This is a genomic window from Rhizobium altiplani, assembly GCF_001542405.1.
In the GTDB taxonomy this organism is placed as follows: domain Bacteria; phylum Pseudomonadota; class Alphaproteobacteria; order Rhizobiales; family Rhizobiaceae; genus Rhizobium; species Rhizobium altiplani.
The window spans coordinates 1-44,480 of sequence record NZ_LNCD01000072.1 but is presented as its reverse complement, the minus strand read 5'-3'; the positions used below and the strand labels follow the sequence as shown (position 1 = coordinate 44,480).

General features: G+C 57.0%; 44 protein-coding genes and 8 pseudogenes. 33 read left to right on the top strand and 19 right to left on the bottom strand.

What is annotated here, in order from left to right; translation table 11 throughout:
- A partial coding sequence (locus AS026_RS16295; RefSeq protein WP_131815275.1) for an IS630 family transposase occupies positions 1-510 on the top strand: 510 nt, incomplete at its 5' end.
- A 184-nt stretch (positions 511-694) separates the two neighbouring features.
- Here the strand turns inward: AS026_RS16295 and AS026_RS16290 are convergent.
- The gene (locus AS026_RS16290) at positions 695-1,192 is read right to left on the bottom strand and encodes an RES family NAD+ phosphorylase (protein ID WP_342587566.1); all 498 of its coding nucleotides are present in this window, start codon (positions 1,190-1,192) and stop codon (positions 695-697) included.
- A gap of 87 nt (positions 1,193-1,279) precedes the next feature.
- Entirely contained in the window at positions 1,280-1,996 is a 717-nt protein-coding gene (locus tag AS026_RS16285) for an antitoxin Xre/MbcA/ParS-like domain-containing protein (RefSeq protein ID WP_007539099.1), read from the bottom strand.
- A gap of 126 nt (positions 1,997-2,122) precedes the next feature.
- On the opposite strand from AS026_RS16285, the pseudogene AS026_RS43420 reads away from it, so the two are divergent.
- The 5 genes and pseudogenes from AS026_RS43420 to AS026_RS40030 form a co-directional block, all read left to right on the top strand.
- Positions 2,123-2,457: pseudogene (locus tag AS026_RS43420) on the top strand (transposase); the annotation flags it as partial.
- Between the two features lie 110 nt (positions 2,458-2,567).
- Entirely contained in the window at positions 2,568-2,690 is a 123-nt protein-coding gene (locus AS026_RS44015) for a hypothetical protein (RefSeq protein ID WP_100248176.1), read from the top strand.
- The gene (gene tnpB / locus AS026_RS16275) at positions 2,687-2,827 is read left to right on the top strand and encodes an IS66 family insertion sequence element accessory protein TnpB (RefSeq protein ID WP_081593633.1); all 141 of its coding nucleotides are present in this window, start codon (positions 2,687-2,689) and stop codon (positions 2,825-2,827) included. Before AS026_RS44015 ends, tnpB begins: the two co-directional genes overlap by 4 nt.
- A gap of 117 nt (positions 2,828-2,944) precedes the next feature.
- Positions 2,945-3,256 carry a beta/alpha barrel domain-containing protein gene (locus AS026_RS16270; protein WP_007539103.1) on the top strand — a complete coding sequence of 104 codons (312 nt, stop codon included), beginning with the start codon at positions 2,945-2,947 and terminating at the stop codon, positions 3,254-3,256.
- Between the two features lie 37 nt (positions 3,257-3,293).
- Positions 3,294-3,419 (top strand): annotated as a pseudogene (locus AS026_RS40030) (helix-turn-helix domain-containing protein); the annotation flags it as partial.
- 91 nt (positions 3,420-3,510) lie between these two features.
- Here AS026_RS40030 and AS026_RS16265 read toward each other — a convergent pair.
- On the bottom strand, positions 3,511-3,894 hold the full coding sequence (locus AS026_RS16265; RefSeq protein ID WP_007539105.1) for a transposase: 384 nt from the start codon (positions 3,892-3,894) through the stop codon (positions 3,511-3,513).
- 508 nt (positions 3,895-4,402) lie between these two features.
- Here AS026_RS16265 and nifB point away from each other — a divergent pair.
- The 3 genes and pseudogenes from nifB to AS026_RS16250 all read left to right on the top strand — a co-directional run bounded on the left by nifB (position 4,403) and on the right by AS026_RS16250 (position 6,536).
- Entirely contained in the window at positions 4,403-5,881 is a 1,479-nt protein-coding gene (nifB, locus tag AS026_RS16260; protein WP_007539107.1) for a nitrogenase cofactor biosynthesis protein NifB, read from the top strand.
- Positions 5,882-5,908: 27 nt separating this feature from the next.
- Positions 5,909-6,123: pseudogene (locus AS026_RS16255) on the top strand (4Fe-4S binding protein).
- 83 nt (positions 6,124-6,206) lie between these two features.
- Complete coding sequence (locus tag AS026_RS16250; RefSeq protein ID WP_028748896.1) at positions 6,207-6,536, top strand: nitrogen fixation protein NifZ; 330 nt, start codon at positions 6,207-6,209, stop codon at positions 6,534-6,536.
- A gap of 291 nt (positions 6,537-6,827) precedes the next feature.
- Here AS026_RS16250 and AS026_RS16245 read toward each other — a convergent pair whose 3' ends face one another.
- The 8 genes from AS026_RS16245 to ccoN form a co-directional block, all read right to left on the bottom strand.
- Entirely contained in the window at positions 6,828-7,517 is a 690-nt protein-coding gene (locus AS026_RS16245) for a helix-turn-helix domain-containing protein (protein WP_062370592.1), read from the bottom strand.
- 163 nt (positions 7,518-7,680) lie between these two features.
- Positions 7,681-8,292, bottom strand: a complete 612-nt coding sequence (gene fixJ / locus AS026_RS16240) for a response regulator FixJ (RefSeq protein WP_028748897.1) — start codon at positions 8,290-8,292, stop codon at positions 7,681-7,683.
- Positions 8,285-9,802 (bottom strand): PAS domain-containing sensor histidine kinase, encoded by a 1,518-nt coding sequence (gene fixL, locus AS026_RS16235; RefSeq protein WP_007539115.1) that lies wholly within the window; start codon positions 9,800-9,802, stop codon positions 8,285-8,287. The genes fixJ and fixL overlap by 8 nt, the downstream gene beginning before the upstream one ends.
- A 335-nt stretch (positions 9,803-10,137) precedes the next feature.
- Entirely contained in the window at positions 10,138-10,821 is a 684-nt protein-coding gene (locus AS026_RS16230; protein WP_007539120.1) for an OmpW/AlkL family protein, read from the bottom strand.
- A gap of 944 nt (positions 10,822-11,765) precedes the next feature.
- Positions 11,766-12,629, bottom strand: a complete 864-nt coding sequence (gene ccoP / locus AS026_RS16225) for a cytochrome-c oxidase, cbb3-type subunit III (protein WP_007539122.1) — start codon at positions 12,627-12,629, stop codon at positions 11,766-11,768.
- 1 nt (position 12,630) lies between these two features.
- Complete coding sequence (locus AS026_RS16220; protein WP_028748898.1) at positions 12,631-12,783, bottom strand: CcoQ/FixQ family Cbb3-type cytochrome c oxidase assembly chaperone; 153 nt, start codon at positions 12,781-12,783, stop codon at positions 12,631-12,633.
- An 8-nt stretch (positions 12,784-12,791) separates the two neighbouring features.
- Positions 12,792-13,523 (bottom strand): cytochrome-c oxidase, cbb3-type subunit II, encoded by a 732-nt coding sequence (ccoO, locus tag AS026_RS16215; RefSeq protein WP_028748899.1) that lies wholly within the window; start codon positions 13,521-13,523, stop codon positions 12,792-12,794.
- A 10-nt stretch (positions 13,524-13,533) separates the two neighbouring features.
- Complete coding sequence (gene ccoN, locus AS026_RS16210) at positions 13,534-15,144, bottom strand: cytochrome-c oxidase, cbb3-type subunit I (protein ID WP_028748900.1); 1,611 nt, start codon at positions 15,142-15,144, stop codon at positions 13,534-13,536.
- A gap of 395 nt (positions 15,145-15,539) precedes the next feature.
- Between ccoN and AS026_RS16205 the strand changes: the two genes are divergently transcribed.
- The 3 genes and pseudogenes from AS026_RS16205 (at position 15,540) to AS026_RS44565 (ending at position 16,800) form a co-directional block, all read left to right on the top strand.
- Positions 15,540-15,998, top strand: coding sequence for a pseudoazurin (locus AS026_RS16205; RefSeq protein ID WP_007539130.1), 459 nt, complete (start codon positions 15,540-15,542; stop codon positions 15,996-15,998).
- Positions 15,999-16,300: 302 nt separating this feature from the next.
- Positions 16,301-16,512: pseudogene (locus AS026_RS40025) on the top strand (carbonic anhydrase family protein); the annotation flags it as partial.
- The gene (locus AS026_RS44565) at positions 16,510-16,800 is read left to right on the top strand and encodes a hypothetical protein (RefSeq protein ID WP_205634471.1); all 291 of its coding nucleotides are present in this window, start codon (positions 16,510-16,512) and stop codon (positions 16,798-16,800) included. The pseudogene AS026_RS40025 and the gene AS026_RS44565, both read left to right, overlap by 3 nt.
- Positions 16,801-16,842: 42 nt before the next feature.
- Here the strand turns inward: AS026_RS44565 and AS026_RS16200 are convergent, their stop codons facing one another.
- From AS026_RS16200 to AS026_RS16185, 5 genes and pseudogenes are all read right to left on the bottom strand, one after another.
- On the bottom strand, positions 16,843-17,856 hold the full coding sequence (locus AS026_RS16200; protein ID WP_007539135.1) for a 1-aminocyclopropane-1-carboxylate deaminase: 1,014 nt from the start codon (positions 17,854-17,856) through the stop codon (positions 16,843-16,845).
- Between the two features lie 844 nt (positions 17,857-18,700).
- On the bottom strand, positions 18,701-18,904 hold the full coding sequence (locus tag AS026_RS16190) for a CCE_0567 family metalloprotein (protein ID WP_007539142.1): 204 nt from the start codon (positions 18,902-18,904) through the stop codon (positions 18,701-18,703).
- Positions 18,905-18,988: 84 nt separating this feature from the next.
- Positions 18,989-19,227: pseudogene (locus AS026_RS44560) on the bottom strand (DUF269 domain-containing protein).
- Positions 19,228-19,291: 64 nt separating this feature from the next.
- Positions 19,292-19,465, bottom strand: a pseudogene (nifH, locus tag AS026_RS40005) (nitrogenase reductase); the annotation flags it as partial.
- 335 nt (positions 19,466-19,800) lie between these two features.
- A pseudogene (locus tag AS026_RS16185) lies at positions 19,801-20,827 on the bottom strand (LysR family transcriptional regulator).
- Positions 20,828-21,823: 996 nt separating this feature from the next.
- Between AS026_RS16185 and AS026_RS16180 the strand changes: the two are divergent.
- The 10 genes and pseudogenes from AS026_RS16180 to AS026_RS16135 all read left to right on the top strand — a co-directional run bounded on the left by AS026_RS16180 (position 21,824) and on the right by AS026_RS16135 (position 32,468).
- Positions 21,824-22,039 carry a hypothetical protein gene (locus AS026_RS16180; protein ID WP_028748901.1) on the top strand — a complete coding sequence of 72 codons (216 nt, stop codon included), beginning with the start codon at positions 21,824-21,826 and terminating at the stop codon, positions 22,037-22,039.
- 142 nt (positions 22,040-22,181) lie between these two features.
- Positions 22,182-23,381 (top strand): cytochrome P450, encoded by a 1,200-nt coding sequence (locus AS026_RS16175; protein ID WP_028748902.1) that lies wholly within the window; start codon positions 22,182-22,184, stop codon positions 23,379-23,381.
- Positions 23,382-23,470: 89 nt separating this feature from the next.
- Positions 23,471-24,763 (top strand): cytochrome P450, encoded by a 1,293-nt coding sequence (locus tag AS026_RS16170; RefSeq protein WP_028748903.1) that lies wholly within the window; start codon positions 23,471-23,473, stop codon positions 24,761-24,763.
- A gap of 1 nt (position 24,764) precedes the next feature.
- Positions 24,765-25,073, top strand: coding sequence for a ferredoxin (locus AS026_RS16165; protein ID WP_007539152.1), 309 nt, complete (start codon positions 24,765-24,767; stop codon positions 25,071-25,073).
- A complete protein-coding gene (locus tag AS026_RS16160) occupies positions 25,060-25,905 on the top strand; it encodes an SDR family oxidoreductase (RefSeq protein WP_037076022.1) in 846 nt (281 codons plus the stop codon). Before AS026_RS16165 ends, AS026_RS16160 begins: the two co-directional genes overlap by 14 nt.
- Positions 25,906-25,910: 5 nt before the next feature.
- Positions 25,911-27,249: pseudogene (locus AS026_RS16155) on the top strand (cytochrome P450).
- 89 nt (positions 27,250-27,338) lie between these two features.
- Positions 27,339-28,331 carry a polyprenyl synthetase family protein gene (locus tag AS026_RS16150; RefSeq protein ID WP_062370594.1) on the top strand — a complete coding sequence of 331 codons (993 nt, stop codon included), beginning with the start codon at positions 27,339-27,341 and terminating at the stop codon, positions 28,329-28,331.
- Between the two features lie 219 nt (positions 28,332-28,550).
- Positions 28,551-30,092: a prenyltransferase/squalene oxidase repeat-containing protein gene (locus AS026_RS16145; RefSeq protein WP_007539159.1), complete on the top strand. Its 1,542-nt coding sequence runs from the start codon at positions 28,551-28,553 to the stop codon at positions 30,090-30,092.
- Entirely contained in the window at positions 30,082-30,987 is a 906-nt protein-coding gene (locus AS026_RS16140) for a terpene synthase family protein (RefSeq protein ID WP_007539161.1), read from the top strand. Before AS026_RS16145 ends, AS026_RS16140 begins: the two co-directional genes overlap by 11 nt.
- 515 nt (positions 30,988-31,502) lie before the next feature.
- A complete protein-coding gene (locus AS026_RS16135) occupies positions 31,503-32,468 on the top strand; it encodes a phytanoyl-CoA dioxygenase family protein (protein ID WP_007539163.1) in 966 nt (321 codons plus the stop codon).
- Between the two features lie 333 nt (positions 32,469-32,801).
- Here AS026_RS16135 and AS026_RS42730 read toward each other — a convergent pair whose 3' ends face one another.
- The gene (locus tag AS026_RS42730; protein WP_081593635.1) at positions 32,802-33,029 is read right to left on the bottom strand and encodes a hypothetical protein; all 228 of its coding nucleotides are present in this window, start codon (positions 33,027-33,029) and stop codon (positions 32,802-32,804) included.
- Positions 33,030-33,203: 174 nt separating this feature from the next.
- Here AS026_RS42730 and tnpA point away from each other — a divergent pair, with 174 nt between their 5' ends.
- The 8 genes from tnpA (at position 33,204) to rpoN (ending at position 39,914) form a co-directional block, all read left to right on the top strand.
- A complete protein-coding gene (gene tnpA / locus AS026_RS16125) occupies positions 33,204-33,590 on the top strand; it encodes an IS66-like element accessory protein TnpA (RefSeq protein WP_007539166.1) in 387 nt (128 codons plus the stop codon).
- 461 nt (positions 33,591-34,051) lie between these two features.
- A complete protein-coding gene (locus AS026_RS16120) occupies positions 34,052-34,768 on the top strand; it encodes an amino acid kinase family protein (RefSeq protein ID WP_007539168.1) in 717 nt (238 codons plus the stop codon).
- Positions 34,769-34,775: 7 nt separating this feature from the next.
- A complete protein-coding gene (locus AS026_RS16115) occupies positions 34,776-35,594 on the top strand; it encodes a nucleoside-diphosphate kinase (RefSeq protein ID WP_007539170.1) in 819 nt (272 codons plus the stop codon).
- A gap of 24 nt (positions 35,595-35,618) precedes the next feature.
- Positions 35,619-36,299: a methyltransferase gene (locus AS026_RS16110; RefSeq protein WP_007539172.1), complete on the top strand. Its 681-nt coding sequence runs from the start codon at positions 35,619-35,621 to the stop codon at positions 36,297-36,299.
- Positions 36,300-36,322: 23 nt separating this feature from the next.
- Positions 36,323-36,883 carry a hypothetical protein gene (locus AS026_RS16105; RefSeq protein ID WP_007539174.1) on the top strand — a complete coding sequence of 187 codons (561 nt, stop codon included), beginning with the start codon at positions 36,323-36,325 and terminating at the stop codon, positions 36,881-36,883.
- A gap of 8 nt (positions 36,884-36,891) precedes the next feature.
- The gene (locus tag AS026_RS16100) at positions 36,892-37,674 is read left to right on the top strand and encodes a MurR/RpiR family transcriptional regulator (protein ID WP_100248177.1); all 783 of its coding nucleotides are present in this window, start codon (positions 36,892-36,894) and stop codon (positions 37,672-37,674) included.
- 232 nt (positions 37,675-37,906) lie between these two features.
- A complete protein-coding gene (locus tag AS026_RS16095; protein WP_037076030.1) occupies positions 37,907-38,434 on the top strand; it encodes a peroxiredoxin in 528 nt (175 codons plus the stop codon).
- Between the two features lie 49 nt (positions 38,435-38,483).
- Positions 38,484-39,914, top strand: coding sequence for an RNA polymerase factor sigma-54 (rpoN, locus tag AS026_RS16090; RefSeq protein ID WP_007539180.1), 1,431 nt, complete (start codon positions 38,484-38,486; stop codon positions 39,912-39,914).
- 19 nt (positions 39,915-39,933) lie between these two features.
- Here rpoN and AS026_RS16085 read toward each other — a convergent pair whose 3' ends face one another.
- Positions 39,934-40,590, bottom strand: coding sequence for a nitrogen fixation protein NifQ (locus tag AS026_RS16085; RefSeq protein ID WP_007539182.1), 657 nt, complete (start codon positions 40,588-40,590; stop codon positions 39,934-39,936).
- A gap of 263 nt (positions 40,591-40,853) precedes the next feature.
- Between AS026_RS16085 and AS026_RS16080 the strand changes: the two genes are divergently transcribed.
- The 3 genes from AS026_RS16080 (at position 40,854) to nifA (ending at position 43,974) form a co-directional block, all read left to right on the top strand.
- Positions 40,854-41,174: a HesB/IscA family protein gene (locus AS026_RS16080; protein WP_028748905.1), complete on the top strand. Its 321-nt coding sequence runs from the start codon at positions 40,854-40,856 to the stop codon at positions 41,172-41,174.
- A gap of 396 nt (positions 41,175-41,570) precedes the next feature.
- Entirely contained in the window at positions 41,571-41,975 is a 405-nt protein-coding gene (gene nifW / locus AS026_RS16075) for a nitrogenase stabilizing/protective protein NifW (RefSeq protein ID WP_007539184.1), read from the top strand.
- Positions 41,976-42,360: 385 nt separating this feature from the next.
- Positions 42,361-43,974 carry a nif-specific transcriptional activator NifA gene (gene nifA / locus AS026_RS16070; protein ID WP_245307527.1) on the top strand — a complete coding sequence of 538 codons (1,614 nt, stop codon included), beginning with the start codon at positions 42,361-42,363 and terminating at the stop codon, positions 43,972-43,974.
- On the opposite strand, the gene AS026_RS16065 is transcribed toward nifA, so the two are convergent.
- The coding region (locus AS026_RS16065) for an IS630 family transposase (RefSeq protein WP_131815275.1) at positions 43,971-44,480 on the bottom strand (510 nt) is incomplete at its 5' end. The two genes, nifA and AS026_RS16065, sit on opposite strands and share 4 nt — an antisense overlap.

The following is a 44,480-nucleotide window of genomic DNA, read 5'->3' as shown; positions in this document are numbered from 1 at the left end:
GGCGTCGCCGAACGGCGCACTCATACCTATGTCCGCAACGGCACGACCTCCCTGTTCGCCGCGCTCGACGTCGCGACTGGCGCCGTGATCGGTCATTGCTACAAGCGTCACCGAGCGACCGAATTCCTCGACTTTTTGAAGCGGATTGACGCCGAAATGCCCAATGGGCCGGACGTGCATCTGGTGATGGACAACTATGCCACCCACAAGACACCAAGGGTCAAGGCCTGGCTCGCGCGCCGCCCACACTGGCACGTTCACTTCACGCCAACGTCGGCATCCTGGATCAATCAGGTCGAGCGATGGTTCGCAGAGCTGACGCGAAAACAGTTGCAGCGCGGCGTACACCGTTCCACTGCAGAACTTGAAGCCGACATCGACGCTTTCATAGAAACCCACAACGACAATCCCACCCCATACAAGTGGGTCAAATCCGCCGACCAGATCCTCGCGTCGGTCAAACGCTTTTGCCAGAAGACAATGAACCGAACTTCAGATTCAGGTGACTAGCACATCATTGCAATGCCCAAATCTCTCCGCTTTTGTGACTCAGTAAGACTATTCGTGTGGCAGCTCAATTGGCTCCGCAGTCGAAGCTGATAAACTGTACTTTACTCAACACACCTTCGTTGCAGCACGCGCGGAATTGTGGGCAGCGTGGATGATTTTTGCCGACTGCAGATCACGTGCATCTCTACGCACTCCGGATAGTGACACCGATGGACTCCAGCGCCGGAATGAGGTCGGGATGCCGGATGAGGTTTACAGCAGGCGATGCTTGAAGCTTGGTGCCGACGGCGCGGTCATAAACCGCCAAACATTCAGCCGATGTTAGCCGGGACGAGTAAAGCAAACCATCGACGGCGAAAGAGCTGTAGAGAGTTTCGCTGAACTTCTGGCCTTCCCGATGTTCCTTGGCGCGCGCCGCATCTGTGCTAACGCCGAGCCTCAGCAACCCTGTGGAGCGCAAGTCGATCACCACCAGGGGCGTTGGAGCCGTCACCTCGGCAACCGCCCATTCCTCAATTTCCGTCTGGTCAAGAACCCGCTCGCTCGCGTCCTCAAAACGGTCCCTGACAATCGTTTCAGCGATGGCCGTCGCAACATCGTGTGCGATATAAACGAGTTGAAATGCCATGCTCGGGCTCGAAAATCGCGTCTGCCCAAAGCCCATACCGAGGGGAGTCGCCATGTGAGAAACGGCCATCACGCGGAGATAGGAGCGGGGCTGGAAATCAAGCGCGAGTTCCGAGAGTGTTTTTGAATCAAGCTTCACGATTCAGCCGAAGTCCCGGTAGGCTGCCGCGATAACCTCGTCAACGTTCCCGGCCTTGAGCTGATCAAGGGGAGCCCCGCCGATGCTCGACTTCGGCTGGATCAACCATTGCCATGCCGCACGCGGATTGCGTATGATCCGGGTCACATCCGACATGCCCTTGACGGGACGACCGTCCACGAACTGCGCCAACGGGAAGACATGCTTACGCTCCCCTTTCAACAGGCCGATAACCGCCCCGCGTGTCTGCCAGTCGTGCAGTGTCGATCTTTTCGTGCCGAACGTCTTCTCGATCTCGGCGGGACCAGCAACGGGACCCGCCCAATCCTCAATCCGCACCGGCGTCCCATAGGCCGTCAGTCGTCGTCGCCCTTCGTCCATGTCCAATAGGTTATTGAGTCCGGCTCCATTACTGACTTCGACCGGCTGCTCGACCTTTAGAAGGGTTAAGGGGCGCCCGTCTCTAGACGCGATGTCAGCGACCACGGCCCCCAGTGCTTCCGCTAGCTTGTCCTCATGGGATACGATCTTCCGTTGCTGCTCGGTCGTGAGCTGCGCCGTCGCCGCCGAAATGGCGGCCACAACCTTTCCCGTCGCCTTGAGCGCCGTCTTGGATAATCCAGGATTGTGGCGGGCGAGCACCTCTAGAATATCATGCATCGCAGCTGGCTTTAACGCAAACCCGCTGTCACTATCCGATTTTGGAGCAGTCAATGCCATAATCGCCTCCTTGTTCTTCGAAACAAAGATAGTGCGGATTGTCCGAGATGTCCAGATTGCTTGTCCGGATTCACAAATACAGTGCGCTCGCCCTCGGCATGGGGCCGAAAGCTATGGAATGCGAGCATGCCAAAACAAGACGTTTCCTCACGCCATTTTCAACCAAAAATCTCAGACTTCTGCGAACTGCGCATTGCGCCGATCGCATCGAAACGGGTTCTGGAGAACATCCGGCCTTACCTCATCAGCCTGATCATCTACCGCAAGTCACCACCGCGAACGGCCGCATCGACTGGACAACGATCGCCGAAGCCTGTGGGATCGCTGAGGACATGACTCCGGAGCTGAAAAACCACCTGCGCCCGGGTCTCGACGCCCCACGGCAGTTTTGGCGGCGTTGGTCTGATGAGTTCAAAGAGCGGGCAGTGGCTGAAGCGATGGAGCCCGGCGCAAGCGTGTCGGCGATTGCGCATCGCCTCGGGATACAACATCCGTCACAGCTATTTAGTTAGCGTCGTGATGCTCGGGACGGGCAACGCCGTTGGTCGCGAGATCCGGCTGGAACGCTGTAATGGTTGATAAGAGGTCGGTTGGCACAATTGAGGTGGTGGTTGGCGACGTTGTTATCCGTGCTGGTAGCGACTTCGATGCGGCCCATCTGCAGCGGGTGATCCGAGCGGTACGGTCGGCATGATCCCGTCGGGCGTGAAGGTCTTTCTCGCGAGCCATCCGATCGACTTCCGCAAGGGGCCAGACAGTTTGTTGTCGCTGGTGCGGGACGCCGGCAGTGACCCGTTCAACGGTGCGCTTTATGTCTTCCGAGCCAAGTGAGCTGACCGGATCAAGATTGTCTGGTGGGATGGCTCGGGAGTTTGCCTTTATGCCAACGATCGGCGTTCATACTACACCTCTTTCCTCGCCAGTTGATATTCTTGGCTCAGTTTGCGTTTGTCGGCGCGCAGCAGCGCGAGCACCCGCGGTCAGGGTCTCGGCAATGTCGTTGCGGCGCTCGACGTCGATGTGACCACCTTCGGTTCCTCCCGGGCCGGCCTCGGAGGATGTCCCTATGCACCGGGCGCCACCGGCAATATCGTGACGGAAGATCTCGTGATCATGCTCGAGGCCATGGGTCTCAAAACCGGCATCGACATCGACAAGCTAATTGCGGCGCGTCCGATCATCCTGTCCGGACTGCCGGGCGAGGCGCTGTATGGCCATGTCCAGGATGCGGGACTCCCAGAGGGCTTCCACCACGCCTGAGTGGTGCTTGCACTTTTGATCTGACAAAAAATCGATCCGACCGTTCGAGGCGATGGAGAAGGCTGGCTGGGTTCAGGCCAAGGCGGCTCATATCCTCGGCCTCACGGCGCGCCAGGTCGGCTATGCTCTGCGCCGGCATCGTATCGAGGTGAAGAAGCTGTAAGCGTGGTGGTGACATTTTGCCCTTCTGTAGGCGGCTCCTTTGCGGAAGTCGACCGGCTGGCATGACACATAGACCACCACACCCGAAGCGATCATGCCTTGCGAACCGCCCGCAGAACCTTCACCAGGTGATCAGGATCGAACGCGCCGCAGACGCGCACCACCATATCGGCAATGGCAATATCGACCGAGCCGCTGCTTACCGTTTCAACGCGCGCGAACTTCTGCGTTCCCGTTTCCTCCGTCAGGGGCGCAACAGCGCCCGATGCCAGTGCCGTGCGATGCCATCCATAAAGCTGTGACGGATCTAAGCCTTCAGACCGGGCAACCGCCGAGATGTTCGCCCCAGGCTGCAGCGCCATGGCCAGGATCCGCGCCTTTTCGTCGTCCGACCACTCACGCGACTTGCGTCTTCTTCGCACCGGCTCCGCGGTCAAAACCTCAAAGGTTCGAGGGTGATTCACACTGTCGCTCATAAGATTCTCCACATGACTCATGCAGAAAATCGCCATGGCCTACGCGCTTACGCCCTTCTTGCATTTTGTATGCTTGATGTCGCTGGCTTTCACGACCAATTCGCTTGTCCCTTGTCGAGAGCCTGACAAAGCTGTGTCCGAGCAAACGGACGGAATCGGACAAGAAAACCCAAAGATGTTGAAGTATACCGGCGGGCATTAACGCCGACTCGTTATGGTATTCGCAAATCAGCTGATTTCTGACTCATTGTGCCAAACGGTCGAGAACCTCTGGCAGTTCATGAGAGACAACTCGCTGTCGAACCGCGTCTTGACTAAGACGATATCGTCGATCACTGCTGCCGCGCTTGGAGCAGGCTCATTGATCAGCCGTTGAAGATCATGTCAATCGGAATGCGCGATTGGGGCGCATCGGTCATGATCAGCGCACGTTGGTAAAAAACCATTCTTTAAGTTGGCATCGCTTTTGCGATTTGAAATGCGACGTTACCTACCAACGGAGTCTTCAATGTCCACACCGATGATTTCGCTTGAGAGCCTGGCCAGCAGGACATCCTTGGATCAATTGCTGGCGACCTCGAAATCCGGTGGTTGCACATCCTCATCCTGCGGCGCCTCCACAAATCCGGACGACTTCGACCAGGCCATCTGGGCGAAGATCAAGAATCATCCCTGCTATTCGGAAGAAGCCCACCACTATTTCGCGCGCATGCACGTCGCGGTCGCACCAGCCTGCAATATTCAGTGCAACTACTGCAACCGTAAATATGATTGCGCCAACGAAAGCCGGCCTGGAGTGGTCTCGGAAAAGCTGACGCCAGACCAGGCGGTACGCAAAGTCATTGCCGTCGCCAACGAAGTGCCGCAGCTTTCCGTGCTCGGCATCGCCGGACCGGGCGATGCCTGTTACGACTGGACGAAGACAAAGGCAACGTTCGAACGAATTGCCATGGAGATCCACGACATCAAGCTGTGCATCTCCACCAACGGGCTTGCGCTGCCGGATCACGTCGCCGAGCTTGTCGAGATGAATATCGATCACGTGACAATCACTATCAACATGGTCGACCCGGAAATCGGCGCAAGGATCTATCCCTGGATCTATTACGACAACCGCCGCTACACCGGCATCGAAGCAGCCAGAATCCTGCACGAGCGGCAGATGTTGGGCCTGGAAATGCTGACCGCGCACGGCATCCTCACCAAGGTTAATTCGGTGATGATTCCAGGCGTCAACGACGAGCACCTGATAGAGGTGAACAAATGGGTCAAGGAGCGGGGCGCGTTTCTGCACAACGTTATGCCGCTGATTTCCGATCCGGCCCACGGCACCTTCTACGGCCTGACCGGGCAGCGTGGCCCACGGGCGCTGGAATTGAAGGCGCTTCAGGATCGCCTCGAAGGCGGCGCAAAGCTGATGCGCCATTGCCGGCAGTGCCGGGCCGATGCAGTCGGGCTGCTCGGCGATGATCGCGGCCAGGAATTCACCCTCGACCAGATCCCCGGCGAGATCACGTACGACGCCCGCAAGCGCGAGGCCTATCGGGAAGTGGTCGCGCGCGAACGAAGCGATCACGTGACGGCCAAGAACGGGGCAACCGAAATAGTCAAGGCAGCCCGCGGCGGGTCTCTCCAGGTCGCGGTCGCGACGAAGGGCGGCGGCCGCATCAACGAGCACTTCGGCCACGCGAAGGAATTCCAGGTATATGAAGCTTCGCCGAAAGGGATCACCTACGTCGCGCATCGCAAGGTCGAGCAGTATTGCCTTGGAGGCGAGGGCGAGGAAGCCACCCTCGACGGCATCATCGCCGCCCTCGAGGGCATTGACGTCGTGTTATGCGCCAAGATCGGGGAGTGCCCTAGGAATCAGCTCATGGAGGCTGGAGTCCGAGCAACGGACGCTTATGGCTATGACTACATCGAGACCGCCATCGGCGCCCTTTACGCCGCCGAGTTTGGGGTCGAACCGCTAGCGGGGACGGCGTGAGCGATCTTGTTCTAACATTCTCAGGAGTTGAAAACGGCCTTCAGGATCATCGTATCCCAATGCACCCAGTGCGGTGCTTGCGAGTTCGAATGCCCTCCGGCGCGATCAAGTTCAAGCGCGCGAGCTACGTGATCGATCCGGACAAGTGCACCGAATGCAAGGAAACCTTCGAAACCCAGCAATGCGCCGCGGTCTGTCCGGGGCGGCCGAAGACCTGCGGTGCCGGCGCACCCTCAATTTAATCGCCGGTATGGTCGAGGGCTCCTGCGGAGGAGACTTGAACGCCTTTATTGACATCCTGCAGCTCGCAAAAGGAGGAAGTGTGATGGGCCTTGGACGTGAACAGGAGGTCGAGATCCGCAAGCCTCCACAATTTATACCGGGCGAGCGGGTGCGGGCCATACTTCACGTCAAGAATGACGGGAGCTATGCTGGCAAAAATATCGGCGAAAATCTGGTGCGGAAGGGCGACGAAGGCTATGTGCGCGACATCGGCACCTTTCTGCAGCAGTTTTACATCTATGCCGTCGAATGGGTCGGTCGCGGCACTGTCGTCGGCATGCGCGCGCGCGAACTGATGAGCCTCGACAAAGCCGCGGCTTCTGGTGCCGCTGAAACCGCCGCCCCCAATGACAAAATAGCGACATACACGTAATGATCCGCAGAACGAGCGCCGGCCTGCGGCTTTCGCAAGGCTAGCCTCGGCAGCCTGCGACGGCGCGAGCGTTTGACAAAACTTCATCAGGGACCGACGCGCCGTAAAATGTCTTCATCGAAGGTCTGCAACCTTTCGATAATAGCCAACAGCAGACCCTTTGTCGTGCACCATCGAGCCGTCTCGATTCACGGGCAGCCTCTCTCCTTCTTGCGACGCAAAAGTGTCTGACTATTGTGTGCCGCGCCGCGGCGCTATCGAGGAGCGTTGCGCACTGCTCCATTACACGGGTCAAAGGCATCCAATGGCCGGCGTAATGGAGGCCCGAGTTCGCGGCGCAGCCTGATGACAGAGCGAACGGAGAGCGCCCGGCTTGATGATGTCGACTGTCCTCACATGGTGCAGGGCGATCACCTTCCGCTCCTTCAATTCGGTCATGGCACGCGATACGCTCTCGGTTGTCAGGGCGAGATAGTCCGCAATGTCCTGTCGCGACATCGGCAATCTTACCTGACGAACACCACCCAGACGGTTCGAGAGATCCATCAGGAATGCCGCGACGCGTTCAACCGCACACGGCCGCCCGATAACCAACAGATGTTCCTGAGCACGCTTCATGCCGCCCAATGCGAGTGCAAGAAGTTCCGGCGAATGCTCCTGGATAGGATGCCGTGCAGACACGATTATTCTAGTATCGGCGATAGCCTCGGCAAAAAAGCGATGCTTTGAGGCCGCTTCAAAGCCGAATGTCTCCCCTGCGAGATGGAAGGAAACAACCTGCCGCCGTCCGTCCGAGATGAGGCCGTATACACGGACAGCTCCGGCACAAACCTGATAGCATTTATCCACGCTATCACCTTCGGCATATATCACTCGGCCGCGTTTATATGTCACAACGAGGTGCGCCCCCGGAAATTGTGGCCGCGCAACGTTCTCCGGCATTATGATATTCTGCGCTGCGGGTTTGAAAGTGGCATACATCTCGTATTCCCCATGGCCGGGGAAGATTGGCAGTTCTTGCCACGCCGCAAAATTCGGTTAGCTCACTAAGGGAAATTACTTAGACGGGATCCCGTGCGGTTTGCGCCAGCGAGTCCCCAGGCCTGCGGCACGACGGGGATTGCGCGAGATCAACACCGCGAAACTAAGGCGCGAAACCAGCCGCGAGAGCCATGCGCACGAGATGTGGGAGGTTTTTTGCTTTCATTTTTGACATGGCGCTGGCGCGATGCACCTCCACCGTACGGGCACTGATATCGAGATCATGGGCGATCGATTTGTTCGGAAAACCGGCCACCACGGCAGAGAGCACCTGGCGCTCTCTCTCGCTCAGGGTTTGGAGGCGCGTTTGAATGTCGGTGATTTCGTCGGCGTTGGCCCCTGGAACGATTAGATGTTCTGACGCTCGTTCGATTGCCTCTATGATCACGTCGTCCTCGAAAGGCTTTTCGATGAAGTCGACTGCGCCCGCTTTCATGGCCTCGACGGCCATCGGTACATCGCCATGGCCGGTAATCACGATGGAAGGGATGGGGATCTTTTTCACACCGAGTTGCCTGATGAGATCAAGACCCGAGATCTCCGGCATCCTGAGGTCAGTGACCAGAATTCCGTTATGGATGCTCGGGGCGAAGGAAAGAAACGAGGCAGCCGATTGATGCAGCTTCACGGCATAGCCGTTGATGGCCAGCATGAAGGCAAACGATTTCCGCACCGGCTCTTCGTCATCGACGATATGAACTGTGTAGTCAGTTATCCCCACCCGTTCGTCCTTCCCCATAGCCGGGCAGCGTGAACCGGAACGTAGCTCCGCCAGCCGCATTTTTCGAGACTGTCATTTCACCACCGTGGGCTTCGACAATACGTTTCGAGATCGAAAGGCCGATGCCCATTCCACTTACCTTGGTCGAGACGAACGGCTTGAAGAGCTCCGCGGCAATTTCGTCCGGAATGCCTCGGCCGGTGTCTTCCACAATGACGGCGACTTCGCCCGCATTGGTGGGCATCGTGCGGATCGTGAGCTCGCGATAGTCGACATGGCGCATCGCCTCGATGGCGTTTCGCATCAGATTGATGAGGACCTGTTGGACCTGAACACGATCGACCATTACCATCTCAGCACCGGGAAGGTATTCGAACACAGTTATGACGCCGTTCGCGCGGGAACCGACTAGCGCCAGAGCGCCCGCTTCCTCCACCAGTTTGCGAATGTCTTCGAGTCCCTTTTCCGTTTCGCCTTTCGTGACGAACTCCCTAAGACGCTTGATGATCTGCCCCGCCCGCAAAGACTGGCTCGCAATCTCTTCCAAGGCACCTCGCACTCTCGTTGCGAGGGTGTTGTCCATATCGCGCAATAGCCTCGTACACCCCTGAGCGTAATTTGCGATGGCAGACAAGGGTTGGTTCAGCTCGTGCGCGAGCGTCGACGCCATTTCGCCCATTTCGCTCAGGCGGGCCAATCTCGCCAATTCAGCCTGAATTTGTTCGAAGCGAGCGGCCGATTCTTCTCGCTCCGTAAGGTCTCTGATGAAGCCTGTGAAAAACAGTTCACCGCTCGATTTCATCTCGCCCACGGTTAGCTTCATGGGAAACGTCGATCCATCCTTCCTGCGCCCGACGACACCGCGATCGATGCCGACGACGCGCTTCTCGCCGGTTCTGAGGTACCGTTGAATATAGCCGTCGTGTTCGCCTCGATAAGGTTCAGGCATTAATACTCGCAGGTTCTCCCCGATGACTTCCTGTTCCTCATACCCGAACTGCCGGACGGCGGCGGCATTGAAGGAAACAATCGTGCCGTCGGCCGCAATGACCACCGTCGCGTCGGGCAATGTGTCCAAGATCGATCTCAGATGCGCATCGCGGGCTGCCACGAGAGTTTCTATCCTGACGATGGCGTGTCTCGTCGCCTGGAGTGACTCTCCCAGACAAGCAATCAGAAACACCGACGCGCCAAAGAAGACCAATTCAACGCCACTCGGATCGACTGCATCATGCAATCGCTGAACAAAGATAGCTGCGGCAAGCGACGCCACCGCGGTAAACACGACTGGCTTCAAGCCGCCGACTATTGCGACGATCAGAATAGCAGGGATAAACGAAAACAGAATAAGCCGGTCGCCAACAAGCTCCGTAAGTGCCAATCTCAGTGCAAGAATGACCAATGGAGACGTGGTAATGATAATATAGGTCGCGATCGGCATGCCTCTCCACTTGACGATCATCCTGCCGAATCGCGTTATCCCACCAACGCTTTGTGAACGCATTCCGTGATCCACCATAGGATTAGTAACGTGGCTACGCCACTGGCAGAGCGCAATTGAGCCGCATGCTTTTTCATGACCATACAGCTGCCATCAAGCATTTCGCCATTTGCCTATGTGTCCGCGCTCGACCGCGGAGCATAAATCACTGGAAGTCCGAAGCATTAAGTACGCAGATAGGTGTTGCCGCGCTTGGATTTCCCAAGCAGCCGAGCTTTGCCGCCTGTGCTGTGTTGTATCGGAACCAACAAACCGCAGGAATGTACAAACCACTTCGCAGCAGCCGATATGACTCCGATCAAAACGGACGTGCTCTAGCCGCCCAGAACTTCACCGGATTAAAAACGGTAAGTAACCCCGGCGCCGATTAGCCATGGATCGAGCTTGGCCTTGCCGCTGACGCCGGCGCCGCCGACATTGGCATCGAAATCGGGTCTCAGTAAGATTTTCTTCGCGTCAAAGTTCACGCCCCAATGGTCGTCGAGCATATAGTCGAAACCGGCCTGTAAGGCGACGCCAAAGGTGTTCTTTACATCAAGGCTGCGGGCACTCTTGCCGGACTGGTTGTAGAACAGCGTATAGTTGACGCCGGCGCCGACATAGGGCCGAAAAGCGCCGAAATCGGTGAAATGGTATTGTATGGTCAGGGTGGGCGGCAGCAGCCATGTCTTGCCGACCTCGTCGAGCGCTGAAATGGAGCCACCCCCATAAACCTTGGCGTAAGTTGTGGCGAGGATGAGTTCCGCAGCGATATTTTCGCTGAAGAAATACGAGATGTCGAATTCCGGTATGACCGTATTCGAAAAGGAAAGGTCCGAACCCGGCAATCCGTCGACGCGGCCAGAGTCGTTGGTGATCACGTCAAGTGCCCGCAAGCGTATCTGCCACGGACTCGGCTCTGCCCCCGCAGCAGCGGCAGGCGCTGCAGCTCGAGCGGTCCTAATATCCGCCGCTTCCGCGGTACAGGCGGCAACCAAAGCTGTGACGGTCATGATGGCGCGGACGATATTGCTGGATATCATTTTCCTCTCCTTTGATCCGAATTTCGTAACGGTCGAGAGAGATAGCACCGTTTGGCGCGTGGTGATTTGAGCTGGATCACATAAGAAAACTAGTCTTAGCCAAGCCTCGGATATCTCTCGATTGCTCGCTAATCGACGATCATCACCAAGCGTGATGATCGTGACGACTCATTGGAACCGTCTGAACCGACCCTTCGCCCGCTTCGGAAACACCTTCTTCCTGTGCCGGCTGCTGGCCTTTTCGACGTCGAACGGTTCGACGTTATCGTCAGGTGGGCCGGGAGCAACGTCGAGGTTCATCGCTTACCATCCTATTGATGATCCTCATCTCGCATTCGACGAGCCGAGCGTTCTTGACGTAAATCAAGGAGAGACGAACAAGCCGTCGGCTCAAACCGAAAAAGAGCCACACTCCCTCCGGGAGCGTGGCTCGGAGGAACTACGGGGAGAAACCGCAGGGAACGTCCTCCAGCTGCGGACAATATCGTCTTGTGATGCTGCGGTCTTTAATCGAAATCAAATTCGCGATGAAACTTTCTAGAGCGCATCCATTTTAATCGAGCTTTGGCTGCCGAAAACTGGCGGCCATGCCGTGCGTTCGCGATCCAGGCAATCGCCGACGAAACCCGATCCCGGACCCCGTCGCCGCAGACGCGCCGACATTACATCTTAAGCAGCAGTTAAACGCGGCTGCGAAGATCAGCACTCAGTGCTCGTGCCATCCATACCTCCCAATTTGAAGGCAGGGAATCATCAAGCACGCCAGATGTCATCAGAATCCCGATCCGCGTTCAACGGACGCGCTCTAGCTTTTCGCGGTGGCCTTGTTGCCGCGCCAAAGGCAACTGCGTTGCTTGATCACAAATACGTTTGCGATCAACCGCACGGCGTCAAACATAGGAGGTGTAGAGGATTGTGATATGGTTGGCTGTTCTTCTTTCTTCCTACTTTCCCCCGCCCAGCGAATGAACAAACACTGTGACTTCCTTAACTACGGTGTCGCCCAACCGGGCCGACCACGCCGGCATGACGCCGTGCTTTGGCGCAGTTACCTGGCGGATTATCGCCTCCTCCCCTCGCCCTTTGAGCCAGATTCCGTCGGCGAGATTCGGTGCACCCATCTCCTGCTTGCCCTTTTTATCTTCACCGTGACAGACGGCGCAATTGTCGATGAAAACCTGCTTTCCAGCTTCCGCCAATGCCGGATTGGAAGGTGTGTTAGTCAGGCCCCATACATAAGCGGCAACCTGTCGTATCTGCGTGCGTTCGAGCACGTCACCGAAAGCGGACATCTCCGACACGCGCGTCTCTGGATCTTCGTCAAAGCGGATGCCATGAGCGACAGTCTGTTGAATGGCCGTAAGATCGCCGCCCCAGAGCCAATCATCGTCGTTCAGGTTAGGAAAACCCAACCCACCTGTCGCACCCGAACCATGGCACGGGGCACAGTTGACTTTGAAGGCAGACGCACCGCCTGCAATGGCCAATTCCCGCAGGGACGGATCCCCGTCGATTTCCACTACGGTCTTTGCGTTGATCTGCTGCTCGAACTGCGTCTGAACAGCCTTAGCGAGTTGCACTTGCTGCTGCAGCTCCGCGCGGCTGGAGAAGCCGAGCAAACCCTTAGTAGTTTCTTTGATCATCGGTATCGACGGGTACGCGAATGCATAACCGATCGCCCACAGAACGGTGACATAAAATGTCCAGATCCACCAACGCGGCATGGGATTGTTGAGTTCTCGAATTCCGTCCCATTCGTGACCCGTCGTCTCGACGCCGCTGATCTCGTCAACGTGTTTTTCCGGCATCTCATTCATCCTTCAGCGGTATGATCGCGGTGTCGTCGGCGATCTGTTTGCTGCCGGGCCGGAGGGTGAAAGAGAGCGCGCCCACAAAGAACACCGCCATCGCCCGAAGTCCCCAACTGTCGGCGAAGTGTCGCATTGCGTTGTAAGTTTCCATAGTGACCCTCATCGATATCCCGTCGCGTCATCGTACGTCGAAAAATCAACCAGAGTGCCGAGCATCTGGAGGTACGAGACCAATGCATCCATCTCCGTAAGTCTTGAGGGATCGCCGTCGAAGTTACCCACCTTTGCTTCCGGGTAGCGCGCAAGCAAACCGGCCGTGTTGGCGTTTGGAACGGCCTGGGCGCGCATGTCGGCTTCGGCCTGCGCCAGCATGTCGTCGGTATAGGGCACACCCACGTTTTCGTTGGCCTTCAGATCCATGCCGATGTTGTTAACCGTCACCTCCCTTTCTTTGAGGAAGGCGTAACTTGGCATGATCGATTCCGGGACGACGCCGCGCGGATCGGCCAGATGCTGCACATGCCATTCATTGGAATAACGCCCTCCCACCCTGGCGAGGTCAGGCCCCGTGCGCTTCGAACCCCATTGGAATGGATGATCATACATCGATTCAGCCGCGAGGGAGTAGTGGCCGTACCGCTCAACCTCGTCGCGGAATGGCCTGATCATTTGGCTGTGGCACAAATAGCATCCTTCGCGGATATAGATGTTTCGTCCGGCGAGCTCGAGCGGCGTATAGGGGCGCATGCCCTCCACTTTCTCAATCGTGTTCTGGAGATAGAACAGCGGTGCAATCTCCACGATGCCGCCAATACTCACAACCAGGAGGGACCCTACGAGAAGCAGCGTGGCATTTTTCTCAAGGATCTGATGTTTTTCCAGGATGGACATCTTGTTTACCTCATTCGCCGGCGTGGGCCTTGAACGCTCCGGGGATGGCGGCTTCTTCGCGCTGGTTTCCGCGGATGGTCATGGCGACGTTGAAGGCCATGACCACGACGCCGGCCAGATAAAGGCCACCGCCGAGCGCACGCAGGAGGTAGTAAGGGAACATCGCTGCGACAGTTTCCGCGAACGAATAGACCAGGAACCCTTGGGTATTGTACTCGCGCCACATGAGACCCTGCTGGATACCGGCGACCCACAGAACGGCGGCGTAAATGGCGATGCCGAGGGTGGCGAGCCAGAAGTGCCAGTTGACCATGCGAAGGCTGTAAAGTCGCTCGCGACCCCAGAGCTTCGGCGTCAGATAGTAGATCGCACCGAAAGTGATCATGCCGACCCAGCCAAGCGCCCCGGAATGAACATGGCCAATCGTCCATTCCGTGTAGTGGCTGAGGGAATTGACTGTCTTAACCGCCATCATCGGACCCTCGAAGGTCGACATCCCATAAAAGGCGACTGCCATGATCATCATGCGGATGATCGGGTCTGTGCGGATCTTGTCCCATGCGCCCGATAAAGTCATTATACCGTTGATCATGCCGCCCCATGAGGGCATCCAGAGCATAACCGAAAACACCATGCCGAGCGTCTGAGCCCAATCCGGCAGCGCGGTAAAGTGCAGGTGATGCGGGCCGGCCCAGATATACATGAAGATCAGGGCCCAGAAGTGGATGATCGACAGGCGGTAGGAATAGATCGGACGGTTGGCCTGCTTCGGCACGAAATAATACATCATGCCCAGGAAGCCGGAAGTCAGGAAGAAGCCAACTGCGTTATGGCCGTACCACCACTGGGTTAGAGCGTCCTGCACGCCCGAAAAAAGCGAATAGCTCTTCGAACCGAGGAAAGAGACCGGCACGGCCAGATTGTTTACGACATGCAACATAGCGATCGTGACGATGAAGCTCAGATAGAACCAGTTCGCAACGTAGATATGCGGTTCCTTGCGCTTCAGGATCGTTCCGAGGAATGCAAGGAGATAGGCGACCCAGATGATCGTCAGCCAGATGTCGACATACCATTCGGGCTCCGCATATTCTCGTCCCTCAGTGATCCCAAGGAGGTACCCGGTCGCGGCCATGACAATGAAGAGCTGGTAGCCCCAAAATACGAACCAGCCGAGATTGCCGCCGAAGAGGCGGACCCGACAGGTACGCTGCACGCTGTAGAAGGAAGTCATTATTAAAGCATTGCCGCCAAACGCGAAAATGACGGCGGAGGTATGAACGGGGCGGAGCCGACCAAAGTTAAAATGTGGCGCGATATTCAAACCAGGAAAGGCCAGTTGGAGGGCGATGACGACACCTACCAGGAAGCCGATCACGCCCCAAAAGACGGTGGCGATCAATCCATACCGGACAACCTCGTCAAAATAGGCCCCCGATCGTGCCTTGGCGAGAGCCCCCCTTGGCGAATCAACCCGCACCAGCAGCACCGTGCCTGCCAGGAGGCAGAAGAACAGGACCCCCATGTGGGCCGCAAAAAGCTGATCACGAGCGGCCCCGGCACCAACCAGTGCCAAGAAAGCGCCGACCGCAACTAACACAGTTTCAGCAGGGTAATTCATGTCATGGCCTCCAAGCCGCAGATGACTGCGCCATGGACAGCCGTCTTTCTTGCCGCTTTGAGGAACGGTTCCCACGAGAGGGGAAACAAGTCCTTGATCTGTATCACAAACGCTATAGTTTTTCCCGTTTTGTTGGCTTGGTTCAAGACAGTTGCGCTTTTCAAGCCGATGGCTGTTGCGTGAGGGTCGCCATTCCGAGCGTGCTCATCCACTATCGAGCCGGTACAGGTGGATACGCAGGGAGACCGCGTTCGAGAGGAGAGAGTAGCCGCGAGCTCACTTGCTGTCCGCCCTCAAAAATATCAATCGGAATTTGCTCAATCTCAAAGATATCTGCTGATCTCCGCCTAAAGTCGGGGGCTGACGGCTATTCGGCGTCCAAACGGAGATAAGAAATGCGTTTTAAAATCGGTCCGATCATTGCAACGGCAGCCTTGGCCTTTTCGGCGATGCCACTCGTGGCGGCGGATTACCAGATCCGGATGCTCAACAAAGGCGCCGACGGCGCAATGGTCTTCGAACCGGGGTTCGTGAAGATTGCACCCGGCGACAACGTCACCTTCATTCCCGTTGACAAGGGCCACAATGTCGAAACATTCCATGACCTAATCCCCAAGGGGGCGGCCGAATTCAAGTCTAAAGCAAACGAAGAATATCGGGCAAAATTCGACATTCCGGGCGCCTACGTCGTGAAATGCACGCCGCATGCAGGTATGGGAATGGTGGCCCTCATTGAGGTTGGCGATAACCCGGCCAATCTCGACGCCATTAAGACTGCTAAACTTCCAAATCTGGTGCGTAAGCGCCTTGATGCCCTCCTCATGCGTGCAGATAAGAAAGCGCCGAGCGAATGATAGATTGCTGGCAACAAACCTTGTAAAGCCATTAGCAATGGGCAGCTTGAGACGTATGTATATAGCTGACACGGCACTGCCTCGCTGCACTCGCGCGCGGCCGGTTGAGCTAAAAACCGGAGGCACCAGAGTTAGAGCTTGCAGCTTCCGCTGACAAGAGATCGGTCTGAAGTCGCTGAACCCTCTCGAAAACAGCTGCCCCCTCTGTCGGGGAACTTGACGGCTGTTTTCTAGTGTCGTTTTTTCGCTGGCACCGCAAGGTTGTAGCGGCACTTGCGCTTCTGCCGGGGAGCTTGGTCGCGGGTGCGCTGGGCGTATTAGGCGTTTCCTTGTTCCTGGATCTTCCCATCCCGTCTTCTCCAACCTCGCGGCAGCTTTCACGCACAAGCCCGGCGAGGAAGCCGCGATCGCCGGGGTGGACCCTAGGGGTTGCTGCCATCCACCCTCGGATACTGGGCTTACGAGGGATCACTAACCACAGCCGCCCTGCAGCGAAGTCGTCGATTGGATGGTGACCTTCGTTCTCGCGACGATCAGAGGGCGTTCGAATTACGAAAGAGCGGCAAAGATCGCGAACACTAGCCGGCCGTTGGCGGTCGTGGTGTCGATCGACGCGTCTTCACCGGCGAGCACCTTGATACCGATCTTCCGCTTGCTCAGGTCATCGATAAGATTGAGGCAGATCACGCCCGAGACGGTCGGGTTTTCAGAGCACTACCGCATCGCCGCCACGCAAAGCTTTGAGGCAGGCTTCGGGGCCGGGCCGATTATCTCGGCGGCAACGGCCTGGGTCATCGCATGAGGAGAGGCAAAGCCGGCAGTCGGCTCCAGCGGCACAATCACGCTAGGGCGTATAGAAAGCATTGCTGTAGCTATTGATCGCCGGCCCCCCGCCAAGATGTACGAACAGCACCTTTGATCGGTCGGGAAAGTATCCCGTCTGTACGAGATCTATTAGCCCCTGCATCGACTTGCCCTCATATACGGGATCCGTCACAATACCTTCCAGCTGCGCGCAAAGGCGGATCGCCCTGACCGTATCGGCTGACGGCACCCCATAGTGGGGATAGGCATAGTCATCGAACAAGACAACATCGCCAGCTTGAATGCTGATGCTGGGATCGACCAACCTCTGCGTACGCTTGGCGATCTTTAAGACTTCTGCCCGGGCTTTCTCTGGGATGCCGGAAGCGTCGATCCCGATCACATTGCGCTGCCGCCCATCCTTTGAAAGGCCGACCACCATACCGGCTTGTGTCGATCCGGTAACAGTACACACGACGATGAAATCAAAAACGAAGCCCAGCTGCCTCTCCTGGTCGCGAAGTTCCGAGGCAAAGCCAACATAACCGAGGCCACCGAAGCGGTGTTCGGAAGCTCCCGCTGGAATTTTGTATGGCCTCCCGCCCTGTTGCTTAACATCCTCTACCGCCCTCTCAAGGCTCTCTGATGCTCCCATGTCGAATCCAGCGTCAACGAGACGCACCTCCGCGCCCATCAGTCGGCTTATGAGAATGTTACCGACACGATCATAATTGGCATCCACGCCCGGTACCCAACTTTCTTGGATGAGCAAGCATTTCATACCGATCTTTGCAGCAACTGCGGCTACCATTCGCGTGTGGTTCGACTGCACTCCACCAACCGACACCAGAGTGTCTGCACCGGAAGCAATGGCATCGGGGATAATGTATTCCAGTTTACGAAGCTTATTGCCGCCGAAAGAAAGGCCCGAATTACAATCCTCCCTTTTAACGTAGATTTCGACCCTATCTCCGAGATGCTCGGTCAGTCGATCAAGCTTCTCAATTGGGGTTGGACCAAAGGTTAGTGGATATCTGGGAAAATTTTTCAGCATGTTTCGCTCGAGAAAAAAGTGTAGACGACGCCCGTAGCGAGGGCGTCACGTGATAGCCCACCCTTAGAGACACTTAGGGATGGCGATGAAAGGCGCACGGCTCAATAGTTTGCGTTCGAGAGTACGTGATGTGGACAGCCCCTGCTGAACAACAGGACCGCGACTGAATGGCCGTCGCGAACCCTCTTAAGTCTGCAAGGAACCGAGAATCAGACCTGAAGCACCTTAGGGTTCCCGATTTTGGCGGAGGTGGAGAATGTTGGAAGCGTTGATACCTTCATGACCTCTTATTCGCAGCTTTTCAGCAGCCTTCACGTTTGCCGGATAAACCGGTCGCGGCTGGCAAAAATCAGCGTTGCGGGAACGATATACAGCATACACAAGGCTGATGAAGTAGGCGACCTGTGCGACCAAATATACTGGAAGCAGAACGAAAATGGTCCGAGTAATTGACAGTGAGGCAGCGTATGCTGAACCACCACTCACGATAACGATCAGCAGCAGGATTGGAATAAATATCCGGAAGGACACGATAAACTCTCCTAATCTCGCGTATTATCAATGATCGACATCTGAAGCGTCGACATGGTTTGACAGTTCTTTGGGCAAACACGCGCACAGATGCACCGCCGGTCGACGACCATGACCATACGATTTAGCCGATCATCTAATTCATCACCTTCGGACACCTCGAAGACCTCCCCCAGCTCATAGACGCCGTGAAGACGCACCCCTTGTCGCTAGCAGACCTTGAAGCAGCGGCCGCACCCGAATGCAGCTAATCGCATCGATGCTAGTTATTGAGGTTCCCAGCTTGAACCATCGTGCGTGTAAAATGGCCCAATCATCGCCCCTTCCCCGAGATTGACAGCTTCTTGCGAGCGGCGTCCAATTCTGCAAAAGCATCAAATGTCTTCTCGGCCACAAGTTTGATGTCGGTCCAGCGAACCGGGAGATCCTCAGCCAAATCATGCAGCTCCAGCTTCGCCGACGCGGCCCGGAACTGCAACTTGCGTACGATTTTGAGCTGTTCATCTAGGTTCAGCATGGTTCCCTCTTTTACGTCGAACGTTATGCCCGCGCCACATCCCGAAAGGTAAAGATGATCTTCATGGCATGGTCGAGTAACGTTTCACCACATCCAGATAACTCCTGCAGGAGCCAAAACTAAGCGATGGACATCCCGTAGTGTTTTCGACAAAGTCACGAGGCGCGCGGTCATTAAAAACGACACGCCCAACCCCTCGTGGTTGATTGTCATCAGCGAGGATGTTTGAAGGCCCGTACGTTCCTCCACTCCGAGCCCTATGCATGTGTAGAACAGCTGGATCCTGGAAAGCAGTTCGAGTCAGGATCGCCAATGATCGCCATTGAACGGCGCTGTTCCTTCGTAACAATATAGTCGGAAAGAAGCTCCTGTCGTTTTTTCCTTTTTCGACGACGAAGACTGAAGGGAGATCGCCATGACCTCCGACGCAGCCTTCAGGTCGCAACCGACGATGAGAATTTTCTGCCCAAGATCGACGAGGGCCGCTAGCGTGTTCTGGGAGGTCGTGCATTAGCCGATACCTCCTTTGCCGTAGAATGCGATTTGACGCGAATCTGCCATCTTGCCTTACTTCCCCTTCATTGGTTTTCGGCGTCCGGCTGGCACTCAGCCGCGCCGCTTGCAGTGTTTCAAAACCCGTGCCACGTGCAACATCAGCTTCAAGAGCGACCAACACGGTATTTCGGGGCGTTGAAGAGACAACTTCAGCCGTATTGCGAACAACCGATTGTCACAGGACGGACAAATTGATCATGGCCGTCCGGAGCAGGCCGGCCGATCAAAGCAGCCGCCTCGAGAGGTCGACCAGCGGGACCAAGGCTCTCTACTTTGCCGCTGGCCGCCAAGTCACGAAGTCAGCCAGAGCGACTGCCCGTTCGTGGTCGAGTTTACGCATCTCACACAGAAGCTGTTTCTGTCGTAAGCGAACGCACAGCGCCGCCTTCCAAAGCTGGTCGGGCGGCTGTGGTTTCTAGGGACACGAATTGGCGTGCCAGTGCCGGATACACCTGTTCAGAAGGCGCCATCCTTGCGGCCTCTTCAAGAAGCGTTTGGCGCATCCAAAGGCTGGCAGGATCGTTATCGTGAAGCATAGGCCACTGAACTGCCTCGGTCAGCTTCGGAATTGGCAGCGGTAAATCCAGAATGCGCAGTGGCGTACTCTGTGCACAATGCTGAGCAAGTCTCAAAGGCATCGTGCCAATACGACGCGTTCCAGAGAGCATCGCCGGTATCATGCTGAAAGACTGAACCACGATCTCTACGCGCCTCGAGTAACCGCGTTCGCGCAAATACAAGTCATCAACAGCAGGTTTCAAGGAACAGCCGAATTTGACGGCGACATGCCCCATCGACATGTACTGATCGAAGGAGAAGGATTCGCCGATGCAGTCGTTTCCTTCACAAGCCACGCATACGAAGACATCATCGAAAAGCCCCGTGTAAGGGTGCTTCGACATGAATGACCTCAGGCATGATCAGAAAGTCGACGTCGCCGCGCTGTAGGAGCTCGTCGAAATCTTCGGCGATCGGCATGAATTCAAAACTTACCCCTGGAGCCTCTCGCGCTACCCGCTCGACTACATTCTCGATAAATACCAGCGTGACGTAGTCGGACAGGATCACTCTGAAGCGACGTTCGCTTTGAGCGGAATCGAAAGGCTGCCACGAAATAACCGATAGCTGGATGTGCAACAACGCTTCACGCACCGATGCAGCGAGTCCTTCGGCTCGGGGCGTCGGGACGAGCTCGCGGCCCACCATCATAAACAGCTCGTCTCGAAAATATGTTCGCAGCCTGGCAACCGGCGCGCTCATCGCAGGCTGGCTAAGGTTGATGCTACGTGCAGCCGCGGTAAGATTTCGTTCCGTCATCAGCGCGTCAAGCGCGACGAGAAGGTTAAGATCTAGACCCTTAAATCTCATAGGTTTGTCTCTGCTTGGAACACTAGAACGCCTGCTGCTCAGCCCCCAATTAAAGTAATATAAATGGCAGAAATAAGTACAATGAGTTTCAAGTATTAGTAGACTTTTCCTCTTGTGGCAGTCACACAGTTGTATAAAACGTATTCGGCCAACCGGCTGGCAATCATGGCATTATTGTTCTTTCCCGCCTTCCCTAGGGCTTTCACGCCGACTTCAACCCAGTTCTGCGCACCCTTTCGGTTAGCAGAAGCTGCTTAGGGGCCGTATCGGCAGCTAGATATTCTCCGGGTAAGGTTGAACAAACCAAAAAACAGACATGTGGTTGCGTATCTCGAGGCATGCAGATGAGGATGAAGATTCCACATAAGACCACCGTCAGCGCTTGCCCGCCTGTGGACTACACTGGATTGTTCAAGAAGGATGGAAGGGTGTAGCTTTCTACCGGGATACCCACGTTGGGAATTGTTCCGGGTCTGGATAGCTGCAGACAACAGGTGAAATTCCTATCGCGGATGTGCCTGCCCCACAGAACCAAGGACGCAGATGCGTCGCGCTCGCCCTGAAGAATAGTAGGTCCTGGTCGAGCTTTCACTTGGACAACCGAAGCGGCCCCGGGCAACATTCTCTACCAATCTCTATCAGCCTCTATCAGCCTCTATCATCTCGCAGCAAGTCAGCCCCGACAGGCCGGTGCATCGATTCCGAAAAAACATTTGCTTCGATCGGGTTCTCTTCCGCCCGAGATAAGTCGATGTCGGGGAGCTGCTATCACTCCGCCGACATTCCGACTTTTTGCAAGGAACCTAACACTGCGGCGACTGTGGTGAGCTTTTAGGTCCTTGTGGATTCAACCCGGCATGCGATTTGCATTTGTCAGGTCAGCGAAAACCGATCGCAGTGCTACGGTCTTCGGGGCCGAAATAGCGTAAGTGTTCGCCTCTGACTCTGGCCTGTGCGCGGATCATTTTAGGCTGGCAATATGCGGAGAATGTTCGAATGAAGTCGAAAGTTTGCATTCCGCTCGCAGGGATTTTCGCGACGCTGTCGGGCGGCGCGACCAGGGCGGGAGGCCTTGAGGCTGAAGTAAGGCTCCCGTCAACGGTGTTGGAGCGGTGGGCAAGCTATAACAATGAATACATCGACGTTTCCGTAGTGACGAGCCGGCGCAAGTCCGCTCAGCGGACCTTGGTCGCTCTGTACTGCGGCAACTAAGTTAGGATCATCAGGTGCTTCTCCCGCAGCATTCATGCGAAGGAGAGGCACTCGGTCATTGCGAGAGGGACACGACGTCACCCGTGCAAAACAGGGATTGATTTTTAAAGAAAAGCCATCGCTTGGAAAGCGAAATACCATCATGCCAGAACACTCTCTGCCGACGCTACCGATGTGGCGCGTCGACCACATCGAGCCCTCGCCCGAAATGTTGGCGCTACGGGGAGAGGGACCAATCCATCGCGTCCGTTTCCCGTCCGGGCACGAAGGCTGGTGGGTGACAGGCTATGACGAAGCCAAAGCGGTGTTGTCCGACGCGGCTTTTCGACCTGCGGGGACGCCGACGGCGTTCACGCCAGATTCCGTGATGCTTGGTTCTCCCGGGTGGCTGGTTTCCCACGAGGGAGACGAGCATTCCCGCCTGCGCGCGATTATAGCGCCGGCCTTCAGCGACTTGCGGACAGACTTGCTTGCACAGCAGGTCGAGTCGATAGCCGAACAGTTATTCGCAACGCTTTCGATCCAACCGCAGCCGGCTGACCTGCGCAAGTACCTTTCCTTTCCGCTTCCGGCCATGGTCATCAGCGCACTAATGGGCGTGAGGTACGAGGACCATGCGTTTTTCGCGGGACTGTCCGATGAGGTGATGACCCATCAACACGAAACCGGCCCGCGCAGTGCGTCCCGCTTGGCCTGGGAAGAACTGCGGGTCTACATCCGCGACAGGATGCGAGAGAAGCGCCGAGATCCGGGCGATAATCTCCTGACAGATCTCCTGCTGGCGGTGGATCAGGGTAAGGCCAGTGAGGAAGAGGCAATCGGCCTAGCAGCGGGCATGCTGGTAGCGGGGCACGAGAGCACCGCCGCGCAAATCGAGTGCGGCCTACTGGCTATGTTTCGCCATTCGCAACAGCGCGAGCGATTGATCGCCGATCCATCGCTGTTGGACAAGGCGGTGGAGGAAATTCTGCGCATGTACCCGCCGGGGGCGGGCTGGGATGGCATCATGCGCTATCCAAGATGCGATGTGACCATAGCAGGCGTGCATATCCCAGCGGAGAGCAAGGTGCTTGTCGGTCTTCCGGCGACGTCCTTTGATTTGCGCCATTTCGACAAACCAGAAGTCTTTGACATCGCACGCGAGGGAAACCCGCACCTGGCGTTCTCCTACGGGCCGCACTACTGCATCGGCGGGGCGCTAGCCAGGCTGGAGCTGAAGGCAGTGTTCGGTTCGATCTTCCAGCGCTTCCCGGGGCTGCGCCTTGCCGTGGAGCCTGAAGAACTGGAGTTGCGCAAGGAGATCATCACTGGCGGCTTCGAAGAGATGCCGGTGCTCTGGTGATGCGGGGACGGGCTAGCGGCAGAGTTTCTGCACTTTGCGGCCGAGCTTCCATGGCGCCGGCGGATCAGCCAACCAAACGGGTAACGAAGATGGACGTGAAAGAAACAGTGGCGGTATGCCGGGATGCCTTCGCCGAACTGGCGTCGCCAGCGTGTATCCACGACCCGTATCCGTTCATGCGTTGGTTGCGCCAGCACGATCCGGTCCATCGCGCCACGTCCGGGCTCTTTCTGTTGAGCCGCCACGCCGACATCTACTGGGCGCTTAAGGCCACGGGGGATGCGTTTCGAGGACCGGCACCGGGCGATTTGGCGCGCTATTTCCCTCGTGCAGCGACCAGCCTGTCGCTGAGTTTGCTGGCTTCTACCTTAGCGATGCAGGATCCTCCGACACATACGCGCTTGCGCCGACTGGTCTCCCGTGATTTCACCAAACGCGAGATCGACAATATACGGCCGAACATCGCGCGAATAGTCGAAGAGCGCCTGGACGCTATTGCGCCGGCCTTGGGACGCCGGGAGATAGTGGATCTTCATCGCGAATTTGCGCTTGCCCTGCCAATGCTAGTCTTTGCAGAACTGTTCGGCATGCCCCAAGATGACATGTCCGGGCTCGCCGCCATCATTGGCGCCATCCTGGAGGGGCTGAGCCCGCACGCCAACGATGCCCAACTCGCAGCGGCGGACGCAGCTAGCGCCAAAATTATGGCCTACTACGGCGACCTGATCCAGCGCAAGCGCACCGATCCCCGCCAGGACATCGTCTCGATGCTGGTGGGCGCTCACAGCGACGACGCCGACAAGCTGTCGGATGCAGAATTGATCAGCATGCTTTGGGGCATGCTGCTCGGCGGCTTCGCCACTACAGCTGCGACGATCGGCCATGCGGTCCTGGCGATGCTGGCATATCCGGAGCAGCGACACTGGCTACAGGAAGACGCCGGGGTCGAGGCATTCGTAGAAGAAGTATTGCGCTGCGACGCCCCCGCCATGTTCAGCTCCATTCCGCGGATCGCCCAGCGTGACATTGAGCTGTGTGGCGTGATGATACCCAAAGGTGCAGACGTGCGCGTGCTACTCGCGGCCGGCAATCGTGACCCGGACGCGTTTCCCGATCCTGACCGCTTCGATCCCGCACGATTCTACGGCAGCACCAGCCCCGGCATGTCGAACGACGGGAAAATCATGCTGAGTTTCGGGCACGGTATCCACTTCTGCCTCGGCGCGCAACTTGCCCGGGTGCAACTGGCTGAGAGCCTTCCCCGCATTGAGGCGCGCTTCCCGACGCTCGCACTGGCCGAGACGCCGATACGGGAGCCATCTGCGTTCCTCAGAACGTTTCGCACTTTACCCGTACGGATTCATGCCGGTGGAGAGGCGTGAGATGCGCGTCGTGATCGACCAAGAACTGTGCGGAACCACCTGGCAGTGCGTGCTGACCCTGCCTGGCATCTTTCGGCAGCGCGAAGCGGATGGCGTGGCCGAAGTTTACGTGGCGACCGTCGCTAAGGCGCAGCACGCCGCGGTTCGGCTTGCGGCCAGTCAGTGCCCGGTGGGCGCCATTCGGGTCATCGAAAGCGACGATTGCGGTGGCGAGCCAGGCAATGTCGGCCCCCTGCCCTCTCCGGCCGAGCTCGGGCGGCATGCCACGAGAGATGAACACAAACCGGGACGACACGATGGGACGGTTTGAGGGAAAGGTGGCCGTGGTGACCGGCGCTGGCGCTGGCATCGGCAAGGCATGCGCCCTCGCCATCGCGCGCGAGGGCGGCAGAGTGGTGGTGGCCGACATTGACGACTCAGCGGCAACCGCCTGCACGGCGCAGATCGCGGCCGAAACTGGTCACGCGCTGACCCTGGCCGTCGACATCGCCGACGCGCAAGCGGTGGCAGCGCTGTTCGAAACGGCGGAGCGCCACTTCGGCGGGATCGACCTGCTGGTGAACAACGCGAGCGCCATGCATCTGACCCCGCGCGACCGCGCGATCCTCGACCTGGACCTAGCGGTTTGGGATCAGACGATGGCGACTAATCTGCGCGGCACGCTGCTCTGCTGCCGGCAGGCCATCCCGCGAATGATCGCCCGTGGCGGTGGCGCGATCGTCAACATGTCCTCGTGCCAGGGGCTCAGCGGTGACACCGCGCTGACTTCCTACGCCGCGTCGAAGGCCGCAATGAACATGCTATCAATCTCCCTTGCCACGCAATACGGTCGCGCGCAGATACGCTGCAACGCCGTCGCGCCGGGTCTCATCATGACGGAACGTCTCCTCGCCAAGCTCGACGAGCGATTGCAACGGCAATTGCACCGGCACCAACTCCTGGCGCACGTTGGCCGCCCCGAGGACGTGGCCGCGCTGGTGGTTTTTCTGCTTTCCGACGACGCTGCGTTCATCACCGGGCAAGTTGTGTGCATCGACGGCGGCATGCTGGCGCACCTGCCGACATACGCAGATGGCGGCAATAATCCGGCCGAGCGCCCCGTCGATAGCGTGGACGAAGCGCCCTTTGCCCAGGAGAGGTAAGAGACATGCTGCTCAACCCGCTGAACCGCCGGCGCACGCTGCAATACAACATCCCGATCATGCCCGGCGCGTTCCCGATAGTGGGGCATCTTCCCGCCATCGTGAGCGACCTTCCCCGCCTGCTACGGCGCGCAGAAGGAATGCTAGGGAACCACTTCTGGCTGGATTTTGGCCCGGGGGGGGCAGCTGATGATTTGCCTCGATCCTGATACGCTCGCGGCGCTCCGGCACAAAAACGTCTCTTCGTCACTAATCGGCGAAATGGCGCCCGAGATTCTCGGTGGAACATTGGTCAGTTTGGACGGTAGCGCGCACCGCCGGGCGCGAGACGGCATCAAGGAGGCTTTTCTTCCCAAGGGGCTCACTGCGGCTGGCATTGGTGATCTATTTGCACCCATCATCCGGGCGCGGGTGCAGGCGTGGCGCGAGCGTGGGGGCGTCTCTATCTTACCTGAAACCGGCGACCTGATGCTCAAGCTTACCTTCTATCTCATGGGGATCCCGCCGCAAGATCTGCCCGTGTGGCATCGCAAGTACCGGCAACTATTACAGTTGATCGTCGCTCCCCCCGTGGACTTGCCTGGAACACCGCTGCGGCGCGGTCGCGCCGCCCGCGACTGGATCGACGCCCAGTCGCGACAATTCATCCGCGACGCCCGCGCGCGCTCCACTCGAACCGGCTTGATAAACGACATGGTGAGCGCCTTCGATTGCAGTGAAGATGCGCTGTCAGATGACGTCCTTGTTGCTAACGTCCGTTTGCTACTGCTAGCCGGTCACGAAACAACTGCCTCGACGATGGCCTGGATGGTAATCGAGTTGGCGCGCCAGCCCGATCTTTGGCACGCCCTGGTCGAGGAAGCGCGACACGCAGGGACGGTGCCTACACAGCACGAGCACCTGGCGCAGTTTCCTGTTGCCGAGGCCCTGTTTCGGGAAACCTTACGCCTGCATCCGGCATCATCGCTCGTACCGCGTCGCACGACGCGGGAATTGCATCTTGGCGGGCGCCACCTTCCTGCAGGCACCAGGCTTGGTATCCCGCTGCTGCACTTCTCGACCTCATCGTTACTGCACGACGCGCCAGATCAGTTCCGCATTGAGCGTTGGCTGGGACGCGTAGAGCCCGTAGGACCCCTTGATATGTTGCAGTTCGGTACCGGGCCGCACGTGTGCATCGGTTACCATCTGGTATGGCTTGAACTGGTCCAATTTGCCGTGGCGTTGGCGCTGACCATGCAAAAAACCGGCGTGAAGCCGCAGTTGCTTAACGACGCTGAGAAGGGACGACGTTTCTTCCCGACGGCGCAGCCGTCCATGAAGGTCCGAATCGGGTTCTCATGAACAAGCCTTGCCCAGTGGCCAGCTTGGCTACGGCACCAGCAACATTGCTCGTCGACGCAGTTCCGGGTGAGACATAGGACATGCACAATATGCAGACTGATCCCACGCTACACCAGCGCCGAATTCCCGAGCTTGGTCAACCCTCCGATCAGACTGGCGCAAAATCCGTCGGGCTGCATTCGGAGGCTTGGATGCAGGACGGAGTGAAACGGGTCGAACAGGCGCTGACGCGGCTTCTTGATGCAGGAGACGACGGTGAGACCGAACTCACGGCGGCAATGCGCTACGCCACCTTGAATGGCGGGAAGCGCACCCGCGCTTTGCTGTGTATGGCCGCCGGTGCACTAGCCGAGGCCTCGGCGGCTACTCTCGACGACGTCGGAGCCGCCATAGAGATGATGCATGCCTGTACCCTTGTTCACGATGACCTACCTGCGATGGATGACGACGTGCTTCGCCGCGGCCATCCAACGGTGCACGTCAAGTTCAGCGAAGCCACTGCGATCCTGGTTGGAGACGCATTGCAAGCACACGCTTTTCTCACCCTTGCTGGCTTGGACGCTCCGGCCGACAGGCGCTCCGCACTCGTGCGCGAACTTGCCCAGGCAGTATCTACCGGGGGTGCCGCTGGAGGCCAGGCTATGGACTTGGCGCTCGTTGGAAAGACCGCCGAACTCGACACGATCCTGAAGATGCACCGAATGAAGACTGGTGCGCTTGTGCGTGCCTCCGTTCGAATGGGCGCGTTGTGTACGATCGCGGAAAATGACGAGCACGATGAGTTATACGAGGCGCTGGATCGCTATAGCGATTGTTTCGGGATGGCATTGCAGGTGGTCGACGATATTCTTGACGCAACAGCCGATAAGGCCACGCTCGGCAAAACCCCTGGAAAGGACGCGGCGGCGCAGAAGCCGACCTGCGCGTCGATCATGGGACTGAAGGCCGCCCGGCAGTTCGTGCTGGATCTTTTTGGCGAGGCCAGTGAGGCGATCGTGCCGCTAGGCCCGGATGCGCAGCGCCTGGGGCAGATGTTACAGCAGGCCTACGTGTATCTGGCTAAGGACGCATCATGTATATGAACCCGCACGTGCGCATAGTGTCTACCGGCACCGACCGCGTATGGCCCGCGTCGACAATATCTCCTGTTCTTTATCAGAGTCCGCGCCAGAGACAGGGCCGCCCGGTGATGGATTGGCACCACGTGCTCGGGCGTGGACAGCGGAGATGGCGGAGCAACAGTGGCGCGCCTAGCGGCCGGTTAAACACGGGTGTCATCACTTACGGAAGAAGGCAGCAGCGTGACCGCACCGTCTGACCAGATCCTCTCGGAGTTGCGCCACCTCCTCAGCAAGATGAGCGATGGTGGCTGCGTCGGCCCGTCAGTCTATGATACCGCACGGGCCCTCCATTTCAGTGGCGTCGTCGCTGGCAATCATGAGGCATGCGACTGGCTTATCGCGCAACAACAGCCCGACGGCGGTTGGGGAAGCTCGGACTTCCCGTTGTTCCGCCACGCGCCCACTTGGGCAGCCTTTTTAGCATTGCAGCGCGCCGGTTCTTTTCCCGGTGCTGCTGACGCGGTACAAGCCGCAGAACAGTTCCTCCGGCACCAACCCGATCCATATGAGCATGCGGTACCGGAAGACGCGCCTATCGGAGCAGAGCTGATCCTGCCGCAGCTTCTGGGCGAGGCGACGCGATCGAAAGGATTGAACCTTCCGCGCCACCGCGCGTTGGTACGGCTGCGGCAGTCTCGCCTCGCCAAAGTCCACACGTTAGCGGCTTTGCCGAGCGGGCATCCTCTGCTTCACTCGTGGGAGGCTTGGGGATCATCGCCGGCTATGGCTTCCCCAGATGAGCACGGCAGCATCGGTATTAGCCCAGCCGCAACCGCGGCGTGGCGTGCCCAAGCAAGTGCACAAGCGAGTTCACCAGAGCTGCTCAGGCGCGCCGACGCATACCTGCATGCTGCATCGCTGGCGACGGCCAGCGGCCTCGACAATATCCTTCCCAACGTGTGGCCAATCGATATATTCGAGCCGTGTTGGTCGCTGTTCAGCTTGCATTTGGGTGGCCTTTTAGCGCATCCCGCCCTCGCTCAGGCGGTGCGCCGGATCGTCGCGCGACTAGAGGCTTGCATGAGCACGAATGGCCTAGGCCCGGCATCACATTTTGCAGCCGATGCGGACGACACTGCTGTAGCGCTATGCGTCTTGAACCTCGTGGGTCGGGTGCCTGGGGCCCACGCGCTACGCCAATTCAAGATCGGTGAGGTTTTCGTCACCTTTCCGGGCGAGCGCAATGCTTCGGTGTCCACAAACATCCACGCTCTTCATGCCTTGCGATTGGCCGGCCAGACCGCCGCTGCCACAAGCGCTTTCGTCGACGCCAATCGAAATCCACAAGGTGTATGGGACAATGAAAAATGGCACGCCTCCTGGCTGTACCCGACTTCGCATGCGGTCGCTGCTTTGGCGCAAGGCGCTCCGAAGTGGCGGGACGAGCGGGTCTTGGTGGCGCTGCTAAAGGCGCAGCGCGACGATGGCGGCTGGGGCGCAGGGAGCGGATCCACATTCGAGGAGACCGCCTATGCGCTCTTTGCCTTGCGCGTGCTGGACGAGAGAGAGACGCCAACAGCCCGCGCGCGTGCTGGCCAAGCGGTGGCACGTGCTTTGGAATGGATGCTGGCCCATTATGTAGCGAACACTTCGCCTTACACTGCACTTTGGATCGGCAAAGAACTCTATTGCCCCACACGTGTCGTCCGCGTGGCAGAGCTCGTAGGCTTGTGGCTAGCGCTTTCCTGGGGGAGTAAGCCGGAGCACCGTAATGAAGACTGAGTTTGCCCTGAAACTGGTATTGGATTGGGGCCGAAGCCTGAGCGGGTTCGCCGCGGATCATGCCGTGGAAGCAGTCAGAGGCGGCCAGTACATCTTGGAGAGTATTCAACCTTGGTTGGACGAACTTAGCGCGCGCACGTTCCGCGATCCGCGGGACGAAACCCTGATACTGGCCTTCTATCGCGAACTGGCACTCCTGTTCTGGCTCGACGATTGCTACGATCACGACTTGATCGCGCCTGAGCAGCTTGCCGCAGTGGAACTCGCGCTAGCGCAAGAGGCACCCCGTGCTCCCAGCGGATTCGAGTCGTGTGCTGCGCAGCGCGCTTTACTCGCCCAGCTCGCCTACGATCGGCGCGACTATATCCAGCTTCTGGACGATACCCGTCGCTACTGCGGGGCGCTACGCGCCGGTCACACGCAAGCGGCAACGGGGAAGCAGTGGTCATACGCTGAATACCTTGACAACGGGGTAGCCTCGATCGCCTACACCAACGTGTTTTGCTGTCTCTCGTTACTTTGGGGATTGGACATGGCATGCTTGCGCCGCTGTCCAGCTTTCCGCCAGGCGATCTGGCTTATCTCAGCGATAGGCCGCTTGCAGAACGATCTGCATGGGTGCGATAGAGATAGTTCGATGGGCGAAACTGACAACTCAGTGATCCTTCTACTGCGGCGCTATCCGGCAATGCCTGCAGCGAAGTTTTTAAGCGACGAGCTGGCTGGACTTACGCGCATGCTGCGCCGGCTTTTAGTAGAAGAGCACCTTCCCCCCGCGTGGGATGCCCTCATAGACGCTATGACCGGCATCCGCACGCATTTTTATGAGACCTCTCGCAGTCGCTACCGTAGCGACGGCACGGGGAGCACAGCAAGGACTGAGCCTCAAGCGTAAGCCGGCCGGAGGCAGTTGCAGCGACGCTGCCCCGAGCGGATGCAAGCACCGGATTTGCTTGAAGGCCGCCCTCGGCTGAAGCAGCAGGCCAATCCGTCGCCCCAGCAGGGAGAGATCCCGCTATCTCGCAAGACAAAGGGCTGACTTGTCCAATATTCACGATCTTAATCGCTCTCATCCAAACAAATGATTTGTCAGACCCAAGGCGATTTGGAGTAACAATGGCGCCACGATCGGATTTCACGAAGAAGATGATGCGCAATAGCGAAGGGTGAAATGTGTCCAGTGTCCTTTACCGGGACAATCGGTATCCCGACAGGTACGAACTTTCACATGGGATTAGGAGGTTAGTCGCAGCGGTTGAAAGTTGATCAAAGCTTCGAAAGCGACGCGTGCGGGTCAACATGCCAAGCGACCCGTGCAACGTCCGAACAACACCACGGCAAAATTAGTCAGCACTGCGAGACGGGGTGTCGAGAAAACCGCCGCGACGCAAACGTTAGAAAGGCCGCTAAATGCAACGTTCATCGACTCCCGCGGGTCAGGACCTGGAAGCTATCTCGCGCAACGGCGGAGTGTTCCGCCGCATGGCGTCCCGAATCCCAACATACATGACGGATCTTCGAGAGAACCCCGCTTGGCTGCCGATGTTCCTTTTGGCACGCACCATCCCTTTTCGCAAAGCCCATTGGCTTACCGCCAAACCGGCTGCAATTGTGTCACGCACGCGTGACTCGATGTTCGGTGACCTAAAGGCAGACGCTATCGCGACAGAGCTAAAACGCTCAGGCATTTACCCAGGATTGAAGCTGCCAAATGCGATCATAGAAGGAATTGCTCGTTTTGCTCGTGAGACACCATGCTTCGGCAATTTCGACCGGAAGCTCGAATTTTTGCCGCAAGATCATCAAGAGGCCGAGCGCCTCTTCCGCCGGGCGATACTTAGCGGTCACCACTACGAAAGGGTATTGAAGTGCGATGCCGCCATCGCTGTCCAGCAAGATCCGCTGCTCCTCGAGGTTGCCCGCCACTACCTGGGCGACGGTGCGAAATTGATCACGACGAGGACTTGGTGGAGCTTTCCGACCAGCAGCCCATCAGATGCTGAACTGAGCAGGGCGTCGTTCAAGTTTCATTTTGATTTAGACGACTGGCGAATGCTGAAATTCTTCTTTTATCTTTCTGATGTTGATGAAGAGGCGGGTCCGCATGTTTATGTCCGCGGAAGTCACAACCGCCGACGCCTAAAGCATCAACTGACTCTCCTCGTAGGCCACCCGGCGCACGAAGTGGTGGGTTTCTATGGACAACAAAATGTGATGACCCTTACTGGAGGGGCGGGAACGGGCTTTGTAGAGGACCCATTTGGTTTCCACATGGGCACACCAGCTAAAACCAAGCCGAGACTAATGATGGAGGTAGGCTTCGGGGTTTCGAAGCCCTCAAGGCGGCGCTTCCATGGCGAACCAGTTGTGCGGTAGGAGCACGCCAGTGCTTGTCATGGAGCTCTAGTACAAGCCGACCAAGGACCGGGATGGAACCACGCGCGACGCCACTCATACTGCTGAACATTTTCCGTTAGCAGAGTGGCGCCATTGCCGATGCGATATGCCAAGGGCGTCGAGTTCGCTACCCTCGAATGGTCGATTCGTTCAAACACCGACGGATCTTGGAGCTCTTAATGACCGCGGCCGAAGTCGCGTGAAAAGGCTGCACTTGACCTCAACTGATCACATGCGGGATGTTGTCAAGCGAAGTGAAGATTTGACCCCGCATATTGCCTCACCGGGAGATGTTACCGAACGTAGCAAGCGTCAGGAAGCGGCGAAGCGCTGGAGATCGACAACAACGGGCTCCTCAAGTTTCTGATTCACACCACGTCGATCAACTCGTCTTCCAAGCTCTTCTTGTGCAGCACGCAGGCTGGCAAACAACAGAACGGGGTCGCTATTTTCCAGCATTGCCTGTAGCTGCTTCTTGTCAGCTTCGGCCACGCTAGAACGAGCGGCGGGTGGAGCCGGCGGATGATAGCGCTTGATCACGCGCGCCCCGATCCGCGTCTTATCCTGCAGCTTGAATGACGGCTGGCATAGATTGCCGTAAAGGCGAACAACCGCATAAAGTTGACTAAGGGTAACCGGTGTTCCGTCCCCACGTTGTCCTCGCCGCCCTGATCTGTGATCGCCTATCCATGGACGAGCAATGGGAGTTTCTCCATGGAGAGTACATTGGAGGTTCTCACGACCAGGAAGTCTGGTCGTGAGGTTAACCGGCACTGGCCGGACGAGGTAAAGGCGCAGATCGTTTACGAAAGTCTTCGGCCCGGAGCGATGGTGAATGAGGTTGCCGAGCGACATGGCTTGAAGCCGAACCACCTATCCACGTGGCGGACGATGGCACGGCAAGGCAAGTTGGTTCTGCCTGCACCCGAGGATGCGGTCGAGTTCGCAGCGGTCATCGTCGAACCACCTGTTTCGGAACCGCCGATCAAAAAGACCAGCCGTCCGGAGATCATCGTCGGGTCCGTCACCATTCGACTGGAAGAAGGCGCGTCTGCAGCCCGGATCGCCGCTGTTGCGCGTGCCTGCGCGGTTCCAGCATGATCTTTCCATCGAACCGTGTCCGGATCATGGTGGCGACCAAGCCCGTCGATTTTCGCAAGGGCCACGCTAGCTACGCCCTTCAATTCTCGTGCCGAGCAATGTTTATGTCGCGTGGAGCTGTCCCCTCCTGGCCGCATAGGCTCATTACCGCATCATTCGCAGCACTGATTAGCACTTCATCGATCCTTCGGGCGGGCGTTGGCATGACTTTCGCATAGCCCTTACGGCAGACTGGCGGGAATGATTTAAGGACACTGCTACGATGAATACTGAGGCCCACAAACAAGCACTTAACTGCGCCGGCAGACAAACCGATGGCCGATCCAACATCACGTGGATCGACGACGCGGATCACAGATCGTCGCTCACGTCGGACATCAAGACGGCGGCGTAACGCGCAGCGCGTTTTCCCTTAGCAAAAAAGTCTCTGCAACAGAAACATAGAAAGCGACTGGCACCACATGTCCAGCACGGGCTTTACACCATACGGGTTCTCACTAGTAGTTAAGTTCGGCGGCAGCCTAATGCGCGACATTCCGACATGCAGAGATGCGATAGCTGAGTTGGAGCGGCTCGTCGAGTTCGGGTACCGGATTTTGCTGGTGCCCGGTGGCGGCCTGCCGGATAAGGCGATAGAGGCGGTTGACGCGAGCTATCCGCTAGCGGCGTTCACAAGCCATCACGCCTGCGCCCTCGCTCAGGATCAAACCGGCTATTTGCTGACGGACCGGGCATTCTCGTCAAAACTCGTCGCAACCGCCGCTTTAGGCGAATGCCGCAAGATATCAGCGGCAGGCATGGTCCCAGTTCTGCTTCCCTCGCGTATTCTCTTCGCGATGGATCCAGTGGACTGGAGTTGGGACGTCACCTCGGACGCCGTTGCAACATGGGTCGCTTGGGTAACTGGCGCTGCTTCCGTCGCGTTTCTAACGGATGTTGACGGCGTGTACCGCAGCGGAGGCGCTAGCGAGCCCCCAGAGCTCATAGAGCATATAGATGCTGCTGACCTCGCCCGGCTTGGTCACACCTGCATCGATGCCTGCGCCGCCAAATTTATGGCCGCTCGGGGCCTCACGGGCGTCGTTGTCAACGGGTCGCACGCGAACCTCTTGAGGGACTGGCTAGATGGTAAGCAGGTTAAAGCAACCTGTATCACCGTATCGGGTAATCGGGATTAGAGGCATCATGACAGGCGCGGAAAGCGGGATGACAGCTTCTGTGGGCTTGACGGTTTACGGACCGGAGGTAGCGAGATCAGGGCTCACAGCCTCTCTCGACAATTTCATCCGACTCAAGAGCGGGCTGAAAATTGATGAACGATCCTTTTCCATTCACGGGCGAAACTCAATCGAACAATTTTATCGCCTAACAAAGTCTACATCTGGAGCCCATTGGCCAATCGTGGTCGATCTGTTCGATATGAGGCCGGTTTGCGTCACCATCTGGAAAGGTCACGACGCACTTCATCTTCTCCAGGATCTTAAGGGGAACTCCCATCCCGCGAAGGCAGCGGCCGGAACGGTTCGTAGTTTGTTTTACTGCGATAACGCCGCGAGTAATCTCATCCACGTTAGCGATAGTGCCGAGATAATGGAAGCGGAGTTGGCGATCCTTCGCAGCCGCTCCTCCCGCGAAATGGATACGGTGTGGAGTTCTCTCGATTGCGGTCGCGTGACCCACTCCTCGTTACGCATCCTACTTGAGATCCTCGGTGAACAACTACTCCCGACTCTCTTCAATGGTGACGCTTTAGCGAATGCCCGCTTCTGCGCTAACCGTGCGCAGCTGTTGGCGGCGAGGTCAACACTATTAGGGAGCGTGCAACAGTATCTGGCTGGGCAGTCCGAAGGGCTGGACGAGCTCCTTGAACACGCGGGGATGCTCTCTGGATGGGATCGGCTGATCCTGTCGGCTGGACTGCTTGCAATGCCGGCCTGGCAATATCACCTGGCCCCGCAGCCGCCTATTCATCAGATGGATCACTACGGTCCTTACCGCGTCTAGCCCAGCGGCTCTAAGGAGGACGGAATGGATACCCTCAATGAAGTACGAGCCAAACTGGCCCGCAGTCAGCAACAGTCATTTCCCATTCACATGGAAGAGTTCGGCCTGAACCTAGTCGTGAACGAGGGCGTCTTTCCGCCAGCGGAATTCCAAAGTTGGCGATGGCTTGGTGAAAATTTTCCTCCATTTCAAGGCAAGGCAATCCTAGAGATTGGCTGCGGCTTCGGACTTCCTGGACTTCACCTTGCGAAGAGTGGAGCAAAGTCAATCTTGACATGCGATATAAACCCGGCGGCAGTCGCTAACACGATCGAAAACGCGAGGCGCAATCGTATTAACAACATCCGCGTTGTCCAAAGCGACATCTTCAGTAATATTCAAACCGACCAGCTTTTTGATCTAATTTATTGGAATTATCCATCCTACTATGCCCCGGATCAGTACCAGTTTCGTGATCATCTCGAGCGGGGTGCGGTCGATCCCGGATATCGGTTGCTAGAGCGCTTCCTTTCAGAAGGGCCGTCGCGTTTGAATGGAGCCGGAAGAATCCTTCTCGGCTTCGGGAGCAACGCGAGGGACGATCTTTTCGAGGCTATTGCTAAGAGGAATTCGCTCAGTGCCACCCTTCTTAGATCATCCCCTTCATCCGATGTCGGAGTCACGTATAGGCTCTTCTCTATCCAAAAGACGGCTCCAGCGTTATGATGAACGCTACGACAAGATTGGCCATGTTGGCAATTTCAGGCAACCGTTCCAGTGATAGCTGGATTGCTGGAAGCATGATCCTCGCAGATTTCCTCGATCGTGTCCCGAACGACATCGATATTCATCACGCGAGCGGCAATGCTCTGTCGGACGCGTTCGACAGAGATCTTAGGTCGCTAATCCGAGCAGGCTTTAAAGTGTCGAGCTTCCGTCAGCTTGAAAATGAGCTAGAGGTAAAATTCAAGAAGCTTGGAACCGCGGTTGTATTAAATTGGGTCATCGGATGCGGAGAAACTCCACAACTCGTTGCCGATAGGGAGCTTGGCATGCGCCTAACGTTGGCGGAGGTCCTTGCCTATAAAGTGGCAAGGTTCAAGGAAGACCCTCTAAGCAAGCATGGGGAAGACCTTCGAGCGCTCTTTCCCCTCCGTCGGAAGAAGATCCCAGAATTCATGTCACTAGGCATTCTTGGTAGTAAGCCGGTTGAGCGCGAGCAGGAACCCTCCGAAACTAGCATTTCTCGGCCTGCACGTGAAGAACCGTCAGCCGACGCCAACGTGAAACTACTGCCGGATCGAACATGAGAGGCACAGTGCATCTCGATCCTCTTCTGCTCGATAGGATTCGCGCAGCTATTAGCGCATATCCTCCGGCGCTCGCACGTGTGGCCGCATCAATAATTGAGGATCCAGAATTCGTCATAAATTCATCCATCGACGATTTCGCTCACCATGTAGACAGCGGGTCTGCGTCGATAGTGCGATTTTGCCGCAGATTGGGATACTCCGGCTTCCGCGAGTTCAAAATCGCTCTTAATGGAGAACTAGAAAAAGCGAAGTTTATCGGTTCACGCGGTGAGTGCTCGACAGAGAACCTGTATATCCCTAAGGAGCTCGCTCTTCTGAGCGAGACGCTGCAAAGCGCTGTCGCCGCCTCTGCTCGCTTGATCGATGAGCAACAGGTCATCAAGCTGGCCGGTCGCTTGCGATCTGCGAAGAGGATCGTCGTGCTCGGAGCCGGCGCGTCTTCCGTCTGCGCTGACATCCTCGCGTCCCGCCTTGCCTGGACCGGTCTCCCCATTGTCTGCGCGAGCTCACCTGAACTTGCTCGAACGCTCAATAAGTCTTGCGTCGCCGTCGGACTACTCTGGCCAGAGGCAACGAAAGAATTATGGCAATTCCTTTCATCGGCGAGCACTGCCGGCGCGCACTCCATTGCGATAACAGCCGACGAGGCGTGTCTTGTCGCAAAAACCGCCAATGAGATCATTACCATTGCGTCGGATCCCGCCATACGAAAACCCGGATCCTGCCTCCACATTTCGTCGATCCTCCTCCTGAGTGAATACATCTATCTTTGTCTACAGAGCCAATGAGCGCGTGCACGACACTGCTGCAATCGCGCCCACGCGCCAGGCTGGCTCATTTGTCCAAAAACTGTTGGGTTCCCGACAGACCGATGGCCGAAATCGTTCACTTGGCGGCAATCACCGTCGCACCAAGATACCAGCGCTTGTCTGCAATCGCCGCCAGTTGGCATAGTGTTTGCTTTGCTATGATTAGCAACGCCGAATGACAGACCGACGAGGATGCAGCGTGGCCGCTAGAATGAAAGTACCGTCCGTCGTATTCCACACTCGTGTACGCGATGAAGCTATGGACGGCTCAAATCCCTACCGATGGGAGAAAAAGTCATCTTCGGATTTCTTCGACCATAAGCGGGTATTACTTTTCGCCCTTCCCGGCGCGTTCACGCCAACATGTTCAACGTTTCAAGTCCCGGATTTCGAGAAATTCTATGACCGATTTCGGGAGATAGGCATCGACGAGATCTACTGTTTAGCCGTCAACGATGCCTTCGTGATGAATGCTTGGGGTAAGTCGTTGGGTTTGGAGAAAGTGAAGCTTATCCCAGATGGCTCTGGCGAATTCACCCGCAAGATGGGCATGCTGGTGGCAAAGGATAACATAGGATTTGGCATGCGCTCTTGGCGCTATGCGGCAGTGATCGATGACGGCACTATCGAGCAATTGTTCGAGGAAGAAGGGTGTTCCGACAACTGCGAAGAAGATCCATATGGGGCTTCCTCGCCGCAAAATATCTTCGAGCGGTTGAAGCGGGCCGCCGAAGCTTAATGTAGGAAATAGTCTACCTGCCCTAAGTCAATCAGGAGTCACTCTTAGGATGCAGTATTCAGCAAGCCTCACACAGCGGCAGTCCCAATCGCTGGTTTTCACGCCCCAGCTCATACAGTCGATCCGTCTCCTACAGTTTGCCCATGGTGAGTTACGCCAGTTCATCGAACAGGAACTGGAGAAAAATCCTTTCTTGGAACTTGCGCCCGACAGTGGGTCGTGTCGCCTGCCGCAGGGCAGCGCGGAGCCTGGCTCTCTTGAGAGCCAAGGTGCTATGTCGGCGAGTTCCGACGGATCGACGTCCCAAAGCGAATGGAAATCCACCCGTAGCAGCCCCGACGCATCGGCGGGCAATTCAATGCCGAGCTTTGAGGAGTATGCTGCCGCGCCCGAAACTCTTCACGAAAACGTAGACCGCCAGATCGCCCTTACCCCGTTTAGGTGCGATGAAAGACTGATCGCGCGTGCACTTGCAGATCATCTGGATGATACGGGCTATCTTCATGCCGACCTTCGCGAGATCGCTGCGGTGACCAACTTTCCGGAGAGCGAGCTAGAGCGAATACTCAGAATTTTGCAAGGCTTTGACCCAATCGGCATTTTCGCGAGAGATCTCAGAGAATGCCTTGAGATACAATTGCGTCAGCGAGACAGGTTAGATCCTGCCATGGAAGCGTTGGTTGCAAACCTGCCGCTGCTTGCGCAGCGAAACTTTCGTGCCTTGAAGCATCGTTGCGACGTCGATGAGGAAGATCTCCTGGAGATGCTGCAAGAGATAAGGTCCCTTGATCCCAAACCCGGCAACCGGTACCACTCGGGCGCACCTGAGGCAATCATCGCTGATGTCCGAGTACTGCCATCCCCTGCCGGCGGATGGCAGATCGAGCTCACGCCTGAGCTTTTACCGAGGGTGCTGCTGAACCAGAGTTATTTTGCGGAAGTCTCGCGATCTCGACACAATTCAAGTGAGCAAGCGTTCCTCAGCGAGTGTTTTCAAAGTGCGAACTGGCTTGTTCGCAGTCTAGATCAGCGTGCAAAAACCATCCTCAAGGTGGCGAGCGAAATCGTGCGCCAGCAGGGTGCCTTCTTGGAGCATGGCGTTGCTCACCTTCGCCCGCTAAACCTTAGAACGGTCGCTGAAGCTATTGAGATGCACGAGTCGACTGTTAGCCGTGTGACTGCGAATAAGTACATGCTCACGCCACGCGGTGTGTTCGAGCTGAAATATTTCTTCACATCGTCGATCGCGTCCTCAGAAGGAGGCGAGGCTCATTCTGCGGAGGCCATTCGCCACCGGATCAAGGCGATGATCGCGGCAGAGGATGAGAATAGCGTTCTTTCCGACGACGAAATGGTAGCCGAATTAAGACGCGTCGGAATCGATATCGCACGGCGGACGGTCGCGAAATACCGAGAGACGATGAATATACCCTCTTCCTTTCGCCGACTCCGGGAGTTCAAAACGCGATCCACCGTGTGATCAGGCCTATGCGGGAGGATCAGCTGGGATCATCAGGCTCAAAGCATGCTTCACGGTCCGCGCAGTCGCTGCAGCTTGGGGACTTGCACAAAGCAAAACCCTCTGACTCGCAAAGGGTTCGGTAGAGGTACTTTTTCCACCTCATGTTATCTTTATTGCCAGCAGCAAGGCGGGGGAAATGCGTAGCCATCAATCGATGGAGTTCGCCCCGCTCGGCGAGTCCAAGCTCTTGCCAAAGATGACCGTCTCTCATACAGCGTCTAGCGACTATTTTGGCGAAGCGCACGCTCGCTTGGCTATCGGGGCAGGCATGAGCCAGAAGAATGTCGCGAAGTAGTCCCTCCTCTACGCCGGGCTCCGAGTCCTTTATTTGGTCGATCGCGAGGGAGCCGATCAGCTTTAGAGGAAAGCAGCAGTATACGATGTTTTTGACTTCCTCTCGGGAAAGACCCGTCGCTTCTGTCACGGAAGCCTCTCCCGCTTCGACTTCCTCGAGTGCTCTCGAGAAGATCCTAGCGAGTACATAATCGTCAAAGTCCATCTCCACGTCCATTCTCGGCCAACCCCACGTGTCCGCGAGGCGGAATTTTCTGCGAGAACTGCGCTCTGTGATCGTCCGAACACCCCTGTTTCGAAATCGGGCGGTCACCACCGTATTCTCGCTGCCATCCGACATAGAAATGATACTCCTCAGGGTAAGTCGACCACAAATAGCCGGCTATCGGGAGGCATCAAAAACCGTGCCATTCCGTTCCGCGATCGCCAAACTTTTTGTCGACGCTCCGGCAACAGCCTTGAAATACACAAGACGCAATATCCCCTCACCCGCTTCCCTTGCGACCGCCGCTCCAGTTTCGCGCCTATTTCTCAACGGGGAGCCGGCGAGCAAGGTTGGCACGACAAATGCAGCAAACACAAAGACGAAGAAAGGAAGGACCCATGATCACTCTCACTGATAGCGCTATTGCGGCAATGAAAGCCGCCATTGAACAGAATGTGGAGCCTGCTAAAGGCCTGCGCATCAAAATTGAGGAAGGGGGCTGCGCGGGATTCAAGTATGTGATGGCGGTAGAGACCAGCCGAGCGCCGGGCGACGCCGTTGTGGAGACAGGAGGTTTGTGTTTGTTTATCGACAAAGGCTCGCAAGCATTTGTCAATGGCCTAAGAGTCGACTTCGTAACCACCTTGGAAGATTCCGGTTTCGTATTCCACAACCCGAACGCCACGGCCCCCTGCGACTGTGGCAAGTCATTTGCCTAGCGACCACGGTATCTGAATCTGCACTGTCGCCGGGCGTGCCAGGGTCATCGCGGTCTCCTAGGGCCCGACCAGATAGGGTGGAAGCGACTGCCTGGACACAGCAGGCTGTCGGGCGCCGCCTGGAGATCAGAATCAGTTCGACCAAGTCACGTTCTTTCAGCCGGGGCGTTAAAGAAGCCTCCGCAAGTGGGGCCATCCGCTTCTCCCTTCCGCGGGACAACTCTGATGAGGATATCGACCACGTGGTCGGCGTTTTACCAGAGATTGTGGCGCGTCTCCGGTCCATTGCTTGACACCTTGAGAATAAATTCAGCCTCTAGATGGTGAGGGTAGGCTCCAGCAATCCCACGAGCGAGAAGAATTTTCGCCGGCAGAAGAATACAATCGGAGAAAGCAATGAAAACTAATCCCGATAACAGCAGGCCCATAAGCGTTGTGGAAGTCCTTTCGCAGCTGAGAAATCTTTCGGCAGCGGAAGATTTCTTCGAAACACTCGGTGTCGCATATGAGCGCAGGGTGCTTGAGACGTCCCGTCTGCATATCATGAAGCGCATGGGCCAGTATCTTGCAGACGAGGATCTCGAAGATGCTCCTCAAGAACTTGTCGCCGCGCGCGCGCGCGCCACTCTCAAACGAGCCTACGAAGACTTCGTGACTTCGGCGCCGCTGCACCACCGCGTTTTTAAAGTCTTGCAGGATCATGACCCTCTTTCTGCTACTGAACACAAAATTGGCCGCAATTCCACGTTTGTGCCCTTCGAGAGCGTCCTCAAGCGCTTCGGCGAGGCACCGAGGTCGTAGCGGAACATCCTATTGTCGGAACGCCTACAAGGGTCCCGCCATATCCCACTGGCGTTCAAATCCCATCTAAGTCTTTGTGAGGCGTTTTGGGGTGCTGTCCGAGTTTGGATAGAAATTAGATGACGCGAGTCTGCCACATCCGCTCGTTGAGTCCTATTTGTCAAAGAAGCTTGTAATTTAAGGAATGGCCACTAAATTACATAACGCTGCTTATATACACATACATTGGTTGTATTTAATGCAGCAATCAACCTGAGGAGTAAGAGCGACCGCGTCTCGTGCTCGCATTGATGAAGTTGGTCCTTTGCGAAGATTTTCGAGCGAAACGCCAGAAGCGACGAAGGGCAGCGAGCTCCACGAAGTATCGAGGCTACTCGCTGCCCCTATGCGTCTGGATAGAAGATTGGCCAGTGTCGCTAAGGTGCTTCCATCTCTTCTACCGTTGCGCCGCGGGGCAATCACAGTAAGTGCTGGAAAAGAAGACCCTGCCCTCTCGGTGATGATCGAAACTTCGAACAATGCCGCCGATCGCGGCCTTCCGGAAGGTCTACTTGAGCATATCGTCAAGAGCGCTCGGCCCCTTATCGTAAAAGACATTGGAACGTCAGCGCTATTTCTACATGAACCTTCTAAGGCTCCGCGTGGAGAGACGGCGGCAGTGACGTTCATCGGCTTGCCATTGCAAGCTGAGCAGGAAACGCTAGGAGCACTTTGGATCGATCGCTACCTTCATGATTCAGGCGCAGGTTGCTTTGACGATGACGTGCGTTTTCTGACAATGGTGGCAACTCTCCTCGGTAAGGCAATTAAGTCGGATCGTGAGCTTAGGGGATCGGATCGTCAGGTCGTCGCGGTCGGCTCAAAGCCGGATGAGGCGGTTCGAAAGTCGCAATTGGAGCAGCGAAGCAAGGTTGACTGGATCGTCGGTGACAGCCCAGCGTTAAAGCAGGTCCTCGATATCGCTTCGGCCGCAGCTATGACGAACACCACCGTACTTCTGCGCGGTGAAAGCGGGACCGGAAAGGAATTCTTCGCGAAGGCGATCCATGCGCTTTCTCCACGCGCAAAAAAGCCATTCGTCAAGCTGAATTGCGCCGCGCTGCCGGAAACACTCTTAGAGTCGGAGCTTTTCGGACATGAGAAGGGTGCATTCACAGGAGCTACTGGGCAGCGCGCGGGCCGGTTTGAGCTGGCGAATGGAGGAACCCTGCTACTCGACGAGATTGGAGAAATCTCGGCGGCCTTTCAAGCTAAACTTCTGCGCGTCTTACAGGAGGGTGAGCTAGAGCGCCTTGGCGGAATGAAGACGTTAAAGGTTGATGTCCGTCTTATCTGCGCTACGAACAAAGATCTAGAGATGGCGGTCGCCAGAGGAGAATTCAGGGCAGACTTGTACTACCGAATCAGCGTCGTTCCAATTCTTTTGCCGCCTCTTCGGGCAAGATCGGGTGACATACCGCGCCTCGCGCAAGTATTCCTCGACCGGTTCAACGAGGAGAACGGTCGGAGCATGGAGTTTGCGGCTTCAGCGATCGATCTAATCTCCCGATGCTACTTTCCGGGTAATGTTCGGGAGCTCGAAAATTGCGTCCGGAGGACCGCCACCCTTGCCCGCTCGACAACGATTGTCTCGTGTGACTTTGCGTGCCAAAACGGCCAATGCTTTTCCGCGCGCCTCTGGAGGGGGGATGCAGATCCAAGCACCATTAGAGCAGTCGATGAGCTTGCTAAAGGTGGTCAATCGCCCGAAGGCGCTCACGTCCTTGGCGCAGAGGCTGGACGCGAACCGCGACCAATCGCAGCTCCCGTGAAGATCTGTGATCCCGCTGACCCGTCTTGTCCGGCAACCTCACCTCGTCTAACCGAGCGAGACCGCTTGATCGATGCTATGGAAAGAGCAGGCTGGGTGCAGGCAAAAGCGGCCCGCCTGCTTGGCATCACACCTCGGCAAGTCGGTTACGCCCTCCGCCGGCACCGCGTCGATGTGAAGAAATTCTAGTCACCTGAATCTGAAGTTCGGTTCATTGTCTTCTGGCAAAAGCGTTTGACCGACGCGAGGATCTGGTCGGCGGATTTGACCCACTTGTATGGGGTGGGATTGTCGTTGTGGGTTTCTATGAAAGCGTCGATGTCGGCTTCAAGTTCTGCAGTGGAACGGTGTACGCCGCGCTGCAACTGTTTTCGCGTCAGCTCTGCGAACCATCGCTCGACCTGATTGATCCAGGATGCCGACGTTGGCGTGAAGTGAACGTGCCAGTGTGGGCGGCGCGCGAGCCAGGCCTTGACCCTTGGTGTCTTGTGGGTGGCATAGTTGTCCATCACCAGATGCACGTCCGGCCCATTGGGCATTTCGGCGTCAATCCGCTTCAAAAAGTCGAGGAATTCGGTCGCTCGGTGACGCTTGTAGCAATGACCGATCACGGCGCCAGTCGCGACGTCGAGCGCGGCGAACAGGGAGGTCGTGCCGTTGCGGACATAGGTATGAGTGCGCCGTTCGGCGACGCC

Coding starts and splice junctions, on each gene's coding strand:
- AS026_RS16290 (WP_342587566.1), bottom strand. CDS start 1,192: ATGGCGACTCCCCTCGGTATGGGCTTTGGGCAGACGCGATTTTCGAGC.
- AS026_RS16285 (WP_007539099.1), bottom strand. CDS start 1,996: ATGGCATTGACTGCTCCAAAATCGGATAGTGACAGCGGGTTTGCGTTA.
- AS026_RS44015 (WP_100248176.1), top strand. CDS start 2,568: ATGGTTGATAAGAGGTCGGTTGGCACAATTGAGGTGGTGGTTGGCGAC.
- tnpB (WP_081593633.1), top strand. CDS start 2,687: ATGATCCCGTCGGGCGTGAAGGTCTTTCTCGCGAGCCATCCGATCGAC.
- AS026_RS16265 (WP_007539105.1), bottom strand. CDS start 3,894: ATGAGCGACAGTGTGAATCACCCTCGAACCTTTGAGGTTTTGACCGCG.
- nifB (WP_007539107.1), top strand. CDS start 4,403: ATGTCCACACCGATGATTTCGCTTGAGAGCCTGGCCAGCAGGACATCC.
- AS026_RS16250 (WP_028748896.1), top strand. CDS start 6,207: ATGGGCCTTGGACGTGAACAGGAGGTCGAGATCCGCAAGCCTCCACAA.
- AS026_RS16245 (WP_062370592.1), bottom strand. CDS start 7,517: ATGTATGCCACTTTCAAACCCGCAGCGCAGAATATCATAATGCCGGAG.
- fixL (WP_007539115.1), bottom strand. CDS start 9,802: ATGCGTTCACAAAGCGTTGGTGGGATAACGCGATTCGGCAGGATGATC.
- AS026_RS16230 (WP_007539120.1), bottom strand. CDS start 10,821: ATGATATCCAGCAATATCGTCCGCGCCATCATGACCGTCACAGCTTTG.
- ccoP (WP_007539122.1), bottom strand. CDS start 12,629: ATGCCGGAAAAACACGTTGACGAGATCAGCGGCGTCGAGACGACGGGT.
- AS026_RS16220 (WP_028748898.1), bottom strand. CDS start 12,783: ATGGAAACTTACAACGCAATGCGACACTTCGCCGACAGTTGGGGACTT.
- ccoO (WP_028748899.1), bottom strand. CDS start 13,523: ATGTCCATCCTGGAAAAACATCAGATCCTTGAGAAAAATGCCACGCTG.
- ccoN (WP_028748900.1), bottom strand. CDS start 15,144: ATGAATTACCCTGCTGAAACTGTGTTAGTTGCGGTCGGCGCTTTCTTG.
- AS026_RS16205 (WP_007539130.1), top strand. CDS start 15,540: ATGCGTTTTAAAATCGGTCCGATCATTGCAACGGCAGCCTTGGCCTTT.
- AS026_RS16200 (WP_007539135.1), bottom strand. CDS start 17,856: ATGCTGAAAAATTTTCCCAGATATCCACTAACCTTTGGTCCAACCCCA.
- AS026_RS16190 (WP_007539142.1), bottom strand. CDS start 18,904: ATGCTGAACCTAGATGAACAGCTCAAAATCGTACGCAAGTTGCAGTTC.
- AS026_RS16180 (WP_028748901.1), top strand. CDS start 21,824: ATGAAGTCGAAAGTTTGCATTCCGCTCGCAGGGATTTTCGCGACGCTG.
- AS026_RS16175 (WP_028748902.1), top strand. CDS start 22,182: ATGCCAGAACACTCTCTGCCGACGCTACCGATGTGGCGCGTCGACCAC.
- AS026_RS16170 (WP_028748903.1), top strand. CDS start 23,471: ATGGACGTGAAAGAAACAGTGGCGGTATGCCGGGATGCCTTCGCCGAA.
- AS026_RS16165 (WP_007539152.1), top strand. CDS start 24,765: ATGCGCGTCGTGATCGACCAAGAACTGTGCGGAACCACCTGGCAGTGC.
- AS026_RS16160 (WP_037076022.1), top strand. CDS start 25,060: ATGGGACGGTTTGAGGGAAAGGTGGCCGTGGTGACCGGCGCTGGCGCT.
- AS026_RS16150 (WP_062370594.1), top strand. CDS start 27,339: ATGCAGACTGATCCCACGCTACACCAGCGCCGAATTCCCGAGCTTGGT.
- AS026_RS16140 (WP_007539161.1), top strand. CDS start 30,082: ATGAAGACTGAGTTTGCCCTGAAACTGGTATTGGATTGGGGCCGAAGC.
- AS026_RS16135 (WP_007539163.1), top strand. CDS start 31,503: ATGCAACGTTCATCGACTCCCGCGGGTCAGGACCTGGAAGCTATCTCG.
- tnpA (WP_007539166.1), top strand. CDS start 33,204: ATGGAGAGTACATTGGAGGTTCTCACGACCAGGAAGTCTGGTCGTGAG.
- AS026_RS16120 (WP_007539168.1), top strand. CDS start 34,052: ATGTCCAGCACGGGCTTTACACCATACGGGTTCTCACTAGTAGTTAAG.
- AS026_RS16115 (WP_007539170.1), top strand. CDS start 34,776: ATGACAGGCGCGGAAAGCGGGATGACAGCTTCTGTGGGCTTGACGGTT.
- AS026_RS16110 (WP_007539172.1), top strand. CDS start 35,619: ATGGATACCCTCAATGAAGTACGAGCCAAACTGGCCCGCAGTCAGCAA.
- AS026_RS16105 (WP_007539174.1), top strand. CDS start 36,323: ATGTTGGCAATTTCAGGCAACCGTTCCAGTGATAGCTGGATTGCTGGA.
- AS026_RS16095 (WP_037076030.1), top strand. CDS start 37,907: ATGAAAGTACCGTCCGTCGTATTCCACACTCGTGTACGCGATGAAGCT.
- rpoN (WP_007539180.1), top strand. CDS start 38,484: ATGCAGTATTCAGCAAGCCTCACACAGCGGCAGTCCCAATCGCTGGTT.
- AS026_RS16085 (WP_007539182.1), bottom strand. CDS start 40,590: ATGTCGGATGGCAGCGAGAATACGGTGGTGACCGCCCGATTTCGAAAC.
- AS026_RS16080 (WP_028748905.1), top strand. CDS start 40,854: ATGATCACTCTCACTGATAGCGCTATTGCGGCAATGAAAGCCGCCATT.
- nifW (WP_007539184.1), top strand. CDS start 41,571: ATGAAAACTAATCCCGATAACAGCAGGCCCATAAGCGTTGTGGAAGTC.
- nifA (WP_245307527.1), top strand. CDS start 42,361: ATGCGTCTGGATAGAAGATTGGCCAGTGTCGCTAAGGTGCTTCCATCT.